A 55673-nucleotide genomic window follows, 5' to 3' on the forward strand; every position below is an offset into this window, starting at 1 on the left:
CGATGATCCCCGCTACGATGAAACGCACAACGCTGTCGGCGGTCCTGCTGCTGGCGGCAGCTGGGCCAGCCTATGCCCATGTCGGCGACGGCACGGTTTCGTCCTTCACCGCCGGCTTCACCCACCCGCTCTCCGGCCTCGATCACATGCCGGTGATGATTGCCGTCGGCCTGTGGGCAGCACTCAAGGGCGACAAAGCGATCTGGGCATGGCCGCTGGCTTTCGTCGGCATCATGCTGGCCGGCGGCGCGCTCGGCATCCTGCATGTGCCGATGGCTTTCGTCGAGCCGGCCATATTGGCGTCCGTCGTGGTGCTCGGGCTGCTGGTTGCGCTCGCCGTCGACCTTCCGGTCTCGGCCGGCGTCGCCGTCATCGGCCTGTTCGCGTTGTTCCACGGCTATGCCCACGGCACCGAGGTGCCCGAAAATGCGGGTGGGCTCGGCTACATGGCGGGCTTTGCCGCCGCCACCGCGCTGCTCCACGCCGTCGGCATCACTGCCGGTTTCAACCTCGGCTGGCGCTTCCGCGGACTTGCCCGCGTCGCCGGGGCCGCCTGTGCCACGATTGGCGCCGGCCTTGCTTTCGGCGTCCTGTGAGGGCCGCAATGATCCCAGGTGAAATCATCACGGCAAGCGGCGAGATAGAGCTGAACAAGGGTCTGGCGACCGTCACCTTGAAGGTAGCCAACAGCGGCGATCGGCCGATCCAGGTCGGCAGCCATTATCATTTCTTCGAGACCAATGAAGGGCTGAGATTCGATCGCGACCAGGCCCGCGGCATGCGCCTCGACATCGCTGCCGGCACCGCCATGCGCTTCGAGCCGGGGCAGGAGCGTGACGTTACCCTGGTGCCGTTCGGCGGCAAGCGCGAGGTCTACGGATTTCAGCAGAAGATCATGGGCAAGCTGTGAGATCGAAGGCGTCGAGCAGTTTCGGCTCAGCCGGGCGGCTTGGCCGCCGCATAGATGACGACCTTTCCCGGATCGTCGAATTCCACCGCCAGAACGTCCTCGGTTTGCACTCTCCGCGAGTCGATGGCGTTGAACAGCAATGCGTTCGCCTCGATCTCCTTGCGCAGCTCGGCAATGTCGTCCCGATGTTGCCTGACCTTGTTTTCGATCGCCGGCGGCGGGCCGCCTTCGGTGCGCGCGGCGTCGGTAAGAAACACGATATCGACCTTGTCGAGCTTGGACGTCTTGCGCACGACAGCGATGTTTTCACGCGTGCGGTCGATCGCCGAGCTGACCTTGCCGGCTTCCGCATTTGTCTTGGTCTCTTCCTGGCCGACCTCCGAGCCGACGATCCGGTTGACGGTCTCGGCGCTATCGAGGCTCTGCGCGTTCAGCGCGGCGTGCGGAATGCTGGCTGCCAGAAACGCGGTCGCAGCAATCCCATGCAGCCATCTGGTGTCGGAGAAGGTGGTGATCGCCATCGCTCGTTCTCAGGCTCCTTTTCGAGGCTTGTGTCAGGGCGACAGGACCGAAACGTAACTTCCCCTGTGAAGGTTCCCTTTGCGATGCGGCGGGCTGACCGGGCGCCGGCCCGCCGCCTCGCCTCGTCAGCTGGCTTTCTTGGTGATCAGCGTCAGCGCGCCATTGGTGCTCATGCTGGCGGCGATCACCTGCGCCGAGGTGAGTCCTTTCGCTTCGAGCGCGGACTTGACCTCCGGTGTCGCGTCGATCGAGCCGCGCAGCTTCTGCAAATCGGCATCGCTGCGCTTAGCGATCACCTCGTTGACCTTGGCTTGAGTATCCGCCGGCAGATCCTTGATATCGACGACATTGATCGCCTGAATGGTGGGCGCCTGCGGCTGCGCCCCGGGCGCGGCAGGAGCAGGAGCGGCCGGCGCCGGACTGGGCTGCTGCGCAGGCTGTTGCTGGGCGCTGGCGGCGGTTGCGAGCACCAGCGTGGCGGCGGCTGCCAGAAGGGTCGTTTTGCGCATGGATGTTCCTTTCCATCGATTGGCAAATGGTCGTTTTGGGGTGGCCCGCCCACCTCAACCGCCAAATGGGATCGGAAAGTGTCGCTCAGCGGGTCATTGCGTGACCATAGGATGGCGGCAATGTGGGTCCCGGCTTCGACAAGCGGTATTTTCGGGCTGTATTTCGGGAGCAATTGCTGATGGCTAAAATCACCCGCGCCGCCTATGCGCAGATGTACGGCCCGACAGTTGGCGACAAGGTCCGGCTCGCCGACACCGAACTGTTCATCGAGGTCGAAAAGGATCTCACCCTTTACGGTGAGGAGGTGAAATTCGGCGGCGGCAAGGTCATCCGCGATGGCATGGGCCAGAGCCAGGTTTCGCGCGCGCAAGGCGCGGTCGACACCGTCATCACCAATGCGCTGGTCGTCGATGCCACCGCCGGTATCGTCAAGGCAGATATCGGCCTCAGGGACGGCCGTATCGCCGCGATCGGCAAGGCCGGCAATCCGGATACTCAAGGCGGCGTCACCATCATCATCGGCCCCGGCACCGAGATCATCGCCGGCGAGGGCAAGATCCTGACCGCCGGCGGCTTCGACGCGCATATCCACTTCATCTGCCCGCAGCAGATCGAGGAAGCGCTGATGTCGGGCATCACCACCATGCTCGGCGGCGGCACCGGCCCGGCGCACGGTACGCTGGCCACCACCTGCACGCCTGGCCCGTGGCATCTGGCACACATGATCCAGTCTTTCGATGCCTTCCCGATGAATATCGGCCTGTCGGGCAAGGGCAACGCGTCGCTGCCTGCCGCGCTCGAAGAGATGGTGCTCGCCGGCGCCTGCTCGCTGAAGCTGCATGAGGACTGGGGCACGACACCGGCTGCAATCGACTGCTGCCTGTCGGTCGCCGACGATTACGACGTGCAGGTCATGATCCACACCGACACGCTGAACGAGTCCGGCTTCGTCGAAAACACGGTGGCGGCGATCAAGGGCCGCACCATCCATGCCTTCCACACCGAAGGCGCCGGCGGCGGCCACGCACCTGATATCATCAAGGTCTGCGGCCTGCCCAACGTCATTCCGTCCTCGACCAATCCGACCCGCCCCTACACGGTCAACACGCTGGCCGAACACCTCGACATGCTGATGGTCTGTCACCATCTGTCGCCGTCGATCCCCGAAGATATCGCCTTTGCCGAAAGCCGCATCCGCAAGGAAACCATCGCCGCCGAAGACATTCTGCACGACATCGGCGCCTTCTCGATCATCTCGTCGGACAGCCAGGCCATGGGCCGCGTCGGCGAAGTCGCGATCCGCACCTGGCAGACCGCCGACAAGATGAAGCGCCAGCGCGGTTCGCTGCCGCAGGAGACCGGCGACAACGACAATTTCCGCGTCCGCCGCTACATCGCCAAATACACCATCAATCCGGCCATCGCGCATGGCCTGTCGAAGGACATTGGCTCGGTGGCGGTGGGAAAACGCGCCGATCTCGTGCTGTGGAATCCGGCGTTCTTCGGCGTCAAGCCGGACATGGTGCTGATCGGCGGCATGATCGCCGCCGCCCCGATGGGCGATCCCAACGCCTCGATCCCGACGCCGCAGCCGATGCACTATCGGCCGATGTTCGGCGCCTATGGCAAGGCGATGACCAATTCGTCGGTGACATTCGTTTCGAAAGCCGCGCTCGACGCCGGCCTGCGCGGCAGGCTCGGCGTCGACAAGCAGATGGTGGCGGTCGAGAATACCCGCGGCGGCATCGGCAAGCATTCGATGGTGCTCAACGACGCCACGCCGCATGTCGAGGTCGACCCCGAAACCTACGAGGTCCGCGCCGACGGCGAGTTGCTCACCTGCGAGCCTGCCACCGTGCTGCCGATGGCGCAACGCTACTTCCTGTTCTGAACCATAGGCGTTAGAACGACCGATGTAGAACATGCCGCGCCAGGCCTATGGACCAGCAATTCCCTTACGCCCACGACATTTTCCCGCATATCCGCATTGTCCTGGGCATGGTGATCGGCCTTGGCGTCACACGGCTGCTGTCGGGGCTCGCCCGCATCGTCCAGCATCCCGGCCAGTACCGGCTCTATCCCGTGCACCTCGCCTGGGTTGCGTCGGTGCTTCTGATGCTGGTGCATTTCTGGTGGTGGGAGTTCGGCCTGTTCCAGATCGAGAATTGGACCTTCGGCAAATACCTGTTCATCATCTTCTACGCCGTCACGCTGTTCCTGCTCTGCGCGCTGCTGTTCCCGGATTCGATGCTGGACTACACCAGCTATGAGGATTTCTTTTATTCGCGCCGGGCCTGGTTCTTCGGCCTGCTGGCGGCGACCTATCTGCTCGACGTGATCGACACGCTGCTGAAAGGGCCGGAGCATTTCGCCCATTTCGGCATCGAATATCTGATCCGCACGCCGGTTTTCGTCGCGCTTTGCGTCATTGCGATCCTGCTGCGCGACCGCCGCTTTCACATCGCCTTTGTCGCCGGCGCGCTCGTCTATCAGATATCGTTCATCCTGCGGCTCTTCGACACGATCGTCTGAGCCCCATTGGGGCGGCGGACCGGATAGTCTAGGCTTTTTGCGAAAGGCAGTCTTACATGAAGCTCGATATTCGCACCGACTTCACCAAATTCCCGCGCGCCGTCTCCGTCCTGGCCGCAGGCGAAGCCGGAACCACTACGCCATATGACAGCGCAGTGCTTGCTCATGACGAGCGGCATCTGCGCCGTCGCGCCATCGAAACGGCCCGTAGCGACAAGGTGCTGGTCGACCTGCCCGAACCGGTGACGTTGAACCATGGTGACCGGCTGGTGCTGGAGGATGGCCGCCAAATCGAGATCATCGCGGCCGCGGAGCCGCTCTACGACATCAGGGCCAGCGATCCTGTCCATCTGGCCGAGCTTGCCTGGCACATCGGCAACCGCCATCTCGCCGCCGCAATCGAAGCTGGGCGCATCCTCATCCTGCGCGACCATGTCATCAAGGCGATGCTGGAGGGATTGGGCGCCATTGTGAGCGACGTCTCCGAGCCGTTCAAGCCGGTGCGCGGCGCTTATTCCGGCCATGGCGGGCACGGCCATGCTCATGCCGAGGCGCATACGCACAGCCACGCCGAAGCGCATTCTCATAGCCATAGCGAATCGCATTCCCACAGCCATTCGCACGACCATGACCATGACTGACCAGCCTTCCAACATTGCATTGTTGCGGCTGATGGCGTGGCTGTCGCCTTCCTTCCCGGTCGGCGGCTTTTCCTACAGCCATGGCTTGGAACAAGCCGTGCATGCCGGGCTGGTTGCCGACAGCAAAGACCTTGCAGCGTGGCTGGAAACGCTGGTCGAGATGGGTTCCGGCTGGAACGATGCGGTGCTGTTTGCCGAAAGCTGGCGCCGGGCGCGCGAAGCCGGCGATCTGGTCGAGGTCGCTGCGCTCGCCGAGGCCCTAGCCGGCTCGCGCGAGCGTCATGCCGAAACCATGCTGCAGGGCGCCGCCTTCCTGAAGGCGGCCTCGGCCTGGCCGTGCCAGGTGCTGGACCGCCTGCCGGCCGAATGTGCCTATTGCGTCGCCGTCGGTGCCGTCGCCGGCGGCCACGGATTTATGCTGCGGGATGCGCTGGCCGGCTTCCTGCAGGCCTTCTTTTCCAACCTCGTCCAGGCCGCGATCCGGCTTGGTGTCGTTGGCCAGACCGGAGCGACCGCGCTGCTCGCCGGCTTCGAGCCGCTGGCCTTGGCGACTGCAGCCCGCGCTGCCGACTCGACCCTCGACGATCTCGGCGGCTGCGCTTTTATCTCAGACATCACGGCGATGAAGCACGAGACCCAGTATTCGCGGCTGTTCCGCTCATGATCGTCCTCGCTTTCGCCCTCTCGCTGGTCCTGCTGCTGATCACCGCGCTGCATGTCTATTGGGCTATTGGCGGCATCTGGCCGGGCATGGATGCTGCCTCCTGCGCCCGCGCCGTCATCGGCTTTCATGGCGTCGATGAAATGCCGGCACCCTTCGCCAGCTTCGCCGTTGCCGCCTGCCTCGGCCTGGCGACACTGTGGCCGATGGCGCTCGAGGGCATCTTTGCCACGCCCTTTCCCAAGGCCGGGCTTGCCGCCACGTCGCTGCTCATCGCGCTGGTTTTCCTGGCGCGCGGCATTGCCGGCTTCACGCCGTGGTGGCGCCGGCTGACGCCCGAGCAACCTTTCGCGCGGCTCGATCTGCGTTATTATTCGCCGCTGTGCCTGCTGATCGGCCTCGGCTTCGCCATCCTTGCCTTCACGGAGTTCCCCGCATGATATCCCCGAACGGCCCTCTTCGCATCGGCATCGGCGGTCCGGTCGGCTCCGGCAAGACGACGCTCACCGAAAAGCTCTGCAAGGCGCTGCGCGACGAGTTCTCGATCGCCGTCGTCACCAACGACATCTACACCAAGGAGGACGCCATGATGCTGGCGCGCCTCCAGGCGCTGCCCGAAGATCGCATCATCGGCGTCGAGACCGGCGGCTGCCCGCACACCGCCATCCGCGAGGACGCCTCGATCAATCTGCAGGCGATTGCCGAAATGACCAAAAAATTCCCGGATCTCGACATCATCTTCATCGAATCGGGCGGCGACAACCTCGCCGCCACCTTCTCGCCGGACCTTGCCGACCTGACGCTCTATGTCATCTCGGTTTGCCAGGGCGAGGAGATTCCGCGCAAGGGCGGACCGGCGATCACCCGGTCCGATTTCCTGGTCATCAACAAGAGCGACCTTGCGCCCTATGTGAACGTCAATCTCGATGTCATGGAACGCGACGCTGCCCGCATGCGCGGCAAACGGCCGTTCGGCTTCACCGACCTGTCGCGCGGCAAGGGGCTGCAGGAGGTCATCGATTTTATCGTCGAGCATGGCGGCCTAAGGGTCGGCGCCGCCGCCAGTACGGCAGCATAGCAATCGCGTTCGCCTGCACCAAACGAAACCGGTTGCGCGTCTTCCCGCCGCGCGGCATCCTCGCCTCTTTCACGGAGGTCTACGATGAGCATCACGCGCCTGCAGAAGGAAGTGCTGACCAACCTGCCGTTCTATGAAGAACGTGTCGATCTCGCTTGCGCCTTCCGCTGGACGGCGCGGCTCAACATGCACGAGGCGGTGGCCAATCATTTCTCGCTGGCGGTCAACGACGATGGCTCGCAATTCCTGATGAATCCCAATCAGGTGCATTTCTCGCGCATCAAAGCGAGCGACCTGCTGCTGATCGACGCCAACGATCCCGACACGCTCTCCGGCCCGAATGCACCTGACCCGACGGCCTGGGGCCTGCATGGCGCCATCCATCGCAATGTGCGTCATGCACGCTGCGTCATGCATGTCCACTCGATCCACGCCACGGTGCTTGCCTCGCTCGCCGACTCGACGTTGCCGCCGGTCGACCAGAACTCAGCGATCTTCTTCAACCGCCATGTCGTCGACGGGCATTACGGCGGGCTGGCCTTCGAGGAAGAAGGCGAGCGCTGCTCGCAGCTTCTTGTCGACCCGAAGGTCAAGGTCATGGTGATGGGCAACCATGGCGTGCTGGTCATCGGCGACAGCGTTGCCGACACCTTCAACCGCATGTTCTATTTCGAGCGCGCCGCCGAAACCTACATCAAGGCGCTGTGGACCGGCCGGCCGCTGCGGGTATTGTCGGACGAGATCGCCGAGAAAGCGGCAAGGGAACAGGAAGATTATCCGGGCCAGGCCGAACGCCACCTCTCCGAACTGAAGGCGATCCTCGACGAGCAGGAGCCTGTCTACCGGTACTGAGCTGCGCCCTTCTCCCCGTCGCTATACGGGGAGAAGGTGCCGGCAGGCGGATGAGGGGCAGCGCAAGCGCCCGAAAGCCTGCGACGAACTCAAAACTCGGCCTGCCAGTGATCTCAATGCGCCCGGAAAGGGGCGTTAATTGTCAAGCTCGGCGCCGCCCCTCATCGCCCTGCCGGGCACTTCTCCCCGTACAATGACGGGGAGAAGGACGCTGTCATCGCTGGTTTCGCCAATCATCGGCGTTGCAGGAAGTCTAGCTTGAGGCGGCCTTTTCAGCCAAGCTTAAAGTCCCAGATGGGCTCGCAATTCGTCGGCGCTGTTGATGACAATCGCGCCCGGCGGCCCTTCCATCGGCGCCTCCGGCCAGAAGACCGTCTTCATTCCCGCCGCCAGCCCCGCCGTGGCGCCGGTCATGCTGTCGTCGACCGCTACGGCCTCGGCGGGATCGACGCCGGCCAGCCAGGCGGCGCGCAGGAATGGCTCGGGATGCGGCTTGCCTTCGCGCACGTCGTTGCGGCTGATGGTCTTCATTCCGGGGTAGAAAAGGCCGACCGCGCGCAGATTGGCGTCGACGATCAGCCGGTCGGAATTGGACACCACCGCCTGCTCCACGCCAAGCGCGCGCAGCTCGTTGAAAATCTCGATCGCGCCGCTGCGTGGCGTCAGCGTTTGCGCCATCGGCAGATAGTGATCGTATTTGCGTACGATCCAGTCGTCGAAAGGCAGGTCGAGGCCGAACTCGTCGCGCAGCATCTCGTAGACCGGCCATGCGGCGATGCCGAGCACGCGCTCATGCAGGTCGGTTGGCGGGGCGATGCCAACGCTGTGCAGCGCCGCAACCAGCGCCGCCTCGTGCAGCGGCTCGCTGTCGACCAGCGTGCCGTCCATATCCCAGAAAACCGCTTTCGGCGTCATGCGAGGCTCCATTCTCCAGAATCCCTTAAAGCGTTTAGCTCGGGAGATAAACCGCCGCGTCCCCGCTAATGCATGTCGCGCAAAAGTGTGCAGCGGTTTTGTGATAACGACATGCATAAAAAAGAATCTAAAGCGCGTCGCATGAGGCCGATCGAACACGTCGCGCTTTGGAACCGAGATTGGTGCGACCTCGACAGCCTTGCTGTTGCGACGAGACTAGGTCGACCCCGTCACTTCGTTCGAGCCACCAAGTCCGGACCTTAAGCAATTGCTCGTACAATAGGCAATTGCGCACGACCTCATTCCCTGCGAAACTATGGTGCTCCGCCTCTTATGCTCGGCGGGCTGGGAGGCAGGACCTTGAATTCGCGGCAGGATAGCGGCGGCAACAGGCTGGACGACGCGGCGCGCGCCGGCTGGCTCTATTACGTTGCCGGCAACACCCAGGACCAGATCGCCGCCACGCTTGGCATCTCCCGGCAGACGGCGCAGCGGCTGGTGTCGCTTGCAGTCTCCGAAGGGTTGATCAAGGTGCGCGTCGACCATCCGATCGCCAATTGCCTCGACCTTGCGGCACGGCTGAAATCGCGCTTTGCGCTTGATCTGGTCGAGGTGGTGCCGAGCGACCCTTCTTCGTCCTCCACCGTCATCGGGGTCGCGGAGGCGGCGGCGGCGGAGATCGAACGGCGGCTGCGGTCGCCCACACCGATCGTCATGGCGATCGGCACCGGCCGCACGCTGAAGGCCGCGATCGAGCAGCTGCCGCCGATGGAATGCCCGCAGCACAAGGTGGTGTCGCTGACCGGCAATATCTCGCCAGACGGTTCGGCGGCCTTCTACAACGTCATCTTCACCATGGCCGACAGGGTCAAGGCGCGCTCGTTTCCGATGCCTTTGCCGGTCATCGCTTCCTCGCCCGAAGAGCGCGAGATGCTGCTCAGCCAGCCGATGATCCAGCCGACGCTGGCGCTTGCGGCCGAGGCCGACGTCACCTTTGTCGGCATCGGCGATCTTGGCCCGAAGGCGCCGCTTTACGAGGACGGCTTCATTTCGGAGGGTGAATTGAAGGCGCTGCAGAAGGCCGGCGGCGTCGCCGAGATCGTCGGCTGGGTATTCGATCGTGACGGCCGCATGATCGAGGGCATCACCAACGACCGGGTCTCGTCGGCACCGCTGCCGTCGCGCGAAAAGTCGCTGGTGATCGCGCTTGCCATGGGCGACCGCAAGCTGCCGGGCATCTTCGCCGCCGTCAACCGGCGGCTGGTCAACGGCCTCATCACCGATGAGCGGACCGCCGCCGCCTTGCTGGCCGGCGCATGATCTCAGAGCCGCTGGCGGTCGGAAACGATCAGGTGAAATCGAAACGCAGCTGAACCCTCGATAAAACGAGCGACATTATTGGTGCCGGCCACAAGGATCGTTGCCGTCGAGGAGGCCCATGTCGCGCTGGAGATGCGGCGGCAGTTCCCGGACGTCGAGATAGGCCCGTTTCCGCGCCGCGTGCCTTGCCAATCCCCGCGCCAGCCGTGAAAACCAGCCATGGGCTGGAGCAAGAAGCAGCTTTTCCTGTAATGTGGTCATGATCGTCAGCCTTCGCTATCTCTAGGCGTAATTGATCTTCAACACGGAATATCGGTAGGACCGGCCGGTGCCGCCAATCAAACGTCGATCATTGCCCATAAGGAGGGCTTATGCCGGAGCTCAATTCACGACAGCTGGTTTCGCAGCTTCCTCCGCTTCAGGCGATCCGGGTGTTCGAGGCGGTGGCGCGGCATCTCTCGTTCACCAAGGCCGCCCAGGAGCTTGGCATGACGCAGGCGGCGGCAAGCTATCAGATCAAGCTTTTGGAGGAGCGCATCGGCGCACCCTTGTTCCTGCGCCAGCCAAAACAGATCGTGCTGACCGAACCTGGCCAACGCCTGGCGCCCGCGGTCAGCGAAGCGTTCGCGCTGTTGAGCGGCGCCTATGCCGCCGCGCGCACCGGCGCCGATGGCGTGCTTTGCGTTTCGACGCTGCTGACCTTTGCCTCCAATTGGCTGGCGCAGCATCTCGGCTCGTTCCAGGTCGCGCATCCGTCGCTGGCGGTGCGCGTCGATACTTCGAACAGGGTTGTCGACTTTGCCAGAGAGGATATCGACATCGCCATCCGCTCCGGCGGCGGCAACTGGCCGGGCGTCGAGACCCATATGCTTTTCAGGGCCGATTTCACGCCGGTTCTCAGCCCAAAACTCGCGGCCAGCATCGGCGGCGTCAACGAACCGGCCGACCTGCTGCGGCTGCCGATCCTCGACCCGGGCGACATCTGGTGGCGGGACTGGTTTGCCGCCGCCGGCCTGCCGGTCGCGGAATTGGCCAAACGCACCGGCACCAGCATGGGCGCGCAAGCCTACGAGGCCAATGCCGCGATTGCTGGCCATGGCGTGGCGATCGTCACCAAGGCGCTGTTCAAGACCGAACTTGCCGACGGCCGCCTGATCCAGCCCTTCGATCTGGTTGGTGACGACGGCCATGCCTATTGGCTGGTCTATCCGACGGCGCGGCGCAACGTGCCGAAGATCCGCGCCTTTCGTGATTGGATCCTGAGCGAGATCGCTTGCCAATAGGCCGAATCCAGGCCACCCGGACAGCAAAGCTCCGGCTTTTGGCGGCGCGATGGGCCCGATCCAACCCTTCTCCACATATACCGCGAGTGTCCCAGGCTTGCCGCTGCACGAGACCAGCGTGCTGCGCTGCAGCAACGAATCCGGCTTGACATAATTCACGGTAAGTGAGTAATTGCTCACAGCCAAGGCAAATGCTCATCTTGGTTCATGGGAGGAATTTTGATGAAACTTCGCACGTTCACCCTAGGCCTGTTGTCGGCCAGCGCGCTTGCTTTCGCCGCGCATGCCGAATCCATCACCATCGCCACGGTCAACAATGGCGACATGGTCCGCATGCAGAAGCTGACCGACGACTTCACCGCCAAGAATCCCGACGTCCAGCTGCAGTGGGTCACGCTCGAGGAAAACGTCCTGCGCGAGCGCGTCACCACCGACATCGCCACCAAGGGCGGCCAGTACGACGTGATGACCATCGGCACCTATGAGGTGCCGATCTGGGCCAAGCAGAGTTGGCTCCTGCCGCTCGACAAGCTCGGCGACGACTATGACGTCAAGGACATCATCCCGGCTATTGCCGGCGGCCTGTCGGTCGACGGCAAGCTCTACGCCGCGCCTTTCTACGGCGAAAGCTCCTTCGTCATGTACCGCAAGGACCTGATGGAGAAGGCCGGGCTCAAGATGCCCGACGCGCCGACCTGGGACTTCATCAAGCAGGCTGCCGACAAAATGACCGACCGCGCCAACGGCGTGAACGGCGTCTGCCTGCGCGGCAAGGCCGGCTGGGGCGAGAACATGGCCTTCCTGACCGCCATGTCGAACTCGTTCGGCGCGCGCTGGTTCGACGAGAACTGGAAGCCGCAATTCGACCAGCCCGAGTGGAAGAACACACTGCAATTCTATGTTGACCTAATGAAGGCCGACGGCCCCGAGGGCGCTTCGTCCAACGGCTTCAACGAAAACCTGGCGCTATTCCAGCAGGGCAAATGCGGCATGTGGATCGATGCCACCGTCGCCGCTTCCTTCGTTTCCGACCCGAAGAACTCCACCGTCGCCGACAAGGTCGGCTATGCGCTGGCACCGGACAATGGCCTCGGCAAGCGCGGCAATTGGCTCTGGGCCTGGTCGCTGGCCATCCCCGCCGGCACCCAGAAGGCCGACGCCGCTCAAAAGTTCGTATCCTGGGCAACCAGCAAGCACTATGCCGAGCTCGTCGCCTCGAAGGAAGGCTGGGCCAACGTTCCGCCGGGAACGCGCTCCTCACTCTATGCCAATCCCGAGTACCAGAAGGCGGCACCTTTCGCCAAGATGACGCTGGACTCGATCAACTCCGCCGATCCGACGCACCCAACCGTCAAGCCGGTGCCTTATGTCGGCGTACAGTTCGTCGCCATTCCTGAGTTCCAGGGCCTCGGCACCACTGTCGGCCAGCTCTTCTCGGCGGCACTTGCCGGCCAGTCGAGCGTCGACGATGCCCTGAAGCAGGCGCAGGACGCCGCCACCGCGACGATGACCGAGGGCGGTTACATCAAGTAGGCTCCTCCCGGTGCCGGTTGCCAATGGCGACCGGCAACGGCCGCCCGAATCCCAGTTCGGGCGGCCGGGGATCACCCCCCTGAAAACTTGGCTGACCTCGAAGGGTGACCGTCATGGCTACTCAGCAGACCCGTTCGCTTGCCCGCTTCATGATGGCGCCATCCGTGGTGCTGCTGCTGGTTTGGATGATTGTACCGCTGGCATTCACGCTGTGGTTCTCCTTCCAACAGTACAATCCGCTCAATCCGATGCGCGACGGCTTCGTCGGGTTTTCGAACTACGCGCTGTTCTATTCCAACCCGGCATTCCTGCAGTCGATCCTCAACACGCTCACCATCGTCGTCAGCGTGCTTTTGATCACGGTGATCGGCGGTATCCTGCTGGCCCTTCTGCTCGATCAGCCGATGTGGGGACAGGGCATCGTCCGCATCCTCGTCATCTCGCCGTTCTTCGTCATGCCGCCGGTGGCGGCACTGGTCTGGAAGAACATGATCATGCATCCGCAATACGGCGTCTTCGCCGATATTGCGCGCTTCTTCGGCGGGCAGCCGATCGACTGGTTCGGGCAGCACCCGCTTTTGGCGATCATCATCATCGTCGCCTGGCAGTGGCTGCCGTTTGCGACGCTGATCCTGTTGACCGCGCTTCAGTCGCTCGACGGCGAGCAGAAGGAAGCCGCCGAAATGGATGGCGCCGGCTTCATCAGCCGCTTCATCTATTTGACGCTGCCGCATATGTCGCGCGCCATAACCGTGGTCATCCTGATCCAGACGATCTTCCTTCTGTCGGTCTATGCCGAGATCCTCGTCACCACCAATGGCGGCCCGGGTTATGCCTCCACCAACCTGCCCTTCCTCGTCTACCAGAAGGCATTGCTGGAGTTCAAAATCGGCCAGGCGTCCGCCGGCGGTATCATCGCAGTCATTCTCGCCAACATCGTCGCCTTCTTCGCCATGCGCGCCGTCGGCAAGAATTTGGATAAATAAGGGAGGAAACGATGGCACGTGCGCTGAACCACCCCCACTCCGTCCCGCTGCGCGGGACACCTCTCCCCCTGCCCGGGGGAGAGGAAACGCCTGCATCGAAGCCGCACCCTTCCTCTACCCCGTCGATCGGGGGAGAGGTGGTTTGCGCAGCAAACCGGAGTGGGGGTCGACCCTGCCGCCAACATCGCCGATACGGGAGGACCTGACGATGGCACGTGCAGTCACCACCCAGCACAAGACGATTGCGACCGCGGCCGCCTGGATCGTCGCGCTACTGATCTTCTTCCCGATCCTCTATACGATCATCACTTCGTTCAAATCGGAGCAGGAGGCCATCCAGGGCTTCAACCTGTTCCCGTCGGGAACCACGGAGAGCTATTCCGAGGTCCAGGCGCAGAACGGTTATTTCAAATTCTTCCTGAACTCGGTGTTCCTGTCGGTCGGCTCGACCGTCCTGGCTCTGCTTGTCGCCGTTCCGGCGGCATGGTCGATGGCGTTTTCGCCAAGCAAACGCACCAAGGACATCCTGATGTGGATGCTTTCCACCAAAATGATGCCGGCCGTCGCCGTGCTGTTCCCGATCTATCTGATCTTCCGCGATACAGGACTGCTCGACAGCCGCATCGGCCTGATGGTCATGCTGATGTTGATCAACCTGCCGATCGTGGTCTGGATGCTCTACACCTATTTCCGCGAGATCCCGGGCGAGATCCTGGAAGCGGCGCGCATGGACGGCGCATCGCTCTGGAACGAGATCATCTACGTGCTGACGCCGATGGCGGTGCCGGGCATCGCCTCGACCATGCTGCTCAACATCATCCTCGCCTGGAACGAGGCGTTCTGGACGATCCGGCTGACCACCACCGAGGCAGCGCCGCTCACCGCTTTCATCAGCTCCTTCTCCAGTCCGCAGGGGCTGTTCTGGGCCAAGCTTTCGGCCGCCTCGACACTGGCGATCGCGCCGATCCTGATCATGGGCTGGTTCAGCCAGAAGCAGCTGGTCCGCGGCCTGACGTTTGGGGCGGTAAAGTAACGGGCATCGCCTGACGCAAAACGAAAAACAGCCCTTCGGGGGAGGAAATCATGGGAAACATCACGCTCAAGAACGTCTCCAAATCCTTCGGGGCGACGTCCATCATCCCCGGCCTCGACCTGATCATCGAGAACGGCGAGTTCGTCGTCTTCGTCGGCCCGTCGGGCTGCGGCAAGTCCACGCTGTTGCGTCTGATTGCCGGCCTGGAGGACACCAGCGGCGGCACCATCATCATCGATGGCCGCGACGTCACCGGCGAGGCGCCGGCCAAGCGCAAGCTGGCCATGGTGTTCCAGTCCTATGCGCTTTACCCGCATATGACGGTGGCCAAGAACATCGCTTTCCCCCTGAAGATGGCGGGCGAGGACCAGGCGACCATCGACAAGAAGGTGAAGGACGCCGCCCGCATCTTGAACCTCACCAACTACCTAGATCGCCGCCCCGGCCAGCTCTCCGGCGGCCAGCGGCAGCGCGTCGCCATCGGCCGCGCCATCGTGCGCCAGCCTTCCGCCTTCCTGTTCGACGAGCCTTTGTCCAATCTCGACGCGGCGCTGCGCGGCACCATGCGGCTGGAGATCAGCGAGCTGCATCACCAGCTCAAGACCACCATGGTCTACGTCACCCACGACCAGATCGAGGCCATGACCATGGCCGACAAAATCGTCGTGCTCAACGCCGGCAATATCGAGCAGGTCGGCTCGCCGATGGAGCTCTACAAGACCCCGAAGAACCTGTTCGTCGCCGGTTTCATCGGCTCGCCGAAGATGAACCTGATCGAAGGCGAGCCGGCCGCCAAATATGGCGCCAGGACAGTCGGCATCCGCCCGGAGCATATGAACATTTCGAAGACGTCAGGCGACTGGAAGGCGACCGTCGGCGTTGCCGAACATCTCGGCTCCGACACGTTTTTGCACGTCCAGGCGGATGGTGTCGGGCAGCTGACGGTGCGTGCCGACGGCGAACTTGCCGCCCATCACGGCGACACAATCTATCTGACACCGGACAAGACCAAGCTGCATCGTTTTGGCACCGATGGGAAGGCGATGCTGCAATGAGGCTCGGAGGTAAATCGGCGCTGATCACCGGATCGGCGCGCGGCATCGGCAGGGCGTTTGCCGAAGCCTACATGCGGGAGGGCGCGACCGTCGCCATCGGCGACATCAATCTCGAGGCTGCCGAGAAGACGGCTTCGGAAATCGGCGGCAACGCCTACGCGGTGAAGCTGGACGTCACCGATCTCGCGTCGATAGATGCGGCTGTCAAGGCGGTCGAAACCAGAGCCGGCGGCCTCGATATTTTGATCAACAACGCTGCGCTGTTCGACCTGGCGCCGATCGTCGAGATCAGCAAGGCAAGCTACGACAAATTGTTCTCGGTCAACGTCGCCGGCACACTGTTTACGCTTCAGGTTGCGGCCCGTTCGATGATTGCCCGCGGCAAGGGCGGCAAGATCATCAACATGGCAAGCCAGGCCGGGCGCCGCGGCGAGGCGCTGGTCGCCGTCTACTGCGCCACCAAGGCGGCGGTCATCTCGCTCACCCAGTCGGCAGGGCTCGACCTGATCAAGCACCGCATCAACGTCAATGCCATCGCCCCGGGTGTCGTCGACGGCGAGCACTGGGACCATGTCGATGCCTTGTTCGCCAAGTTCGAGAACCGGCCGAGGGGCGAGAAGAAGAGACTGGTCGGCGAAGCCGTGCCTTATGGCCGCATGGGCACGGCGCAAGACCTCACCGGCATGGCGGTGTTCCTGGCCAGCGATGAGGCCGAATACATCGTTGCCCAGACCTACAATGTCGATGGCGGCCAGTGGATGAGTTGAGGGGGCGAAGGCGCTCTTCTCCCCGTCTCCTCCAACGGGGGGAAGAGCCGTCCCGCTAAAGGGTAAAAGCAGATGTCCGTGAAACTCTCTTCTTCCATACTCGCCAAGCTTCCGCCCAAGATCGCCGGCCCGAAATACGATCGCGCCGCGCTCAAGGCCGGCATCGTGCATTTCGGCGTCGGCAATTTCCATCGCTCGCATCAGGCCGTCTATCTCGACGACCTCTTCAATTCGGGCGTCGGCCACGACTGGGCCATCGTTGGCGCCGGCGTCTTCGAGGGCGAGAAGGTCGGCCGCGGCAAGCTGCAGGAACAGGACTGGCTGACCACCGTGGTCGAGCAGGACAGCGGCCATATGAGCGCGCGCGTCACCGGCGTTATGATCGATTTCCTGATGCCGGGCGAAGCGACCGCAATCGTCGAGCGGCTTGCCGATCCGGCGATCAAGATCGTTTCCCTGACCATCACCGAGGGCGGCTATTTTATCGATCCGGCTTCTGGCGTGTTCAATCCGACGCATCCCGACATCGTTGCCGACGCTGAGCCGGGGGCGACGCCGAAGACCGTCTTCGGCCTCATCCTCGCTGGGCTGCTGCGCCGCCGCGCCGATGGCATCGTGCCCTTCACCATCATGTCCTGCGACAACATCCCCCACAACGGCCACGTCACTTCCGATGGCGTTATCGGCCTGGCGCGGCTGATCGACGAGGATCTGGCAAATTGGGTGAACGAAAACGTGGCCTTTCCCAATGGCATGGTCGACCGCATCACCCCGGCCACCACCGATCGCGAGCGCGGCATTCTCTCCAGCGAGTTCGGTCTCGACGACAATTGGCCGGTGTTTTGCGAGCCGTTCAAGCAATGGGTGCTGGAGGACCGTTTCACCGATGGAAGGCCGCCGCTGGAACAGGTCGGCGTGCAGTTCGTCAGCGATGTCGCGCCCTATGAGCTGATGAAGATCCGCATCCTCAATGGCGGCCATGCGACCATCGCCTATCCGGCCGGGCTGATGGACATCCATTTCGTCCATGAGGCGATGCAGGAGCCGCTGGTACGCGGCTTCCTCGACAAGCTCGAGCATGACGAAATCATCCCGACCGTGCCGCCGGTTCCGGACACCGACCTCGAAGATTACTACCAGCTCATCGAGCACCGCTTCTCCAATCCGAAGATCGGCGACACCATACGCCGGCTTTGCCTCGACGGCTCTAACCGCCAGCCGAAATTCATCATTCCGACCATCGCTGACCGGCTGAAGGCTGGCAAAAGTGTCACCGGCCTGGCGCTGGAATCTGCGCTCTGGTGTCGCTACTGCTTCGGCACCACGGATTCCGGTGCCGTCACCGAGCCCAACGACCCGAACTGGGGCCGGTTGCAGGGGACGGCCAAGGCGGCCAGGGACATGCCTGCCGCCTGGCTTGCCATGGAGGACATCTATGGCGATGTCGGCCGCTCGCCGCCGTTCGCCGAAGCCTTCGCCCATGCGCTCAAATCGCTGTGGGCGGACGGCGCGCGCGCGACACTGACGCGCTATCTCGCCGGCGACCTCTGAAGCCGATCCAGCGCGATGACGCCTGAACTGGTCATTTTCGACTGTGACGGCGTGCTGGTGGATAGCGAGATGCTGTCCGTCTCGGCATTGCTGGAGATGATCGCGCTTGCCGGCGGCAACGTCAGCGAGGACGTTGCCTACGAGCACTTCCTCGGCAAGAGCATGAAGAGCGTCCGCGAAATCCTCGCAAGCGACTTCGGGCTCGATCTCACCGACCAGCATCTGACCGAGATGCGCTCCGAACTGATGCGCAAGTTTCGCCAGGAGCTGAAACCGATGCCAGGCATGGCACAGGTCCTGCCGAAGCTCGGCGTGCCGTGCTGCGTCGCCTCCTCCGGCACGCTGGAGCGGATCCGCTATGCGCTCAAGGTTACGGGGTTGCTTGGGCTGCTGGAGCCGCATTTGTTCAGCGCTGCCATGGTGGCGCGGGGCAAACCGGCGCCCGATCTTTTTCTCCATGCGGCTGCTAAAATGGGAGCGGACCCGCGAAACTGCCTCGTCGTCGAGGACAGCCCGGCCGGCATCCAAGCGGCGCGGGTGGCAGGCATGCGCGTCCTTGCCTTCACCGGGGGCTCGCACACCGGCAACCCGGCACTGAAAGCGCGGCTTGCGTCGAGTGAGCCGGACTTTATATTCGCTGACATGCTGCAATTGCCCGATCTGATTGCAGGCCTGGGAGCGAGAGCAAGAACACCTTGACCAACAGTTTCGTTTGCGCGGTCGATGTCGGCACCGGAAGCGCCCGTGCCGGCATTCTCGACACCGGTGGCGCCTTGCTCGGCCGCGCCGAGCACCCGATCGCCATGCAACAGCCGAAAGCCGACCACGCCGAGCACGATTCGCAGGATATATGGTCGGCGGTGTGCATGGCCGTCCGCGCTGCCCGCGAAAAGGCGCGCGTGAAGGCTGAGGATATCGTCGGCATCTCCTTTGACGCCACCTGCTCGCTGGTGGTGCGAGACCGGCATGGCGGCCAGCTCAGCGTGTCGGTATCAGGCGAAAGACGCTGGGACACCATCGTATGGCTCGATCATCGCGCCATTGCCGAGGCCGACGAATGCACCGAAAGCGGCCATGCCGTGCTCGACTATATCGGCGGCGTCATGTCGCCGGAAATGGAGACGCCGAAGCTGATGTGGCTGAAGCGCAACCTGCCCGGAACATGGAACGAAGCCGGCTACCTATTCGACCTCACCGACTTCCTGACCTGGAAGGCAACCGGCTCGCTCGCCCGTTCACAATGCACGCTGACCGCCAAATGGACCTATCTTGCCCATGAAGCGACCGGCTGGCGGCGCGACTTCTTCGAAGCCGTCGGGCTCGGCGACCTTTTCGAGCACGGCAATCTGCCGGAAAAGGCAAGCCCGGTCGGTGCCGATATCGGTGCGCTTAACGCGCAAGCCGCGGCGGAGCTTGGCCTCACCGAAAAATGCCGGGTCGGTGCAGGCGTCATCGATGCGTATGCCGGCGCGCTTGGCGTGCTCGGAGGCTTCGCCGGCAACGCGAAGGATATCGGCCGCCATCTGGCCCTGATCGCCGGGACGTCGAGTTGCGTCATGGCGATGTCGCCCGATCCGCAGCCTTTCGCCGGTGTCTGGGGTCCTTACTACGGCGCCGCCCTTCCCGGCCTATGGCTGTCGGAAGGCGGCCAGTCGGCCACCGGCGCGCTGCTCGATCACATCATCCGCTGGCATGGCGCCGGCGGCGAGCCGGATGCCGCCATGCATGCCAGGATCGCCCACCGCGTCGCCGAGCTGCGCACCGCCGAGGGCGACAACCTCGCCGCAAAGCTGCACGTGCTGCCCGATTTCCACGGCAACCGCTCGCCGCTCGCCGACCCGCATGCCGTCGGCGTCATCAGCGGGCTGACGCTGGATTCCTCCTTCGACAGCCTGTGCAAGCTCTATTGGCGCACCGCCGTCAGCATCGCGCTTGGCGTCCGCCATGTGCTGGAAGCGCTGAACGAAAACGGCTATCTGATCGATACGCTGCACGTCACCGGCGGCCACACCAAGAACCCGCTGTTGATGGAGCTCTATGCCGACGCCACCGGATGCACGGTGGTCGAGCCGCTGGCGGACGAGGCGGTGCTGCTCGGCACCGGCATGATTGCCGCCACCGCTGCCAGGCTTTTTCCCGATTTGAACGCCGCTTGCGTCGCCATGCAGCAAGGCGGCAGGACGCGCGAGCCCAATCCGGCTGCCGCCGGCCGGTTCGATCGCGACTACCGCGTGTTTCTCGAGATGCATCGGCAAAGGCAGGCGCTGGACGCGATCCGATAGATCGGGATCGGCGGCTATCTCTGGTTCCAGCGCCGGACGACCGGTTCGTCAAGGCCGTGCTCATAACCGATCACGCTTACGCTGGCGGTATCCAGCACGAAAAGCGCGCCGTCTTGCGGTGGCAGGCCGAGCCAGCGTGCGGCTAGCACCCTCAGGAAATGCGAACTTGAGAAGACCAGGACATTGCCGCTGGCCTCGAGCAACTGGCTGACGATCCGGTCCGCCCTCGAGCCTACATCCGTGGCGGACTCGCCGCGCGGGCAGCCGTCGCGAAAGAGCCGCCAACCGGGACGCTCGGCGAGGATTTGCTTGGTGGTCAATCCCTCATAGGCACCATAATCCCACTCCGCCAGATCGTCCTTCTTCACGCCTGACGAGCCGAAGCCGGCCAGCGCACAGGTGTTGAAGGCGCGCTGCGACGGGCTCGACCACACCGCCGAGAAGGATAGACCCTTTAGCCGCTCAGTGACCCGCCTTGCCCCATCCTCGCCGGCCGGCGTCAGCGGTATGTCGGTCCGGCCGGTATGTTTTCCGGACGCACTCCATTCCGTCTCGCCATGCCGAACCAGATAGATTTCGGGAAACGCGCTCATCAGGCTGCCTTCCAAAGGAATCCACCGTGACCATAGCGGCTTCCATGGCCTCTCCAATAGCCTGCATTGAGCCGACTGGCTTAACCCTTCCGCAAGTCAGCCTCTTGCCACCGGTGCCCATTTCATAGACAAACCCGTCGTAATGCGGAATCCGGCCGATCTTGGCCATTTTCCGCGCTGAGACGCGGCTTCCGGCTCTTGCCGACGTGCCGCAATCGGATAGGCGGAAAAAATGTCTGCGATCGAAGCCGACGCTCGCGCGCCGGAAAACCTTTGGCGTCGGGAAATCAGGGCGATGCTGGCGCTCGCCTGGCCGATGGTGCTGACCAATCTCGGTCAGACCGCGATGACCGCTACCGACGTCATGATGATGGGGCGGCTGGGGCCGGACACGCTGGCCAGCGGTGCGCTTGGTGCCAACCTTTACTTCATGCCGCTGATCTTTGGACTTGGCCTGATGCTGGCGACCTCGCCGATGATGGCGACCGAGCTCGGCCGTCGCCGCCACTCGGTGCGCGACCTGCGCCGCACCGTGCGCCAGGGTCTGTGGCTGGCGATCCTCATTTGCATTCCGATCTGGGTCTTTCTCTGGCACGGCGAGGCCGTGTTGCTGGCCATGGGTCAGGAACCGGCACTGGCGCATCAGGCCGGCATCTATCTGCGCTGGCTCGAATGGGCGGTGCTGCCCTTTTTCGGCTACATCGTCCTGCGCTCGTTTATTTCGGCGCTGGAGCGGCCGGGCTGGGCACTGATCATCGTTTTCGTTGCCGTCGCCTGCAACGCCTTTTTCAACTGGCTGTTCATGTTCGGCAATCTCGGCATCCAATCGATGGGCATCGCCGGCTCCGGCCTCGCCACCACGCTGTCCAGCACGTTAATGTTCGCCGGCATGGCGGCGGTGGTGATGCTTGAGAAGAAATTCCGGCGCTATCGTCTGTTCGGACGCTTCTGGCGGGCCGATTGGCCGCGCTTCAAGGGCCTGCTGCGGCTCGGCCTGCCGATCGCCGGCCTGCTGGCGTTTGAGGTGACGATTTTCAACGCGGCGGCCTTTCTCATGGGCCTGATCGATGCGGCTTCGCTTGCCGCCCATGCGATCGCCATCCAGATCGCCTCGATCACCTTCATGGTGCCGCTCGGCCTCAACCAGGCGGTGACGGTGCGCGTCGGACTTGCCCACGGCGCCGGCAATCCGGAAGGTGTCAGCCGGGCTGGCTGGACCGCCTATGTCGTCGGTGTCTCCTTCATGGCGCTGATGGGGCTGGTGATGATCCTGTGGCCGCACCTCTTGATCGGGGCCTTCATCGATCTGGGCAATCCGGCTAATGCCGAGGTGGTCGCGCTGGCCGTGTCGTTCCTCGCTTTTGCCGCGCTGTTCCAGGTTTTTGACGGTGCGCAGGCGGTAGCCAGCGGCATGCTGCGCGGCCTGCACGACACCAAGGTGCCGATGATCTATGCCGCGATCGGCTATTGGGGCATCGGCCTGCCGCTCGGCGTGCTGCTCGCCTTCCATTTCGGTTTCAACGGCGTCGGCATCTGGATCGGCCTATCGTCGGGACTGGCGGTGGTTGCTGCACTCCTGCTGGGACGCTGGCTGCGGCGGGACAGGATCGCGCCGCCGCTGGTGTTCGGGCGTTGAATTGCTGGTCGCCCGCTCAGCGGGCCGCCGCCCGCTGTTCCAGCGAGCGCGCATATTGCGTCAGCGGAAAGCACATGACGAAGAAGATCAGCGCTACCAGCCCGTAGACTTTGAACGGTTCGAAGGTCGCATTGTTGATTGCGTTGGATGTCCTCACCAGCTCCTCGAAACCGATGATCGAGGTCAGCGCGGTCGACTTGATCAGCTGCACCAGGAAGCCGACGGTCGGCGCGCGGGTGATCGAAAACGCCTGCGGCAGGATGATCAGCCGGAGTTCCTGCAGATAGTGCAGGCCGAGGCTGGCGCCGGCGTCCCACTGGCCGCGTGGCAATGCATCGACGCCGCCGCGCCAGATCTCGGCGAGATAGGCGCTGGCAAAGAAGGTCAGGCCAAGCACCGCCGCGGTCCACGGCTCGATGCGCAGGCCCAGCATCGGCAAGCCGAAGAACATCAGGAAGAGCTGCATCAGCAGCGGCGTGCCCTGGAAAAGCGCGATGTAGCCGGAGGCAAACCGGCGCGCCCATTTATTCTTGGCGATCCGGAGGAACAGCACGATCATGCCGACCACGGCGCCGCCGACAAAGGCAGCCAACGACAACAGCACCGTCCAGCGCGCCGCCAGCAGCAGGTTGCGCAGAATATCCCAGAAGGTGAATTCGATCATGATACGCCGGCTCCGAGAAGCCGGCGTCCGCCGCCAATCAGCAGACGGCGCAGCCCAATCGACAGGATGAGATAGACCACCGTCACCACGAAATAGGTCTCGAAAGCCCGGAACGTGCGCGCCTGCAGCATGTCGGCCTCGTAGGTCAGCTCGCGCACCGCGATCTGCGACACGACGGCGGATTCCAGCATCATGATGACGATCTGGCTGGTCAGCGCCGGATAGATCACCTTGAGCGCCTGCGGCAGCACGATCTTGATGAAGACCTGGCGCGGCCTGAGCCCAAGCGCCATTGCCGCTTCCGTCTGCCCGGGCGGCACCGCGTCGAGTCCGGCGCCAACGATCTCGATCGTGTACGCCGCCATGTTGAGCGTCATCGCCAGCATGGCTGCCAGCACGGGATCGAGCCTCACGCCGATGCTTGGCAGCCCGAAGAAGATGAAGAACAGCTGCACCAGGAACGGCGTGTTGCGGATCACCTCGACATAGACGCCGATCGCCCGCTTGAGCAGCAGCGGGCCGTTCCGCCGCCCTGCGGCGCCGAGGATGCTGAGCAACGTTCCCGCCAGCGTGGTCACGGCGATCAACAGGATCGTCGTGGCCGCGCCGCGCGCGATCGCCCCTGTCGCCCCGGCAAGCCAGCCGAAGTCGAGGCTATAGGTCACCAGCCGTCAATCCTTGAGATTGGCGGGATCGAGCGGTGTCTTCAGCCAGGCCTTCGAGCTTTCGTCCAGTTTGCCGTCGGCCAGCATCTTGGCAACCGCATCGTTGACCGCTTGCTTGAGGCGGTCTTCCTTCTTGTTGAGGCCGATATGCGATGGCGAGGTGAGAAGCTGGAATTTCTGTTCCGGCTTCAGCGCCTCCTGGCGGGCGAGCACCTGGGCGCCGACATCGTTGCCGACCACCATCAGCTGGGTCTGGCCCGAAATGAAGGCCTGGATGACGGAATTGTAGTTGTCGAAGCGGCGGATGTCGGCCGAGGCGGGTGCTGCCTCGGTCAGCGAGGTGTCTTCCAGCGTGCCGCGATTGACGGCGATCGACTTGTCGGCAAGGTCTTCCTTGCCTTTGACCGCAAGTGCTGCAGGGCCGATGACGGCGATGTAATAGGGCGCGTAGGCGGCGGCGAAATCGATCACCTGCTCACGCTCCTTGGAATAGCCGACGCTCATCAGGAGGTCGACGCGCTTGTCGGTCAGGTACGGAATGCGGTTCTGCCCGGTCACGCTGACCAGATTGAGCTTGACCTTGAGCTGGTCGGCGATGGATTGCGCCACGTCGATGTCGTAGCCCTTGATGCTCATATCGGCGCTGGCCGAGGAGAAGGGCGGGAAATCGGAAAAGATGCCGACATTGATGGCGCCGGCCTTGACGATGTCGTCGATCGCGTCGGCATTGACGGCCTGGGTGGTGAAACCAAGACCGGCCGCACCGAGCATCAGCACGGCGGCGATGGATGATTTGAGTTTCATGTGAAGTGTCATTTTTATTCCCCTGCTGGAAGCTTGTTTGTTTGAGTGCAACCGCCGGCTCCAGCGCGGCGGTAGCCTTTGGATTCCCTAGTGGACCATGATCGTCTCCGAAAAACGGTTCCTACTTTTTCGGGGTCATGGTCGAACGCGTCAGCCCGCCTTGCCGGTGATTGCCGGGCTGAAGACCATCAGGCTGAGGATCTCGAACAGCACCTGCGCGCCGGCATGCGCCGTGTTGGTGGTCGCGTCATATTGCGGCGCCACCTCGACGACGTCGCCGCCGACGATATTGAGGCCCTTCAGGCCGCGCAGCAGCTCGAGCACTTCGCGCGTCGTCAGCCCGCCGACCTCCGGCGTGCCGGTGCCCGGCGCGAAGGCAGGATCGACGCTGTCGATATCGAAGGAGACATAGGTCGGGCCGTCGCCGACTATCCTGCGCGCCTTCTCGATAATGGCGGGAATGCCGAGGCCGGTCACCTCTTCGGCATGCACCACGGTCATGCCGGACTCATAGGTGAACTCCCAAAGGTACTCGGCCGAGCCACGAATGCCGATCTGGATGGTGCGGCTCGGGTCGAGCACGCCGTCCAGCACCGCGTTGCGGAACGGCCCGCCATGGTGGAACTTGGTCATGTCGAACAGGCCGCTGGTGTCGCAATGGGCATCGATATGGATCATGCCCACCGGCGCCTTCTTGCCGACAGCCTTCAGGATCGGGTGGCTGATCGAATGGTCGCCGCCGACAGACAAGGGCAGGACGCCGGCGTCGACGATCTGGTTGGTGCGGCGTTCGATGTCGTCATGGCTGGTCTCCAGCCGGTAGCGGCTCTGGAATGGCACGTCGCCGATGTCGGCGACCTTCAGCTCATGCGTCGGCGCGCATTCCAGCACATGGTTGTAGGGGCCAATGCGCTCGATGGCGCGCAGCGCCCTTGGCCCGAAACGGGCGCCGGGCCGGTTGGTGACGCCAAGATCCATCGGCACGCCGATCATCGCCACCTGCAGATCGCCGAAATCCGGATTGTCGGCGGCGATTTCACGATAGGGCGCTGCGAGGAAGGTCGGGATGCCGGAATAGGGCGCCAGCCGCGTGCCGGTCTTGGAGAAGATCTTGTCGGCGACACGCTGAAATTTCGGGTCGAACATTTCGCCGCCATGGCTCTCGCCATATTTGCGGCGCAACGCTTCGAGCTTGCCGCGATCATAACCCATGTCGGTTCTCCATGGCTGGTGCAGCGCGCCAAGGACCTTGGTAGCCGCGGCCGTTGGCTGCCTGTAGATTTCAAGTCTTGATGCAATGCTTGGGCAAAGTGTCCTGTAGCTGCATTGAAAAATCAATTGATATTGTTAGGGTGTTTGTTGTGAGAAAATCTCACAGAGTTCAGGTTCCAAATGGCCAAGCGTTTGCCACCACTCAACCCGCTGCGCGCCTTCGAGGCGACGGCGCGCCACGCCTCGCTGACCAAGGCGGCGGCTGAGCTCAACGTCACCCACGGCGCCATCAGCCATCAGATCAAGGCGCTCGAGCAATCATTGGGCGTCAAGCTGTTCGAGCGCGCCGGTCAGCGGGTGAAGCTCACGCCGCACGGCGCCGAGTTGCTGCCGGCGGTGTCGACCGCCTTCGACAGCATCGCCGCCGCCACGCAGCGCATGACGAGGCCGGCCAGCACCGGCGCGCTGTCGGTATCCTGCGTGCCGGCGCTGCTGTTGCTGTGGATGATCCCGCGGCTGGGCAGCTTTACCTCGCAATATCCGGATATCCGGCTGACGCTGATCCCATCGAATGATGCCAAGGACGTCCGCGCCCCGCATATCGATGTCTGCGTGCACTATGGCGACGGCAGCTGGACCGACTGCTGGATGCGCAAATGGTCGGGTCTCGAACTGTTCCCGGTGGTCAGCCCGACGCTGATCAACAACCGCCCGATCCGCACCGTCCGCGACCTCGCCGATCATGTGTTCCTGCATGGCGACGACGGCCGCGAATGGCACACCTGGCTGGCCGCTGCCGACGCGCTGGACCTCGAGCGCGGCCGCCGCCACCATCTTGGCGACGCGCGCATGGCGACCGAGGCCGCGGTTCACGGCCATGGCGTGGCGCTCGGCGACACGGTAACTGCAAGCGGACTGCTCGCCAGGGGCCTGCTTGTCGCGCCGTTCAGCCTTTCCGTGCCGGCGGTCGATGATTTCTACGTCGTCTGCCGCAACGAGATGAGGTCGGCGCCGATCGTGCAATTGTTCATCGACTGGCTGTTTGCCGAGAAAGAGCAGGCCGACCGCCGCGCCGACGCGCCGGTGGCGGGCCGCATCGGCACTCGCCGCAAGCGTCCGGCGCTCAAGGTGGTCGGCGCCAAGACCGCATCCTGAGGCCGAAACTGCCGTGGGCGCCGCTTGCCGCAGGGGCTTCTTTTTGTCGGGCCAGCCCGCAAAGCGGGAGGCGCGTTCAAAAATTCGATGCTAAGAGGCATTTGGAGCAATTCCAGGAAAAGTGCGCAGCGGTTTTCCGTCCGGAATTGCGCTAGACAAAAGCTAGAACGAGCAGCGAAGGCGCATTGAGCGATGGCAAAGACCGATATAGCGCGGCGCGTCTACAACCACACCTGGAAGCTCGACCCGATCGTGCGTAGCTTGCTCGACACCGATTTCTACAAGCTTCTGATGCTGCAGATGATCTGGGGCATGTATCCCAAGGTCGACGCCACCTTCTCGCTGATCAACCGTACCACCTCGGTCCGCCTTGCCGAGGAGATCGACGAGACGGAGCTGCGCGAGCAGCTCGACCATGCCCGCACCTTGCGCTTCTCGAAGAAAGAGATGATCTGGCTCGGCGGCAACACCTTCTATGGCCGCAAGCAGATCTTCGAACCGGAATTCCTCGCCTGGCTGGAAAATTTCCGGCTGCCCGAATACGAGCTCTCCAGGCGCGACGGCCAATACGAACTCGCCTTCAGCGGCCCGTGGATGTACACGACGCTGTGGGAGATCCCGGCGCTGGCAATTATCAATGAACTTCGATCTCGCGCGGCCATGCGGGCGTTCGGGCCGTTCGCGCTCGACGTGCTCTATGCCCGCGCCAAGGCCAAGATGTGGGCCAAGACCGAGCGGCTGAAGGCGCTGCCCGGCATCCGCATCTCGGATTTCGGCACCCGCCGCCGTCATTCGTTCCTGTGGCAGCGCTGGTGCGTCGAAGCGTTGAAGGAGGGCATCGGCGAGGCCTTTACCGGCACCTCCAACGTCCTGCTCGCCATGGACAACGACCTCGAAGCGCTCGGCACCAACGCGCATGAGCTGCCGATGGTGTTCGCCGCGCTCACCAATTCGGAAAAGGAATTGAAGCAGTCGCCCTATAAGGTGTTGCAGGACTGGCAGCGCTACTACGGCGGCAATTTGCTGATCGTGCTGCCGGACACCTTCGGCACCGCGGCGTTCCTGCGCGATGCGCCGGACTGGGTCGCCGACTGGACCGGCTTCCGCCCCGACAGCGCGCCGCCGATCGAGGGCGGCGAGAAGATCATTTCCTGGTGGCGCGAAAAGGGCAAGGACCCCAAGCAGAAGCTGCTCATCTTCTCCGACGGGCTTGAGGTCGAGACCATCGAGGAGACCTACCGCCACTTCCGCGGCAAGGTGCGCATGTCCTTCGGCTGGGGCACCAACCTGACCAATGATTTCGAAGGCTGCGCACCGACCGAGACCAACCGGCTCGACGCCATCTCGCTGGTCTGCAAGGTCACCGAGGCCAATGGCAGGCCGGCGGTCAAGCTTTCCGACAATCCGGCCAAGTCGACAGGCGACGAGAAAGAGATCGAGCGCTATCTGCGCATTTTCGGCCAGAAGGACCGCGTGGAGCAGCTGGTGAAGGTGTGAGGGCCGACAAGAAGTATTTCTTGGAAAGCATGAGTTCCCGCCCACCCCCCTCTGTCCTGCCGGACATCTCCCCCTCAGAGGGGGAGATTGGCTCTCATCTCCGCTCTGGCCAACCCTCAACGAGGCAAGAAAAGCGCCGGCCGATTCAACTGCCAATCTCCCCCCTCGAGGGGGAGATGTCCGGCAGGACAGAGGGGGGTGCCGTAGAGCGCTGCCATAACCTAGTAGCCCTGCCGCGGTTCTCCTTCTTCCTGGCCCTTGCACCTGTATTCCTGCCCACCCCCGCCTTCGCCCACGCCTCCGACCGCGGCCACGTCCTGCTCCTCCCCACCGGCTACTACGTCGCCGGCGGCGCGCTCGCCGTCGCCGCCAGTTTCCTTGTCCTGGCGCTACTGAGGCCGGACTCCCTCGACCGCTTCTGGCGCAAACGCCTGCCGCTTTTCACCTTCGGCGACGGCGCGCGGACTGCCGTCAGCCTGATATCCTTTGCCGGCTTTGCAATTCTCACTGCCGCCGGCCTGTTCGGCAGCCGCGATCCGCTCTCCAATCCGCTGCCGCTGACCGTATGGACATTGCTCTGGGTTGGGCTGGCTTTGCTGCAAGGGCTCAGCGGCGATCTCTGGTCGTGGCTCAATCCGTGGTACGGGCCTTGCCGCGTCGTCTCGCGCCTGTCCGACAGAACGGAGCCACGGCGGCTGCCCCAGTGGCTCGGCTATTGGCCGGCTTTCGTGCTGTTCTTCGCCTTCGCCTGGTTCGAGCTGATCGACCCGGCGCCCGATGACCCGGGGCGGCTGACCTGGGCCGCCGGCGTCTACTGGCTGCTAAGCTTCGCGGCCATGCAGGTCTTCGGCTACCGCGGCTGGACCCGCAGCGGCGAGTTCCTGACAGTGTTCTTTTCGATGGTGGCGCGCTTCGCCATCGTCGAACGCAACGAGGACGGCCGGCTCAAACTCTGCTGGCCGGGCGCTAAGCTGCTCGAGGATGCGCCGCTGCCGCTCAGCGGCGTCGCCTTCCTGCTGCTTGCGCTGTCGTCGGTATCCTTCGACGGCCTGTCGAAAACCTTCTTCTGGCTAGGCCGGTTCGGCATCAATCCGCTGGAGTTTCCGGGACGCACCGCCTTGATCGGCATCGGCAGTTTCGGCCTTGTGCTGACCTTTGTCGTGCTTGCGGCCGTGTTCGCGCTTGCCGTCTTTCTTGGCCAGCACCTTGCCGGCAGCAAGCATTCCCTCGCTCACGCCGCAGGGCTACTAGTCTGGTCGATCGTGCCGATCGCGCTCGCCTATCACTTCGCGCATTATCTGACGGCGCTGCTGGTCGACGGCCAATATGCGATTGCCGCTCTCTCCGACCCGTTTGCGCTGGGCTGGAACCTGTTCGGCACCGCTGAACTGCCAATTGAAGCCGGCGTCGTCGCCGGCGCCGGCTCGGCGTGGTGGCTGTGGAATCTCCAGGCCGGCGTCATCATAGCCGGCCACATGCTTGCAGTGCTTGTCGCCCATGGCTTGGCCTGGCGATTGCACCCCATTCCCGCTCGCGCCGCGCTCAGCCAGTTTCCGCTCACGTTGCTGATGATCGCCTACACCGTCTTCGGCTTGTGGCTGCTTGCGACGCCAACCGCCGGGTGAACGAGATGCGCGATGCCCGTCAATCGAACCTTGGGGAAAGCTCGCTTGCCACGTCAGAGCTTTGGTGATTTAGTTTGTACACATGCAGTTTTCGGCCCTCTTAGCAAGAGTGGCCCGCCTCGCTACAGCCATTGGTCAAAGCTCAAAAACAAGGGGAACTGCCGTGACTGACAAGAATGGGTTTTTCGATCTCTCCAGATCCGCTCTCACCCGCCGCACGGCGCTGAAGGTCCTTGCCGCCGGCGCCGGTCTTGCCGTCGCGCCGGGCTTCGTGCGCTACAGCCAGGCGCAGAGCTCGGCGCCGATCAAGATCGGCTTCCAGTCGCACCGCACCGGCATCGGCGCCGCCTATGGCCGCTGGTACGAGAAGACCACGGCCGCGGCGGTCAAGGCGATCAACGATGCCGGCGGCATCAACGGCCGGCCGGTCGAGGTGATCATCGAGGATGACGGCACCGATCCCGGCCGGGGCGCCGAAGTGGTCGGCAAATTCGCCTCCCAGCACAAGACCGACATCGTCTACGGCACGCTGTTTTCGCATGTCGTCATCGGCTCGGCGCCGGCCGCCGGCGAGGCCAAGATGCCCTATTTCGTCGTCAGTGAAGGTCACCACGTCGCGTCGACCAAATTGAACCGCTACGTCTTCCAGCCCGGCATCACCGACGTGAAGAGCCAGATCCAGTCGATGGCGCCGTGGATTGCCGCCAATGCCGGCAAGAAGGTGACGCAGATATTCCCCGATTTCGCTTTCGGCTACGATCATCGCGACTACCTGCCGCCGGCGCTGAAGGCGCAAGGCGCCGAGGTCATCGCGCAGATCGCCATCCCGCCGACGGAATCCTCCTTCACCAAATATTTTCCGCAGATCCCGGCCGAGACCGAGGTGATTTACCACGTCATGGTCGGCCCGGCGGTGCTCACCTTCGTCAAGGAACTCGGCGAGTTCTACGGCTCCAACCGGCCGCAATTGTTCGGCTTCATCGATTCGCTCGAAGCCACCGACATCAACAGCCCCGGCCTCGAATTCCTCGATGGCAGCCATTTCTGGGAAGGCTCGCCACGCTATGCGCAGCCCGATGACTCCCCTGCACAGAAGGCCTATCGTGCCGCCGTCGGCATCGACGACAATGGTGCATCTGTCGGCGATCCCAAGGACGTCTCCACCGCCGCGCACATGTTCGGCTGCTGGGAAACGCTCTACGTCGTCAAGAAGGCGATGGAGGATGCCGGCTATAAGGGCCCGGAAGACCGCGCCAAGCTGGTCGAGGCGACCGAGGCGTTGACCGAGTTCGCCGAGGGGCCCGAGCATCCGCAGGGACCGAAAACCTTCAACGGCAAGATCCACCAGTGTTTTGGCATCCAGAACATCTCCAAGGTCGAAGGCGGCCGGCTGAATGTCGTCCACAAGACCAAGATCGAGGACGGCCTCTACGAGCCGGAAGGGGATTACACGACGCAGGCGCTGTGAGCTTGGCTGCTGCAGCAAGCGTGAGCGCCAAGACACCTCCCTCTGGCCAGAGGGGGGTGCTTCGCGCATCCGCCGGTGCTTAGCCGATGCACTTCGGACCCCACCTGCTCCTCGCCGCCCTCGAAGGCCTCGTCACCTCCGCCGTCCTGGCGCTGACGGCGCTTGGCCTGTCGCTGGTGTTCGGCGTCATGCGCGTCGTCAATGTCGCGCATGGCGAGTTCTTCATGCTGGGCGCGGTGCTTGCCTGGGCGATTTCTACGGCGATATCCGGCCATCCGGCGCTCGGCTTCCTGGCCGCCCTGGTGCTGGCGCCGCTGATCGTCGGCTTGATCGCACTGCTCGCCGAACGGCTGGTCCTGCGCCGACTCAACTACAATCCGGAAGCCACCATCGTCGCCACCATCGGCATGCTCTACATCATCCAGCAATTGGCGCTGACCTTCTACGGCCCGGAGGCGCGGCCTGTGGAGCCGCCGTTCAGCTACCGCATCCTCCTGCCGTGGTTCGGCTATTCCGGCTACAAGCTGTCGATCATCGCCGCATCCGCGCTGCTTCTGGTCGCGACCTGGCTGGTGCTGACGCGCACGAAAATCGGCCTCATCATGCGCGCCACGCAATATGACAGCGAGACGGCGCAGGCCTTTGGCATTCCGGTGACCAGAGTCTATGCCGGCGTCTTCGCGCTCGGCGCCATGCTGGCGGCTGTGGCCGCGGTGCTGATCGTGCCGATCAGCCAGGCCCACTATCTGATGGGACAAGACCCGCTGTTGCTGTCGTTCATCGTCGTCATCATCGGCGGCCTCGGCTCGCTGCGCGGCACGGTCGTCGCCGCGGTGCTGATCGGCCTTTCCGACGGCATCATCTCGGTGTTCTTCTCACCGACGCTGGCCAAGATCATCGCCACCTTGCTCGTCGCCATGGTGCTGGTGTTCCGGCCGCAGGGCCTGTTCGGGACGGCATCGCGATGAAGGATGCTTCGCCGGCAAAGCCATATGCGCTGCACCTCGGCGTCATCGCCCTGCTTTTCGCCCTGAGCTTCGTCTTGCCGGAATACCATCACGGCCTGCTCGCTCGCATCATGGTGCTGGCGGTCTTCGCCATGGGCTACAATCTGCTGTTCGGCTATGTCGGGCTGCTCAGCCTCGGCCATGCCATGTTTTTTTCAGCCGGGCTCTATGGCGCCGGCCTCGCCGTCATTCATCTCGGCTGGAGCGTATCGGCCGCCTTCGCAGCCGGGCTTGCCTGCGGCGCACTTCTCGCGCTGGTGATCGCGCTGCTGGCGCTGCGCACCTCCGGCGTCGCCTTCATGATCGTAACAATGATGTTCGCTCAGGTATTCTATCTCGTCATCCTCTATCTCGCCGCCTGGACCGGCGGCGACCAGGGCATGGTCGTACCGCAGTCGATGCGTGTCCTTGTCCTGGGCAGCACGTCGCTCGACCTCACCAACCCGACCGTGCGCTATATGAGCGCGCTGGCGCTGTTCTCGATCGTGCTGCTTATAAGCCTGGCCATAGTCCGCTCCGGCTATGGCCGCGTGCTGGTCGCCATCCGCGAGAACGAGGAGCGGACAAAAATGCTCGGCTACGATACGTTTTCCAACAAGCTCGCCGCCGTCATCGTCTCCGGCACCATCTGCGCGGGTTCCGGCGCCGCCTATGCGCTGCTGTTCGGCTATGTCGGCTCGAGCTTCGCTTCGGTGCAGTATTCCATCCTGCCGCTGCTCTGGGTGCTGCTGGGCGGTGCTGCCACCACGCTCGGGCCGCTGATCGGCACGCTGTTCATGTACTATGTCATCGACGTCGCTAGCGGCTACACCTCCGCCTATCTGCTGATCGTCGGCATCGCGCTGATCCTGCTGGTTTTGTTTTTCCCAAAAGGCATTCTCGGCAGCATTCGCCAGCGCTGGCTCGGATGGCTGCCATGATGCCGCTTTTGACCACCAAAGACCTGTCGCGCAGTTTCGGCGGCTTGCGCGCCGTCGACGGCGTCGACTTCGCGCTGATGCCGGGCGAGATCCGCGCTGTCATCGGCCCCAACGGTGCCGGCAAGACCACCTTCGTCAGCCTGGTCAGCGGCCGCATCCAGCCCTCGTCGGGCACGATCATCTTCGACGGCGCCGATATCACCAGCCTGCCTGCCTACGCCAGGGTTCGCCTTGGCATCGCCTATACATTCCAGATCACCAGCGTCTTTGCCAATCTCAGCGCCTACGACAATGTTGCCCTGCCGGTGCAGCGCACGCTGACCGACAGCCGCTCGAAGGGCGCGGTTCACACCGGCGTCATGGCGGCGCTCGAGCGCACCGGACTTGCCGACTGGGCGCAAATGCCGGCCGGGCAGTTGTCCTACGGTCACCAGCGCCTGTTGGAAGTGGCGATGGGGCTGGCACTGAAGCCGCGGCTGCTGATCCTCGACGAACCGACGCAAGGGCTGGCCGACAGCGAGATCGACAATTTCATCGAGCTGGTGCGCGAGATCGCCGATAGCGCCACCGTGCTTTTGATCGAGCACAACATGCCGGTGGTCATGCAGCTCGCCGACCGCATCACCGTCTTCAACGCCGGCAGGATTTTAGCTGAAGGCACGCCCGAGCAGATCCGCGCCAATGCCGCGGTGCAGGACGCCTATCTGGGGACGACCCATGGCTGAGGCCCAGTCCAGGGCACTGACGATCTCCGGGCTTGATTGCTTCTATGGCGAGGTCCAGGTGCTCTATGGCCTCGATCTCGTCTTGAGCGAGGGCGAGGTGCTCTGCCTGTTCGGCCGCAACGGCGCCGGCAAGACGACGACGCTGAAGGCGATCATGGGCCTGGTGCCGGCAAGCGCCGGCTCGATCCGGCTCGAAGGGCGGGAATTGACCGGCCTGCCGGCGCACGAGGTGCCCAAGGCCGGCGTAGCCTATGTGCCGCAGGGCCGGCGGCTGTTCGCCGAGATGACGGTGGCTGAAAACATCGAGATCGGCCTGATGGCCCGCAACAAGGGCAGGGCGACGCGCGAAAACGTGCTCGATCTCTTCCCGCTGCTGCGCCAGCGCCTCAGGCAGCGTTCCGGCACGCTATCGGGCGGCGAGCAGCAGATGCTGGCCATGGCCCGCGCCCTGTGTCTGGAACCGCAGGTGCTCCTGCTCGACGAGCCGACCGAAGGGCTGATGCCGTCGATGATCGCCAAGATCCGCGAAACCGTTTCGAAGCTGCGTGCGCTTGGCGTGTCGACAATCCTTGTCGAGCAGCGCGTCGATGCCGTGCTCTCGGTCGCAGACCGCGTTTGCTTCATCGAAAACGGCCGCAATCGCGAGACGGTCGACGTTGAGGAACTGCGTGCTGATCCCTCGGCGGTCCGCCGCTATGTCGGCGTCGGCTGATCAGGCAAAAAACAGCAAGCCGGCGAGCAGGAAAGTCGGGATCAGCACGGCGCCCGACCACGCCATGTAGCCAAAGAAGCTCGGCATTTTGATGCCGCGATGCCTGGCAATGGCATAGACCATGAAATTCGGCGCATTGCCGACATAGGTGTTGGCACCCATGAACACCGCGCCGGCCGAGATCGCCGCCAGCGTCGAGGCGAGCTCGGTCATCAGATGCTGCGCATCGCCGCCGGCCAGCTCGAAGAACACCAGATAGGTCGGCGCATTGTCGAGGAAGGACGACAGCGCCCCGGTCAGCCAGAAATAAGCGAGATTGTCGGGCGCGCCGGTCGGCGAGCTGACCAGCAGCACCAACGGCGCCAGCGCGCCGTCGAGGCCGGCCCGCAATATGGCGACGACCGGCACGATGCAGATGAAGATGCTGGCGAACAGCTTCGCCACCTCGGCAATCGGCCCCCAGCTGAAGGCGTTTGCGCCGCGAAACTCCTTTGGCGAGACGACAAGCGACGTGAAGGCCAGTATCAGGATGGCGGCGTCGCGCACCAGATTCTGCAGCTCGAGGCTGACGCCCTGAAAAGAGAAACTCACTCCCGGCTTCCAGGCAGCGGAAATCAGGATCGCGGCGATCACCCCTGCCAGCAGCGGGATGTTGGCCAGGCCGCGAATGCGCACCTTGCTGTCGGGCGTCGGATCCTTGATCTTCGGCGCGCCTTCCTCCCGGTGATGCATGATGATGTCGATCGCCAGGAAAACCGCCAGCACCACGCCGGCGACGAACAGTGTCTCGGGCAACAGGTGAACTGTCGTCCAGAAGAAATCGACGCCGCGCAGGAAGCCGACGAACAGCGGCGGATCGCCGAGCGGCGTCAGCGACCCGCCGATGTTGGACACCAGGAAGATGAAGAAGATGACGACATGGGCGTTGAAGCGCCGGTTGTCGTTGGCGCGGATGAGCGGCCGGATCAGGATCATCGAGGCGCCGGTTGTGCCGATGATCGAAGCAAGCACAGCGCCGCCCAGCAACAGCCCGGCATTGACCAGCGGCGTGCCGTGGATGTTGCCGGCAACGAAGATGCCGCCCGAAATGGTGAACAGTGCGAACAACAGGATGATGAACGACATATATTCGGTGAGCAGCGCGTGCAGCACCGCCTGCGTTGCCGACGGGATGCCGAAGGCGAGCGCCAGCGGCCCGATCACCAACGCTGCCCAGAAAGCGGCAATCTTGCCGTAATGGTGCTCCCAGGCATGACGGAAGAGCAACGGCCCGGTCGCGATGCAAAGCAATAGCCCGGCAAACGGCAGCACCCACCACAGCGACATGGCGGCGCCCGGCAATTCGTGCGCTTCGGCCGCGAGAACCGCTCCCGGAGAAAAGATTGCGGCAATCAGTGCAGCACTTGCCGTCAACGCCGCAAACCGCATGAAGCCCCTCAAAAGTCTGTCAGGTTCGCTGGATGACGTTCAAATCAGTGCCACGCCGGCATCGCGCATCCGGCCCAGCATCCTCTCCACGGAGCCGTTGAGATCGATGCCGCGGCAGGCGTCGAGCCGCACGGACGTCTCAAAACCGAGCTTGACCGCGTCGAGCGCCGAAAAGGCGACGCAGAAATCCGTCGCTAGGCCGACCAGGGTCAGCGTCTCGATGTTCCGATCCCGAAGATAGCCGGCAAGGCCGGTCGGCGTCGTCCGGTCGTTCTCGAAGAATGCCGAATAGCTGTCGATCGCAGGACGGAACCCTTTGCGGATCACCAGCTCGGCCTTGCTCCAGGCGAGGCCCGAATGGAAATCCGATCCCAGGCTGCCCTGGATGCAGTGATCCGGCCACAGCGTCTGGTGGCCATAAGGCACATCGATCGTTTCGAACGGTTGCTTGCCGGGGTGGCTGGAGGCAAAGCTGGAATGGCCGGCAGGGTGCCAGTCCTGCGTCAGCAGGACGTGCTCGGTCCGCCGGATCAGGTCGTTGACCAACGGCACGATTTCGTCGCCGCCGGCCACTTCCAGGGCGCCACCCGGGCAGAAATCGTTCTGCAGGTCGATGACGACAAGCGCTTCGTCGGCCATGGAGCCTCCTTATTTTCTTGGTCTTGAGCTTAGGCTCCAATGAAAACGCGACCGGACGCAGAAACTTGACCAGATGGCCGGCTGCGTCAACCTCTCACGGCATAACAAATGCGTTCCGGGCGCACCGGTGCCCATAGCCGTGCAAACTCTGGCTTTGACAATTCCTGCCGGCTTGATATCATTTGCATACGAATGAATTTCCTGCCTTGCATGCTCGGGAAAATCTTTCGGCAGGATCCCCTCTCGGGAAGTCCATTCTGGGAAGGCAAAGCGTGATCCGTTACGCAAAACCCACCACGGTCGACGACGCCCTCGCTTTGCTGGGCGAAGGACAATGGCGCATCCTCGCCGGCGGCACCGACTTCTATCCGGCACAGGGCAGCAAGCCTTTCCGCGACAATGTCCTCGACATCAATGGCTTGGCGGCATTGCGCGGCATTGCCGAAGCCGAGAACCATTGGCTCGTTGGCGCGCGCACCACCTGGACCGATCTCGTCCGCCATCCGCTGCCGGCGGCTTTCGACGCGCTGAAGCAGGCGGCGCGGGAAGTCGGCTCGGTGCAGATCCAGAACGTTGCCTCGATTGCCGGCAATCTTTGCAATGCCTCGCCGGCCGCCGACGGCGTGCCGGCGCTGCTGGTGCTCGACGCCGAGGTCGAACTGCGTTCCTCGGTGGCGACCCGGCATCTGCCCCTTGCAGAATTCATCCTCGGCAACCGTCGCACCGCTCTGCAGCCCGGCGAAATGGTCACGGCAATCCGCATTCCCAAACCCGCGACCGCCGGCAGCTCCGCCTTCGTGAAGCTTGGCGCACGGCGTTATCTCGTCATCTCCATCGCCATGGCCGCCGCACGCCTGGCCATCGAAGATGGCATCGTCAGGAACGCGGTCGTCGCCGTCGGGTCCTGCTCGGTCGTCGCCAGGCGCTTGGCGGGCGTCGAGGCGGCGCTGCGCGGCCGTCCGGTCGGCCCCGCGCTGGCCACTGCCATCCAATCCGCGCCAATGGACGAGCTGTCGCCGATCGGCGACGTGCGCGGCAGCGCCGAATATCGGCTGGATGCGGCGCGCGAGATCGTTGCCCGTGCCGTGCTTGGTGCTGTGGGCGCTATTCCCGGCGAAAGGGTGGCAGCATGATGGGCATGGAGCGCGCCGACATCGCCTTCGAGGTCAACGGCGCCGCCGTCAGCGTTTGCGTACCGCCGGTGCGACGGCTGTCCGCGGTGCTGCGCGACGAGCTGCGGCTGACCGGCACCAAGATCGGCTGCGATGCCGGCGATTGCGGCGCCTGCACGGTGCTGGTCGACGGCGAGCCGGTCTGCGCCTGCCTGACGCCGGCGGCTTCCGCCTCCGGCACCGTGGTAACGACCGTCGAAGGTCTCGCCAACGGCAGGCTGTCGGCGCTGCAGGCCTCGTTCCTCAGCCATGGCGCAGCACAGTGCGGCGCCTGCACGCCCGGCCTGCTGGTCGCCGCAACGGCACTCCTGGACAGGACGCCTTACCCGACCGAGGCCGAAACGCAGGATGCACTGGGCGGTGTTCTCTGCCGCTGCACTGGTTACCGCAAGATCGTCGCCGCGGTGATGGATGCTTCGCGCCATGCCGACGGTCTCGATCCGCGCCTGCCACGATCCGGCCATGCCGTGGGCTCCTCTCCGATCCGCCTCGATGGCGTGCCGAAAGTCACCGGCGTCGAGAAATTCGGCGGCGATTCCTTCCCCACGGATGCACTGTCAGTGCTGGTCGTCCGCTCGCCGCATTATCATGCCGCTTTCACTTTTGGCGATCTCGGCAGCTGGGTGAAATCCTGTCCCGGCATTGCCGGCGTCTTTACCGCCGCCGATATCCCGGGAAAGAATTGTTTCGGCGTCATTGCCCCCTTCGCCGACCAGCCGGCGCTTGCCGAAGGATTTTCGCGCTTTCGCGGCGAGGCGGTGGCCCTGGTTGCCGGCGAACGCGAGGCTATCCTCGATCTCGACCTTGCCGATTTTCCTGTCAGTTGGACCGAATTGCCGCATCGTCTGGACCCTTGCGAAGCACAGGCCAGCGGCGCGCCACTGGTCCATGAAAACCGGCCCTCGAACTTGCTCACCTCCGGCTTCGTCGAGCGTGGCGACCCCGAGGCCGCCCTTGCCGGTGCGGCTTTCGTCGTTTCCGGCGCCATCGACACCTCCTATGTCGAGCATGCCTATATCGAACCGGAAGCCGGCTATGCCTTCATGAACGGCGATACGCTGGTCGTCGTCGCCTGCACGCAGGCCCCCTATATGGACCGCGACGACACGGCAAAAGTGCTCGGCCTTGCCCCGGAAAAGGTGCGCATCGTGCCGACCGCCACCGGCGGCGGCTTCGGCTCCAAGCTCGATGTCTCGCTGCAACCGCTCATCGGCCTCGTCGCCATGAAAACCGGCCGGTCGGCGGCACTCGCCTATACCCGCACCGAATCGATGATCTCGACCACCAAGCGCCATCCCGCTCGGATGAGAGCGAGCATCGGCGCCGATGCCGACGGCCGCGTCACCGGCATGGTCTTCGCCGGCGATTTCAACACCGGCGCCTATGCCAGCTGGGGGCCGACGGTCGCCAACCGCGTGCCGGTGCACGCCTCCGGCCCCTATGCGACGCCGAACTATCGCGCCGAAGGCCGCGCCATCCACACCAATGGCCCGATTGCCGGCGCCTTTCGCGGTTTCGGCGTGCCGCAGGCGACGATCATGCAGGAGACCCTCTATGACGAGTTGGCCGACAAGCTAGGCATGGACCGGCTCGACTTTCGCCTGAAGAACTGCCTTCGGAACGGATCCGAAACAGTTACCGGGCAGCGGCTCGAGTCAGGCGTCGGCATCGCCGACTGCCTGGAGGCCCTCCGCTCACATTGGCGGCGTGCCCTTCGTGATGCCGAAGCGTTCAATGCCGGTAGCAGCATCAAAAAACGCGGCGTCGGCGTGGCCTCTTGCTGGTACGGCTGCGGCAACACCTCGCTGCCCAATCCGTCGACCGTCAAGGTCGGCATCTCGGTATCGGGTGAAGTCGTCCTGCATCAGGGGGCGGTCGATATCGGGCAAGGTTCGAACACTGTCATCGCGCAGATCTGCGCCGACGCGTTGGGGCTTCCGCTTGAAAAGCTCCGGCTGAAAGGCGCCGACACGGCGATCACCCCCGACGCCGGCAAGACATCGGCCTCGCGCCAGACCTTCGTCACCGGCAAGGCCGCCGAAAAGGCCGGCCGCGCCTTGCGCGATGAGATCTTGCGTTTCGCCAATGTCTCGGAAAAGGCGGCGATTGCGCTGGACGGCACAAGTCTGAGCATCGGGGAAGGCGAAGCGACGCGCCGCATCGATCTTTCCTCGCTGAAGGCAGACGCCGAAGGATTCGTCTTCCGGGCCGAGGAAAGCTACGACCCGCCGACGCAGCCGCTCGATGCAAAAGGTCAGGGCAAGCCTTACGCCGTCTATGGCTATGGCGCCCAGATCGCCGAACTGGAGGTCGACCTCAGGCTCGGCACCGTGAAGCTGATAAAAATCACCGCCGCGCACGATGTCGGCAAGGCCATCAATCCCTTGCTTGCCGAAGGCCAAATCGAGGGTGGCATCGCCCAGGGCATCGGCATGGCGCTGATGGAAGAATACATCCCCGGCCGCACCGAAAACCTGCACGACTATCTGATCCCGACGATCGGCGACGTGCCGCCGATCGAGACCATCTTGATAGAAGTTCCGGATCCGGAAGGACCCTTCGGCGCCAAGGGTTTGGGCGAGCATGTGCTGATCCCGACGGCGCCGGCGATCCTCAACGCCATACGCCATGCCGCCGGTGTGGTGGTCACCAAGATTCCGGCGACTCCGACCCGCATCCGCGCCGCCATCCTCGACAAGGAGGCGCGCCGATGAGCGAGCTTGCCGAACGCTTCGAGACACACGATCCCGGCGAGAAGCTGGTGGCGGAGAAGATCCGGTGCGATGCCTGTCCGGTCATGTGCTACATCGCCGATGGCCGCACCGGCGCCTGCGATCGCTACGGCAATGTTGGCGGCAGGATCGTGCGGATGGATCCGCTGACCATCCTCGACCACGCGGCCGAGACAGGCGGCGCGGTCGTGCCCTTTGCCGAGGAAGGCAAGGGCTGGGACGGCGAACTGGTCAACACCGGCCGCCGCTTCGTCACCGCGATCGGCGCCGGCACCACCTATCCCGACTACAAGCCGGCGCCCTTCATCGTCAGCCAGGAGGTCGAGGGCGTCGATCTGGTCACCGTCGTCACCGAGGGCATCTTCTCCTATTGCGGCGTCAAGGTGAAGATCGACACCGACCGTCATATCGGCCCCGAAACGGCAACGGTCCGTGCCGAAGGCGAGGCGATCGGCCATGTCACCACCGGCGAATACGGCTCGCAGATGCTGTCGCTGGGCGGCGTGCATCATTTGACCGGCGGCTCAAAGGCTGAAGGGCGCGCCACCTGTGATGCCATGCTCAGGCTGTGCAACCGCAAGCCGGTCGAGCTCGTCATCGACGGCGGCGCCACCGTCATCGTCGAAGCCGGCAAACCGCCTGTCATCGACGGCAAACTTGAGCAGCGCATGCGCGTCGGCTGCGGTTCGGCCACCATAGGCATGTTCGCCACCCAGTGGCGCGGCCTTGTCGACGAGGTGGTGGTGGTCGACGACCACATCACCGGCGTCGTCTCCGAGCATCAGGCGGGCAAGGTGCTTGGCTGGCAGGATACCGGCATCAAGATCATCGGCCGCCGTTCGACGCCGGGCCGCTATTTCAAGGTGTCGGAGCCCGGCCTCGGCTGGGGCGGCACCAATATCTCCGACCCGCTGTCGATCCTTGGTGAATGGAGCGCCAAAAAGGGTGCGCGCCCCGGCATGTCGCTGCTGATGGTCTCGACCACCGGTGAGCAATTCGCCTATTACGAGCTCGACGACGAATTGAAGCCGGTGCAGAAACCGTTCCCGGAGCGGCTGCGGAAGTCGGTTGAACTGATCGAGGACAATTGCGAGCCGGCGCTCTGCACCGTGCTTTTCGTCGGCGGCGCCGGCGGCTCGCTGCGCGCCGGCGTCACCGAGAACCCGGTCAATCTGACCCGCTCGGTGCAGGGCCTCAAGACCTATGTGACGGTCGGCGGCGCGCCGGTCTATGTCTGGCCGGGCGGCGGCATCACGCTGATGGTCGACGTCATCCGCGTGCCGGAAGGCGCCTTCGGCTATGTCCCGACGCCGGCGCTGGTGGCGCCCATCGAATTCACCATGCGCCGCGACGATTATGTCAGGCTCGGCGGCTATGAAGCCGAAATCCGCAGCGTCGACGATATCCTGGCCAAGGGCGGCGAGTATCTCAACCCGCGCCGCGGCAAGGCCGCACCTCGCGACAATCCCTGGCCGCCGCTGGTGCAGCTGCGGCGCGCGACGACAAATGGGGCAGGGTGATGAACGGCCCGCAGGCGCATTGGCTCGAGGACGGCCGAAGGCTTCACCTCAATCATGGGCCGATCGATCTGATCGTCGAGGCCTTCGGCGAGGCGAGCGAATGCCGCGCCGCCTATCATCAGGCGGCAACGCGCTTCCAGACAATCCTGCCCGAACTGGTCGAAGAGTTGCCCGAACTGCGTCGCCAGGCGCCGCTGCGTCCTCGCATGTTTGTCGGCCCGACGGCACGTCGCATGGAAGCGGCGGTCGTTCCGCTAGCGAAACAATTCATCACGCCGATGGCGGCCGTCGCCGGCTCGGTAGCCGACGAAGTGCTTGGCGTTCTGCTCGCCGGCCGCCGGCTCGAGCGCGCCTATGTCAACAATGGCGGCGACAGCGCGATCCATCTCGGCCACGGCCAGTCGATGACGCTTGCCATTGCCGGAACAGGTCACGGACTGGCAGACCGTCTCACGATCCGCGCCGAAGACGGGATCCGCGGCGTCGCAACAAGCGGCTGGCGCGGCCGGTCCTTTTCGCTGGGCATCGCCGACGCCGTCACCGTGCTGGCGCGGACGGGTGCTGAAGCCGACGCCGCCGCGACCTTGATCGCCAACGCCGTCGATCTGCCCGGTCATCCCGCCGTTACGCGCATACGGGCGCACGATCTCGCACCGGACAGCGATCTCGGCGACCGTTTGGTGACGCAGGGCGTGGGGCCGCTTTCCGCCGCTGAAATCGCTATTGCGCTGGAAAGCGGATTTGCCGTTGCCGAGGAGTTTCGGCGGCGCGGCCTGATTGCCGCCGCGGCGCTTTTCCTCGGCGGTCAGGTGCGCATCGCAGGTCCGATGGCGCTCGCCAACAAAGTTTTAGAGAGGGAAATTGCTCATGCCTGAGTTTCCGATCCGCAAGATCGCCGTGCTGACCGAAGAGATTTTTCACGAAGGCGGGCCGGTGGCGAAGGTGCCGCGGCGCCGCGCCGCGGCCATGGCTGTGGTGAAGAACCCGTTCGCCGGCCGTTACGTCGAGGAACTGCAGAGCGCGATGGAGGATTTGAAGCCGCTCGGGCTGCTGCTCTCCGACAGGCTCATTGCCGCATTGGGCGGCGACGTGAAACAGATCGACGGTTACGGCAAGGGTGCCATCGTCGGCGCGGCGGGCGAGCTGGAGCATGGCGCGCTGTGGCATGTGCCGGGCGGCTATGCCATGCGCGAACGGCTTGGCGACGCCAAGTCGATCGTGCCGTCGTCGAAGAAGGTCGGCGGCTTCGGCGCGCGGCTCGATGTGCCGCTCGGCCACATCAACGCGGCCTATGTGCGCAGCCATTTCGATGCCATGGAAATCGGCATCAGCGATGGCCCGCGTCCCGACGAGATCCTGTTTTGCCTCGCAATGACCTGCGGCCCGCGCGTGCATGACCGCATGGGCGGGCTGGCTGCCAAGGACATCAAGGCATGGGATGGGCTGAGGTGAGCGCCGAAGACAATCTGCTCAAGCTGGTCGAGGCCGAGGAGCCTGACGAAAACGACTATCGCTTGCAGGAGCAGGTCGGCTTTATCCTGCGCAAGGCGCACCAGCGCCATGTCTCGATCTTCGCCGCACACATCGCCGATCTGACGCCGCCGCAATTTGCCGCCCTGGCCAAATTGCGCGACGTCGGCGAGACCTCGCAGAACCAGCTTGGCAGCCTGATCGCCATGGATGCCGCGACGGTGAAGGGCGTCATCGACCGGCTGAAAGCGCGAGGCTTTGTCGAACTTAGCAAACACGAAGTCGACAAACGGCGCCTGCTGGTCAATCTGACGGCCGAGGGGCGCGACGCGATCGAGCGGCTGATTCCGCTTGCCCGCGAGATTACGCAGGAAACGCTGGCACCGCTTTCCGCCAAGGAGGCGGCCATTTTCATGAAGCTGCTGGCCAAGCTGGCTTGAGCTGCCACCTGCCGAGCGTTTAGTTGTTACTCCTGCCGGGCGCTGAACGCCCGGCAGGAAAGCCTCGTCTCAGAGGCCGTTGTCCTTCAGGATCTGGGCAGCATTTTCCTTGGTGATCTTCTGCGTCGGCAGGATGATGGTCTTTTCCACCTTCTCGCCGTTCAGGAACTTGATCGCCTGCCGCAGCCCTTCGGCGCCCGGCGTCACATAAGTGAACGTCGCCGTCAGCTCGCCATTGGCGACGAGTTGCACGCCTTCATTGGGCAGGCCGTCGATGCCGATGAACTTGATGTCCTTCTCACGTCCGGCGTCCTTGGCGGCAAGATAGGCGCCATAGGCCATTGGATCATTGTGGCCGTAGACGAGATCGATCTTTTCGTTGTTGCGCAGCGCCGTGGCCATGATGTTGTAGGCCTGGTCCTGCTTCCAGTCGCCCGACTGCTGGTCGAGCAGGTTCTTGATACCCGGCTCCTTGTCGGTGAATTCATGGAAGCCGTCATGGCGGTCATGCGCCGGCTGGGTGCCCATGCCGCCCCAGATTTCGACGACGTTGCCGGCGGCCTTGCCCTTGCCGCCAAGCAGCTCGACGGCATATTCACCGGCAGCCCGGCCGATCAGCTTGTTGTCGCCGCCGACGAACTGCGTGTAGTCGTTGGTTTCGACGTTGCGGTCGAGCACGAAGACCGGGATCTTGGCATCGATCGCCTGCTGCACGACGCCGGTCAGGCCGGCGGACTCTTTCGGCGACACCAAGAGCGCATCGACCTCCTGACGGATCAGGTTTTCGACATCGGCGACCTGCTTCTCGGTCTTGTCCTCGCCGTCGGTTACGATCAGCTCGACTTCCGGATGCTTGGCCGCTTCGGCCAGGATGTCCTTGTTGAACTGGGCACGCCAGGGTTCGATGGTCGTAACCTGCGAGAAGCCGATTTTCCATTTCTTGTCCTGCGCGTGGGCACCGCTGGCAAGCATCGCGGTCGTGGTCAGGAGTGCCGCTGTCAGCGCGGCAAGCTTCAACAATTCACGTCGTTTCATTTCTTGTTTCCTCCAATATTCAGAGACGCGGTCTCTTGCGACGGCCGCTTTGCCGCGGCCGTTTCCTTGTGCGCTTGCCCACCGGGCAATCGCAGATAGAAGAGAAGATCGCCGGCATTGCGCTCCTGTACGAGCACGGTACCGATGATGATCATCCCCTTCAGCACCAGCTGAAGGTTCGAATTGATGTTGTGCAGCTGCAGGATGTTAGAGAGCAGCCCGAAGATCAGCACGCCGCAGAACGTCCCGGTGAGGCTGCCGCGTCCGCCCATCAGGCTGGTGCCGCCGATGACCACGGCGGCGATCGCGTCGAGTTCCAGCCCGGCGCCGGCGTCCGGCTTGCCTTGCCGGTATTGCGCGACATAGAGCACCGCCGCGATGCCGGCCAGCAGCCCCGAAACCGCGTAGGTGGCGATCTTGACGCGGCCGGCGGCGATGCCGGACAGCCGGGCCGCTTCCTCATTGCCGCCGATGGCATAGACATAGCGGCCAAACGGCGTGAAGCGCAGCACGGCGCCGTAGATCAGGATCGCGCCGAGGAAGAACAGGCCCGGCATCGGAATCACGCCGAACACCAGCGAGCGCAGCATTTCGAAATCGGCGGTGGCATTCGAGCCGGTGTAGACCGGCAGCACCGCATTGTTTTGGCCGGCTGTCAGCCGGGCGATGCCGAGCGCAGTGACCATCATCGCCAGCGTCACGATGAAGGGCTGCAGCCGTCCGGCGACGATGATGAAGCCGTTGAGCGCGCCGAACAGCAGGCCGACGCAAGGCGCCACCAGCAGCACGCCGAGCACGCCGAATTTTGAGCCTACCTGCGGCAGCAGGAACCACAGCACCAGACTGCACAGGATCACCCCGACAATGCCGGGGGTAACCAGCCCACGAACGCTATCCAACCTGATGTCGTGCGTGGCCTGCGCGCCGGCGCGGGATTTTTCGATGTTCAGCAGGATGAAACGGGTGACGAGAATGCCGAGGCAAAGGGCTGCCACAGCAACTGTCGGCACCCCCAGCACCACCGCCGGCGTCACGCCGGGGACCGTCAGCAGCATGGCACAGACTACCGTGCAGATCGCCATCAGCGAGCCGACGGAAAGGTCGATACCGCCAGTGATGATTACCGCCGTCATGCCAGTGGCAATCAGCCCCGTGGTCGACACCTGGCGCAGCACATCGAGCAGGTTGCCGTAGGACAGGAAGATGTTGTTGCCCTTGGAGCTGATCGGCGAGCCAAGCACGCCGATCAGGAAGATTGCGATCAGGCCCCAATAGAGCTTCGTCCGGGACAGGATATGCAAAATGCTCATGCAGCAGGCCTCGTCATGGTCCGTCGCGGCGCTGCAAGCCGCATGATGGCCTCCTCGCTGGCTTGCGCGCGGGACAGGATTCCCGTCTGGCGGCCATCGGCCATGACCAGGATACGGTCGGAAAGATGCAGCAGCTCCGGCAATTCCGAGCTGATGACGGCGATCGCCAGCCCGTCTCGCGCCAGCTTGAAGATGAGATCGTAGATTTCCCGCTTGGCGCCGACATCGATGCCGCGCGTCGGCTCGTCGAGCAGCAGCACCCGTGGCCTCGTCGCCAGCCATTTGCCGATGACGACCTTCTGCTGGTTGCCGCCGGACAGCGTGCCGGCCGGCTGCTCGACGGTTTCGCAGCGAATACCGAGCGCCTTGACGGCGTCCCGTGCCAGCCCTTGCTCGCCGGCCAGCGAGCGCAGGCCGAACCGCGCCAGCGCGCCGACCAGCGGCAGCGCGACATTGTCGGTGATCGAGGCCTCGAGATGCAGGCCTTGCGTCTTGCGGTCTTCTGTGACCAGGGCGATGCCGAGCCGGCGTGCATCGCGCGGCGAACGGATTTCTACTGCCTCGCCATCGAGTCTGATCTCACCGCCAGCACGTCCTCCGCTGGACCCGAAGATCGTTTCCAGGATTTCGGTACGGCCCGAGCCCAGCAGCCCGCCGATACCGAGGATTTCTCCTGCGGCAAGATCGAAGCTGACGCCGTCGAGCACGGTGCGCCAGCCATGGCGATTGGGCTTCGATAGCGACAGCTCGCTTACGGAAAGGATGGTGTTGCCACCGGGGATGCGGTGCTCCTGGGAGGAAGCAAGCAGGTTTCGCCCGACCATCGCCGAAATTATGGCGTCTTCGTCGAGCTTGTCCATCGTCTGCGTCAGGACGTGGCGTCCATCGCGAAACACGGTGACCCGGCTGGCCAGATGCATGACCTCGTCGATGCGGTGCGAAATGTAGACGATCGCCACGCCGCTATCGGCGAGCTGGCGGATGATGCGGAACAGCCGCTGGCATTCGGCTGGCGACAGCGCCGAGGTCGGCTCGTCCATGATCAGAATGCGCGCCGACATAGACAGCGCCTTGGCGATCTCGACCAGCTGCTGTTCGCCGACGCGCAAGGCACCGACGCGCGCATCCGGGTCGAGCTCGATGCCGAGCCTTTGCAAGAGCGCGCCGGCAGCGCGGCTGCTCGCCTTGCGGTCGACAATCAGCCCGGCGATCAGCTTCTCGCGGCCGAGAAAGATATTGTCCGCGACGCTGAGTTCGGGAACGAGGTTCAGCTCCTGGTGGATGATGGCGATGCCGGCGCGCTCGGCTTCGCGGACGCCGGCAAAGCGCACCGGATGGCCATCGATACTGACCGTTCCGTTATAGTCCGTATAGACGCCGGATAGTATCTTCATCAGCGTCGACTTGCCGGCGCCGTTCTCGCCCATCAGCGCATGGACCTCGCCGCGCCGCAGTTCGAAGCCGACATCGACAAGCGCGGCGATGCCGCCGAAGGACTTGGAGATGTGCTCGGCGCTCAGCACGATAGCCGAGCCGTCCGCCATAACGCCTTCCGCAGGGATGGAATTGCCGTGCTGCATGACAAGGACGGCCTCCCTCCGTCGTCACCGAACGCCTCAAACGCTAATCTAAACGTTTCGATCATGTCAAGCCAATATCTGGTGTCTAAGATTGTTCCATTTCAATTCTTGCGCAAAACCATAAGATTCCGTACGTATTGCTGCCGCGGAGTGGTGAAACGTTTCGAAAATGACAGCGTCAGGACGAAAAAAGCAGCGCAAATCCACTGCACCGACCATGCTTCACGTGGCCGAAGCGGCGCGTGTTTCCGTGGCCACCGTATCGGCGTTGATCAACGGCACCGCGACCGTCAGCCCCGAGCTCAGCCAGCGCATCGAACAGGCGATCCGCGACATCGGTTACAAGCGCAACGCCATCGCCCGCAGCCTCAAGATGGGCACCACACGCACCATCGGGCTCACCGTCCCACACATCACCAACCCGTTCTTTACCGACGTGGTTTCGGTGATCCAGCAGGCTTTCGACAGGGCCGGCTACGCCGTCATGCTGTGCTGCACCGACGAGCACCTGAACACGCAGGACGATCAGATCAGGCTGCTGCTCGACCGGAAGGTGGACGGGCTGATCGTCGCGCGTGTCGGCGACGGCGCGATCCTCAAAGGGATTGTCGACGACGCCAATGTGCCGGTCGTGCTACTCGACCGTGTTTGCCAGGGTGTCGACACCGATGCCGTCGTTCTCGACAATCAGCGCGCGGTGTTCGACGCCATCACTTATCTGATCGATCTCGGCCATCGGCGCATCGGCTACATCTCCGGCTCGTTCGATATCTCGCCGATGAATGACCGCATGGCGGGATACCGGGAAGCCCTCCAGACCGCGGGCCTGCCGGCCGAGCCCGAGCTCGTCCGCTTCGGCAATTTCCACGAAGTCGATGGCTACAACGCCACCATGCAGCTGCTTTCGCTGCACGACCGGCCGAGCGCCATCTTTTCGGCCAACAACCCGATGGTGATCGGCACGATGAAGGCCATCCGCGATATCGGCCTGTCCTGTCCGGAGGATATTTCGGTCGCCTGCTTCGACGATTTTCCGTGGTCGGATGTGTTCCGGCCGCAATTGACCACGGTCGCACAGCCGGTGCAGGCGATTGGCGAACAGGCGGCCAATCTGCTGCTCGACCGGCTCGCCGGCAACAGGGATGCGCCGCCGCGCAAGCTGACGCTCAAGGGACGCCTGATGATCCGCAATTCATGCCGGCCACTTGGCGCGATCGCACAAAGCGTCAGCGCGTAGCGCTTGGGCTCTGTTCAGAAACGTTGTAATGCCGGACGGACAGCGCTCCCTCTGTCCTGCCGACCCCGGCCCTTCGCAGCCGCTACGGGCGTTCGTCGTTCGAAAACCGAGCAATTGAAGGACGCGGCGCCGATCGAGCCAAGTGGGCAACAATCAGCCCGCCGACAAGCAGGAAAATCTTGGCAATCGAAGCATGTCGGATTAGGAATATGACGAGATGCGGCTGATCGCCTACACGGGCGCCGGCTTGAGTCATGTGCGTGAAATCGATCCTAATCGGGCTGGTACTTGCTGGGATGGTCGCATTCTTCGGCTGCACCACCGGCGGCGCATTAAAGACTTTCCCCTCGGCCTATGGCGGCCTCACCGACGCCGGTTTTCGCGTTCCGCCGGTTCCGATCTACAAGGTTGACCAAAAGTTCCATCGGCAGACAGTGCCTTATGCGACTGAAGAGGCGCCTGGCACCATCATTGTCGATACAGGAGCGAAGTTCCTCTACTACGTGTTGGGAGACGGTCAGGCGCTGCGCTACGGAATCGGCGTTGGCAAGGCGGGCTTCGAGTGGCATGGCACTGCTCACGTTGCGAGGAAGCGCGAATGGCCGGATTGGAGCGCGCCGTCTGCGATGATCGTGCGCGAGCAGAAGCGGGGCCGCATCATACCGGCTCATATGGAGGGCGGACTCATGAACCCGCTCGGGGCGCGGGCGCTCTATCTTTTCAACGAGAAAGGTGACACTGGATATCGCCTGCACGGTAGCCCTGAATGGTGGTCCATCGGCAAAGCTGTGTCGGCGGGCTGCATTCGCCTCATGAACCAGGACATCATCGATCTCTACAACCGCTCCACAATCGGCACCAAGGTGATCGTCATTTAGTAGACGCCGCGTTTCCGTCTAACAGACGAGCATGATGGATCGAAAACTCTCCGCGTAAAGCGCGCGAACTGTTCGCGATGTCTTCGCACACCTGTTCGCGATGTTCCCTGCCTAAGGCCGGCCTTGCCCGCAACAGTGCCAAGTGGCGAACCAGCTCTCAGGCAGCTTCCGACAGCGATTTGTGGGCGTCGGTCAGGATCTCGAACGAGCGCACCCGCGCCGCATGGTCGAAAATCTGCGCTGTGACCATCAGTTCGTCGGCGCCGGTGCGGCGCACGAATGCCTCGATGCCTTGCCTGACCGTTTCGGGGGAGCCGACGACGGCGCAGGAAAGCGCCTGGCCGAGCATGGTCTTGGCCATTGGATCGAGGTCGCGCTCATATCCTTCGACCGGCGGCGGCAATCGGCCGGGCCGGCCGGTGCGCAGATTGACGAAGGCCTGCTGCAGCGAGGTGAACAACAGCCGCGCCTCGGCATCGGAAGGAGCAGCGAAGACATTGAGGCCGAGCATCACATAGGGCTTGTCGAGCTGCTCCGAAGGCTGGAAGCGCGAGCGGTAGATCTCCAGCGCATGGTCGAGCTCGGCCGGCGCAAAATGCGAAGCGAAGGCGTAGGGCAGGCCGAGCGTGGCGGCAAGCTGCGCGCCGTAGAGGCTGGAGCCGAGAATCCAGATCGGCACCTTTTCGCCTTCGCCGGGCACCGCGCGGATGCGTTGGCCGTCTTCGGCTGGCTGGAAGTAACCGATCAGCTCGACGACGTCCTGCGGGAAATTGTCGGCGCCAGCGTTGAGGTTGCGACGCAGCGCCCGTGCCGTGGGCATGTCGGTGCCGGGCGCCCGGCCGAGGCCGAGATCGATGCGGCCGGGATGCAGAGCGTTGAGCGTGCCGAATTGCTCGGCGATGACAAGTGGCGAATGATTGGGCAGCATGACGCCGCCGGCGCCGACGCGTATCGTACGGGTACCTCCGGCCACATGGGCAATGACCACCGAGGTGGCGGCGCTGGCGATGCCTGGCATGTTGTGATGCTCAGCCAGCCAGTAGCGCTTATATCCCAGCCGCTCGGCATGACGGGCGAGATCGAGCGAATTGGCGAGCGACTGCGAAGCATTGCTGCCTTCGACGATCGGCGACAGGTCGAGAACGGAAAGAGCGGTCATCGGCGGGGATTCCTGTGGACCGGACGGATGTAGGAAGCCGTTGCCGGGGCGGCAAATTCAAAATGTTGATAGAGCGCTGTGCGCCCGACGGATGTGCAACCGATGCAAGGTCGTTGATATGCACACCAATCAGTGACGCTTTTGGGCTCTTAAGCCGCTACCTTTTTGGCTCGGAAATCTCTTCATCCTCGATTACCGCCGTGTGCTGCGCCGCGAGGAAATTGCCGACATGGCTGAGACCGTCGAAATGATCGCAGAATACCTTGATGACGACCAGCAGCGGCACCGCCATCAGCGCGCCGACGAAACCCCATAGCCACGACCAGAAGGCGATGGCGATCAGGATCGCCACGGCGTTGATCTCGAGACGGCGGCCGACCACCGTCGGCGTCACGAACTGGCCTTCAACGACGTCGCATAAGAGGACGAAGGCCGGCGCCAGCAGCGCATAGGAAATCGTGTCGAAGCTGATCAGCGCGATGATCGTGACCAGCGTGATGGTGGTCAGCGCCCCGATATAGGGCAGGAAATTGAGCAAGGCCGCTGCCGCGCCCCAGACCTGCGCGTTGGGCACGCCGAGTGCCCACAGGCCGAGCCCGATGACCACGCCGAGACATGTATTGATGACCGTGACAGTAAGCAGATAGTGCGAGATTTCACGCTCGACGTCATAGACTACGCGCAGCGCCCGCTTCTTTTCGCTTAGACTGGGGAAGGACTGGACGATCTTTTCATAGAACATCGTGCCCGAGGCGAGCAGGAACAGCGACAGGACGAAGACGATGGTGACGCTGGCGCCGGCCGACAGCACATTGCCGGCGGCCTGCGAGAGAATACCCGATGGCGCCATCGCCACCCTCTGAACGCCCGGCTCCTGGGACGTCTGTGTCAGGCCCTCGATCTGGCGCGAAATCTCCACGATCCGTTCGAACGGACGGCGCAGTTGTGCCAGACGTTCGGTAAGCTGCTGGCCGATCGTCGAGGTGTTGTTGATGAGGTCGATGACCGGGCCGCTGAGCAGATATCCCGCGACGGCGACGAGGCAAAACGAAAGCAGCACCAGCAGTGTCGCCGAAATGACATCGGGCATGCCATGCTTGCGCAGGAAGCGAACGATCGGCGTCAGCGTCAGCGCCAGCAGAAAAGCCAGAATGACCGGCATGAAGAAGGCGCGGGCGAAGTAAAGCGCGTAGATCGCCATGAGGATGAAGATGCCGACGAGCAGCGAACGCATCAGATGCGCATCCGCCCGCGCCTCGACGCGCGAATCCGGGCTTTCGGCAGCGCTTGCGCCCGAAGCGGCGGGTTCGGCCTTCATTCTGACCCTCGGCGGCACACCGCGATTGGTGTAGACCGTTGGCGAAAACGCCTCTGCGGCTTCAAGGTTCCCTTAGCCGGCGTCACCGGCAAGGCCGCCTCGCGGCTTTGCTGGTGAATCAGGCAACCGGCGCTGCCGCGGCGACGGCCTTCGCAGTTTCCCGGCGCACGATCGGCGCCACCTTGGTGCCGTAGAGTTCGATAGCCTTCATGACCTTGGCGTGCGGCATGGTGCCGATCGCCATTTGCAGCAGGAAGCGGTCGTTGCCGAATATCCTGTGCTGGGCAATGATCTTGTGCGCCACCTGTTCTGGATTGCCGACGAACAGGGCGCCGTTCGGGCCGCGCGATTGGTCGAAATGAGCCCGCGACGTCGGCCCCCAGCCGCGCTCGCGGCCGATGCGGTTCATCACTTCGGCCTGCGGCCTGTAGAAATCGTCGGCTGCCTGGTCGGCGGTGTCGGCGATGAAGCCGTGCACGTTGAGGCTGGTGGCAAGGCTCGCCGGATCGCTGCCGGCCCGCCTGGCTGCATCCCTGTAGATGTCGAACAGTGGTGCAAACCGCGCCGGTTCGCCGCCGATGATCGCCAGAGCCAGCGGCAACCCGAGTACGCCAGCCCGCGCCGCCGATTGCGGCGTACCACCGATCGCGATCCAGATCGGCAATTTGTCCTGAAAGGGCCGGGGATAGACGCCGCGATCGTTGATCGGCGCGCGCAGACTGCCCGGCCAGGTCACCTTGACATGATCACGGATGGCGAGCAGCAGGTCGAGCTTCTCGGCAAAGAGCTCGTCATAGTCTTCGAGATTATAGCCGAACAGCGGAAAGGATTCGATGAACGAGCCGCGCCCGGCCATGATCTCGGCCCGGCCGCCGGACAGAAGATCGAGGGTGGCAAACTGCTGAAAGACGCGCACCGGATCGTCGGAGGACAAAACGGTGACCGCGCTGGTCAGCCTTATGCGCTTGGTTCGTTCGGCAGCCGCCGCCAGCGCCACCACCGGAGCGGAGGCAGCATAGTCGGGACGGTGGTGCTCGCCGAGACCAAAGACGTCCAGCCCGACCTGATCGGCGAGCTCGATCTCCTCGATCAGGTTGCGCAGCCGCTCATGCGCACCGATCGCACCGGGACCCGGTTCCGGGCTGACGTCAGCGAAGGTGTAGAGACCGAGTTCCATAGTGGTGTCATCCTAGCGTTTTGTCTTGGCGCTACAGGTAGCGATCAGTCCGCTGCGCCGCCAGAGGCCTGGATGGTGAACAGTGCGGGTGGCTTTCAGCCGAATTCGATCGAAATGGCGTCTCCCGGTTGCAACAGATCAGAATTTCATGGCTGGCATACCGTTTTGGCGCTTGAACTCTCGGTTTTCACGCGTATGTAAGCCTCGCAAATTGACTCCAGGGAAGTGGACTTGGCTATCTACAGGGAAAAAGACGTTTTCGAGCGGCGCAATGCCGCAAACGAGGCAAAGAAGGCGCTTCTGGAGCGCTTCAAGGCAAAGCCGGCGGCAGATGATCCAGCGGTGCTGGCACGACAGGCCGAGCGCAAGGCAATCCTCGAGGCCCGCGCGATACGCGAGGCCGAAAAGGCCAGGCTGAAGCAGGAAAAGCTGGCGCGCGAAGCGGCCGAAAAGGCCGAGCGCGAGGCAGCTGCCGAAGCGGCACGCATTGCCGCCGAAGAGGCAGCACAGGCCGAAGCGAAGATCCGGGAAGCTGAAGAGAACGAGCGCATCGCCCGTTTTCTTGCCGACGAGGCCGAACGCAAGGCCAAGCGTGACGCACGCTATGCCGCGCGCAAGCAGCGCACCGGCAGGACGCCGCCCGGCTTCTCCGCCCGATAGCGCCTTCCGGCGCTGATCAGCCGAATTCAAGAATCAGGGCCGCCTTGCAGCGGCCCTGAAGGCGTTTGGTCTGTCGGGCCGACTTAAGCCGCGAGCTTCAGTCCCATAATGCCGCAAACGATGAGCGCGATGCAGGCCAGCCTGATCGCGGTCGCCGGCTCCCCGAGCAGCCATATCCCCAACAGCGCCGTGCCGACGGTGCCGATGCCGGTCCATACCGCATAGGCTGTGCCGACCGGCAGTGCCTTCAGCGCCAGGCCGAGCAAGGTCAGGCTGACAATCATCGAGGCTACCGTCAGGACGGTTGGCAGCGGCTTCGAGAATCCGTCGGTGTATTTTAGGCCGATCGCCCAGCCGATCTCGAACAGGCCGGCGAAGAACAGGAAAATCCACGACATCGGAACGCTCCGTTTCGATGGCTCCCGGCCGATCTCTTGAAAGCGCAAAAACTATCTTCGCCGCATCCATATGGGATGCTCGTGCGCTTAATGAACAACAATACCGGCCGCATTTGCGGCCGGTCGAAATAAGCCAAAACGGTAGCTGCGGCCCTACTTGTCCTTCAGCTTCATCGCCTTCACCGGCGGTGCCTTCAGGGCCGGCGCCGGAGCGGGTTTCTTCGCGTCCTTCTTCGGCTTGCGGGCTTCCTTGCCTGCCTTCATCGCACCTTTAGCCATGATTCGTTCCTCCGGTTGATGTCTGGCGAAGTGAAACAAGAGAAAACGCTAGACTGCAAGAGGCCGCTGCCGTGCAGTCGCCTTGGCCGATGGCTGTCAACCGGTTTCTAATTCCCTCGTAAACCGC

The 55673-nt window shown here is 63.6% G+C and carries 56 protein-coding genes; 37 read left to right on the top strand and 19 right to left on the bottom strand.

Annotated features, from left to right (window positions below):
• Positions 1-2 precede the first annotated feature (2 nt).
• Both NKH63_RS16870 and NKH63_RS16875 read left to right on the top strand, forming a co-directional pair.
• Positions 3-596 carry a HupE/UreJ family protein gene (locus tag NKH63_RS16870; RefSeq protein ID WP_352918240.1) on the top strand — a complete coding sequence of 198 codons (594 nt, stop codon included), beginning with the start codon at positions 3-5 and terminating at the stop codon, positions 594-596.
• Positions 597-604: 8 nt separating this feature from the next.
• A complete protein-coding gene (locus tag NKH63_RS16875; RefSeq protein WP_023722545.1) occupies positions 605-910 on the top strand; it encodes an urease subunit beta in 306 nt (101 codons plus the stop codon).
• Between the two features lie 26 nt (positions 911-936).
• Here the strand turns inward: NKH63_RS16875 and NKH63_RS16880 are convergent, their stop codons facing one another.
• Both NKH63_RS16880 and NKH63_RS16885 read right to left on the bottom strand, forming a co-directional pair.
• Positions 937-1431 (bottom strand): hypothetical protein, encoded by a 495-nt coding sequence (locus NKH63_RS16880; RefSeq protein WP_023722544.1) that lies wholly within the window; start codon positions 1429-1431, stop codon positions 937-939.
• A 126-nt stretch (positions 1432-1557) separates the two neighbouring features.
• The gene (locus tag NKH63_RS16885) at positions 1558-1941 is read right to left on the bottom strand and encodes a hypothetical protein (RefSeq protein WP_023722543.1); all 384 of its coding nucleotides are present in this window, start codon (positions 1939-1941) and stop codon (positions 1558-1560) included.
• 179 nt (positions 1942-2120) lie between these two features.
• Between NKH63_RS16885 and ureC the strand changes: the two genes are divergently transcribed.
• The 7 genes from ureC (at position 2121) to NKH63_RS16920 (ending at position 7706) form a co-directional block, all read left to right on the top strand.
• On the top strand, positions 2121-3833 hold the full coding sequence (gene ureC / locus NKH63_RS16890) for an urease subunit alpha (protein ID WP_502896339.1): 1713 nt from the start codon (positions 2121-2123) through the stop codon (positions 3831-3833).
• Between the two features lie 47 nt (positions 3834-3880).
• Positions 3881-4474, top strand: a complete 594-nt coding sequence (locus NKH63_RS16895) for a hypothetical protein (protein ID WP_352918184.1) — start codon at positions 3881-3883, stop codon at positions 4472-4474.
• A gap of 56 nt (positions 4475-4530) precedes the next feature.
• Positions 4531-5115, top strand: coding sequence for an urease accessory protein UreE (ureE, locus tag NKH63_RS16900; RefSeq protein ID WP_352481503.1), 585 nt, complete (start codon positions 4531-4533; stop codon positions 5113-5115).
• A complete protein-coding gene (locus NKH63_RS16905; protein ID WP_352481504.1) occupies positions 5108-5779 on the top strand; it encodes an urease accessory protein UreF in 672 nt (223 codons plus the stop codon). Before ureE ends, NKH63_RS16905 begins: the two co-directional genes overlap by 8 nt.
• Positions 5776-6216: a DUF3995 domain-containing protein gene (locus NKH63_RS16910; protein ID WP_352481505.1), complete on the top strand. Its 441-nt coding sequence runs from the start codon at positions 5776-5778 to the stop codon at positions 6214-6216. Before NKH63_RS16905 ends, NKH63_RS16910 begins: the two co-directional genes overlap by 4 nt.
• Entirely contained in the window at positions 6213-6854 is a 642-nt protein-coding gene (ureG, locus tag NKH63_RS16915) for an urease accessory protein UreG (RefSeq protein ID WP_352481506.1), read from the top strand. The genes NKH63_RS16910 and ureG overlap by 4 nt, the downstream gene beginning before the upstream one ends.
• 84 nt (positions 6855-6938) lie before the next feature.
• Positions 6939-7706, top strand: a complete 768-nt coding sequence (locus NKH63_RS16920) for a class II aldolase and adducin N-terminal domain-containing protein (protein WP_352918186.1) — start codon at positions 6939-6941, stop codon at positions 7704-7706.
• Between the two features lie 282 nt (positions 7707-7988).
• Here NKH63_RS16920 and NKH63_RS16925 read toward each other — a convergent pair whose 3' ends face one another.
• Positions 7989-8621 (bottom strand): HAD family hydrolase, encoded by a 633-nt coding sequence (locus tag NKH63_RS16925; protein WP_352481508.1) that lies wholly within the window; start codon positions 8619-8621, stop codon positions 7989-7991.
• A gap of 360 nt (positions 8622-8981) precedes the next feature.
• Here NKH63_RS16925 and NKH63_RS16930 point away from each other — a divergent pair, with 360 nt between their 5' ends.
• Positions 8982-9941, top strand: a complete 960-nt coding sequence (locus NKH63_RS16930; protein WP_023722533.1) for a sugar-binding transcriptional regulator — start codon at positions 8982-8984, stop codon at positions 9939-9941.
• Positions 9942-10016: 75 nt separating this feature from the next.
• Here the strand turns inward: NKH63_RS16930 and NKH63_RS16935 are convergent, their stop codons facing one another.
• The gene (locus NKH63_RS16935) at positions 10017-10202 is read right to left on the bottom strand and encodes a hypothetical protein (RefSeq protein WP_352918188.1); all 186 of its coding nucleotides are present in this window, start codon (positions 10200-10202) and stop codon (positions 10017-10019) included.
• A gap of 110 nt (positions 10203-10312) precedes the next feature.
• Here NKH63_RS16935 and gcvA (NKH63_RS16940) point away from each other — a divergent pair, with 110 nt between their 5' ends.
• From gcvA (NKH63_RS16940) to NKH63_RS16980, 9 genes are all read left to right on the top strand, one after another.
• Positions 10313-11224, top strand: a complete 912-nt coding sequence (gene gcvA, locus NKH63_RS16940) for a transcriptional regulator GcvA (RefSeq protein ID WP_352859128.1) — start codon at positions 10313-10315, stop codon at positions 11222-11224.
• Between the two features lie 222 nt (positions 11225-11446).
• Positions 11447-12757, top strand: a complete 1311-nt coding sequence (locus NKH63_RS16945; RefSeq protein ID WP_023722530.1) for an ABC transporter substrate-binding protein — start codon at positions 11447-11449, stop codon at positions 12755-12757.
• A gap of 113 nt (positions 12758-12870) precedes the next feature.
• Positions 12871-13743 carry a carbohydrate ABC transporter permease gene (locus tag NKH63_RS16950; protein ID WP_031195183.1) on the top strand — a complete coding sequence of 291 codons (873 nt, stop codon included), beginning with the start codon at positions 12871-12873 and terminating at the stop codon, positions 13741-13743.
• Between the two features lie 208 nt (positions 13744-13951).
• On the top strand, positions 13952-14776 hold the full coding sequence (locus tag NKH63_RS16955; protein ID WP_352484354.1) for a carbohydrate ABC transporter permease: 825 nt from the start codon (positions 13952-13954) through the stop codon (positions 14774-14776).
• 50 nt (positions 14777-14826) lie between these two features.
• Positions 14827-15831 (top strand): ABC transporter ATP-binding protein, encoded by a 1005-nt coding sequence (locus NKH63_RS16960; protein WP_352484353.1) that lies wholly within the window; start codon positions 14827-14829, stop codon positions 15829-15831.
• Positions 15828-16598, top strand: a complete 771-nt coding sequence (locus NKH63_RS16965; RefSeq protein WP_352484352.1) for an L-iditol 2-dehydrogenase — start codon at positions 15828-15830, stop codon at positions 16596-16598. Before NKH63_RS16960 ends, NKH63_RS16965 begins: the two co-directional genes overlap by 4 nt.
• Positions 16599-16670: 72 nt before the next feature.
• Complete coding sequence (locus tag NKH63_RS16970) at positions 16671-18149, top strand: mannitol dehydrogenase family protein (RefSeq protein ID WP_352484351.1); 1479 nt, start codon at positions 16671-16673, stop codon at positions 18147-18149.
• A 15-nt stretch (positions 18150-18164) separates the two neighbouring features.
• Entirely contained in the window at positions 18165-18848 is a 684-nt protein-coding gene (locus NKH63_RS16975) for an HAD family hydrolase (protein WP_352484350.1), read from the top strand.
• Positions 18845-20431 (top strand): FGGY-family carbohydrate kinase, encoded by a 1587-nt coding sequence (locus tag NKH63_RS16980; RefSeq protein ID WP_352548063.1) that lies wholly within the window; start codon positions 18845-18847, stop codon positions 20429-20431. The genes NKH63_RS16975 and NKH63_RS16980 overlap by 4 nt, the downstream gene beginning before the upstream one ends.
• A 14-nt stretch (positions 20432-20445) precedes the next feature.
• Here the strand turns inward: NKH63_RS16980 and NKH63_RS16985 are convergent, their stop codons facing one another.
• Entirely contained in the window at positions 20446-21027 is a 582-nt protein-coding gene (locus NKH63_RS16985; protein WP_352548107.1) for a histidine phosphatase family protein, read from the bottom strand.
• A gap of 229 nt (positions 21028-21256) precedes the next feature.
• Here NKH63_RS16985 and NKH63_RS16990 point away from each other — a divergent pair, with 229 nt between their 5' ends.
• Positions 21257-22660, top strand: a complete 1404-nt coding sequence (locus NKH63_RS16990) for an MATE family efflux transporter (protein ID WP_352484348.1) — start codon at positions 21257-21259, stop codon at positions 22658-22660.
• 16 nt (positions 22661-22676) lie between these two features.
• Here the strand turns inward: NKH63_RS16990 and NKH63_RS16995 are convergent, their stop codons facing one another.
• From NKH63_RS16995 to speB, 4 genes are all read right to left on the bottom strand, one after another.
• Positions 22677-23324, bottom strand: coding sequence for an amino acid ABC transporter permease (locus tag NKH63_RS16995; protein WP_352484347.1), 648 nt, complete (start codon positions 23322-23324; stop codon positions 22677-22679).
• On the bottom strand, positions 23321-23989 hold the full coding sequence (locus NKH63_RS17000) for an amino acid ABC transporter permease (protein WP_023722519.1): 669 nt from the start codon (positions 23987-23989) through the stop codon (positions 23321-23323). Before NKH63_RS17000 ends, NKH63_RS16995 begins: the two co-directional genes overlap by 4 nt.
• Positions 23990-23995: 6 nt before the next feature.
• Positions 23996-24805 (bottom strand): transporter substrate-binding domain-containing protein, encoded by an 810-nt coding sequence (locus NKH63_RS17005; RefSeq protein ID WP_031195178.1) that lies wholly within the window; start codon positions 24803-24805, stop codon positions 23996-23998.
• Positions 24806-24943: 138 nt separating this feature from the next.
• Positions 24944-26005, bottom strand: a complete 1062-nt coding sequence (speB, locus tag NKH63_RS17010; RefSeq protein WP_023722517.1) for an agmatinase — start codon at positions 26003-26005, stop codon at positions 24944-24946.
• A gap of 180 nt (positions 26006-26185) precedes the next feature.
• Here speB and gcvA (NKH63_RS17015) point away from each other — a divergent pair, with 180 nt between their 5' ends.
• From gcvA (NKH63_RS17015) to NKH63_RS17050, 8 genes are all read left to right on the top strand, one after another.
• A complete protein-coding gene (gene gcvA / locus NKH63_RS17015; RefSeq protein ID WP_352918191.1) occupies positions 26186-27160 on the top strand; it encodes a transcriptional regulator GcvA in 975 nt (324 codons plus the stop codon).
• Between the two features lie 192 nt (positions 27161-27352).
• Positions 27353-28657: a nicotinate phosphoribosyltransferase gene (pncB, locus tag NKH63_RS17020; protein ID WP_352484344.1), complete on the top strand. Its 1305-nt coding sequence runs from the start codon at positions 27353-27355 to the stop codon at positions 28655-28657.
• A gap of 176 nt (positions 28658-28833) precedes the next feature.
• Positions 28834-30282: a hypothetical protein gene (locus NKH63_RS17025; protein ID WP_352640298.1), complete on the top strand. Its 1449-nt coding sequence runs from the start codon at positions 28834-28836 to the stop codon at positions 30280-30282.
• Between the two features lie 163 nt (positions 30283-30445).
• Entirely contained in the window at positions 30446-31750 is a 1305-nt protein-coding gene (locus NKH63_RS17030; protein WP_023718162.1) for an ABC transporter substrate-binding protein, read from the top strand.
• Positions 31751-31836: 86 nt separating this feature from the next.
• A complete protein-coding gene (locus NKH63_RS17035; protein ID WP_023718163.1) occupies positions 31837-32718 on the top strand; it encodes a branched-chain amino acid ABC transporter permease in 882 nt (293 codons plus the stop codon).
• Positions 32715-33677: a branched-chain amino acid ABC transporter permease gene (locus NKH63_RS17040; RefSeq protein ID WP_023718164.1), complete on the top strand. Its 963-nt coding sequence runs from the start codon at positions 32715-32717 to the stop codon at positions 33675-33677. The genes NKH63_RS17035 and NKH63_RS17040 overlap by 4 nt, the downstream gene beginning before the upstream one ends.
• Complete coding sequence (locus tag NKH63_RS17045; protein ID WP_023718165.1) at positions 33674-34402, top strand: ABC transporter ATP-binding protein; 729 nt, start codon at positions 33674-33676, stop codon at positions 34400-34402. Before NKH63_RS17040 ends, NKH63_RS17045 begins: the two co-directional genes overlap by 4 nt.
• Positions 34395-35114, top strand: coding sequence for an ABC transporter ATP-binding protein (locus tag NKH63_RS17050; RefSeq protein ID WP_352918192.1), 720 nt, complete (start codon positions 34395-34397; stop codon positions 35112-35114). Before NKH63_RS17045 ends, NKH63_RS17050 begins: the two co-directional genes overlap by 8 nt.
• Here NKH63_RS17050 and NKH63_RS17055 read toward each other — a convergent pair whose 3' ends face one another.
• Together NKH63_RS17055 and pncA are read right to left on the bottom strand one after the other, a co-directional pair.
• Positions 35115-36542, bottom strand: a complete 1428-nt coding sequence (locus tag NKH63_RS17055; protein ID WP_023718167.1) for a sodium:proton antiporter — start codon at positions 36540-36542, stop codon at positions 35115-35117.
• 39 nt (positions 36543-36581) lie between these two features.
• Positions 36582-37181 carry a bifunctional nicotinamidase/pyrazinamidase gene (pncA, locus tag NKH63_RS17060; RefSeq protein ID WP_023718168.1) on the bottom strand — a complete coding sequence of 200 codons (600 nt, stop codon included), beginning with the start codon at positions 37179-37181 and terminating at the stop codon, positions 36582-36584.
• A gap of 272 nt (positions 37182-37453) precedes the next feature.
• Between pncA and NKH63_RS17065 the strand changes: the two genes are divergently transcribed.
• From NKH63_RS17065 to NKH63_RS17090, 6 genes are read left to right on the top strand one after another with little or no spacing between them, the layout of a single operon-like run.
• A complete protein-coding gene (locus tag NKH63_RS17065) occupies positions 37454-38314 on the top strand; it encodes an FAD binding domain-containing protein (protein WP_352918194.1) in 861 nt (286 codons plus the stop codon).
• Positions 38314-41067, top strand: coding sequence for a molybdopterin-dependent oxidoreductase (locus tag NKH63_RS17070; protein ID WP_352918244.1), 2754 nt, complete (start codon positions 38314-38316; stop codon positions 41065-41067). The genes NKH63_RS17065 and NKH63_RS17070 overlap by 1 nt, the downstream gene beginning before the upstream one ends.
• Positions 41064-42605 carry a 6-hydroxynicotinate reductase gene (locus NKH63_RS17075; RefSeq protein WP_352484339.1) on the top strand — a complete coding sequence of 514 codons (1542 nt, stop codon included), beginning with the start codon at positions 41064-41066 and terminating at the stop codon, positions 42603-42605. Before NKH63_RS17070 ends, NKH63_RS17075 begins: the two co-directional genes overlap by 4 nt.
• Complete coding sequence (locus tag NKH63_RS17080; protein ID WP_352918196.1) at positions 42605-43480, top strand: UPF0280 family protein; 876 nt, start codon at positions 42605-42607, stop codon at positions 43478-43480. Before NKH63_RS17075 ends, NKH63_RS17080 begins: the two co-directional genes overlap by 1 nt.
• Positions 43473-44057: an amino acid synthesis family protein gene (locus NKH63_RS17085; RefSeq protein WP_023718173.1), complete on the top strand. Its 585-nt coding sequence runs from the start codon at positions 43473-43475 to the stop codon at positions 44055-44057. The genes NKH63_RS17080 and NKH63_RS17085 overlap by 8 nt, the downstream gene beginning before the upstream one ends.
• A complete protein-coding gene (locus NKH63_RS17090) occupies positions 44054-44515 on the top strand; it encodes a MarR family winged helix-turn-helix transcriptional regulator (RefSeq protein WP_023718174.1) in 462 nt (153 codons plus the stop codon). Before NKH63_RS17085 ends, NKH63_RS17090 begins: the two co-directional genes overlap by 4 nt.
• Positions 44516-44584: 69 nt before the next feature.
• Here the strand turns inward: NKH63_RS17090 and NKH63_RS17095 are convergent, their stop codons facing one another.
• The 3 genes from NKH63_RS17095 to NKH63_RS17105 are packed head-to-tail and all read right to left on the bottom strand — an operon-like array spanning position 44585 to position 48440.
• Positions 44585-45550 carry a substrate-binding domain-containing protein gene (locus NKH63_RS17095; RefSeq protein ID WP_023718175.1) on the bottom strand — a complete coding sequence of 322 codons (966 nt, stop codon included), beginning with the start codon at positions 45548-45550 and terminating at the stop codon, positions 44585-44587.
• On the bottom strand, positions 45547-46860 hold the full coding sequence (locus NKH63_RS17100; RefSeq protein WP_023718176.1) for an ABC transporter permease: 1314 nt from the start codon (positions 46858-46860) through the stop codon (positions 45547-45549). Before NKH63_RS17100 ends, NKH63_RS17095 begins: the two co-directional genes overlap by 4 nt.
• The gene (locus tag NKH63_RS17105; protein ID WP_352790260.1) at positions 46857-48440 is read right to left on the bottom strand and encodes a sugar ABC transporter ATP-binding protein; all 1584 of its coding nucleotides are present in this window, start codon (positions 48438-48440) and stop codon (positions 46857-46859) included. The genes NKH63_RS17100 and NKH63_RS17105 overlap by 4 nt, the downstream gene beginning before the upstream one ends.
• 217 nt (positions 48441-48657) lie before the next feature.
• On the opposite strand from NKH63_RS17105, the gene NKH63_RS17110 reads away from it, so the two are divergent.
• Both NKH63_RS17110 and NKH63_RS17115 read left to right on the top strand, forming a co-directional pair.
• Positions 48658-49677: a LacI family DNA-binding transcriptional regulator gene (locus NKH63_RS17110; protein ID WP_352484335.1), complete on the top strand. Its 1020-nt coding sequence runs from the start codon at positions 48658-48660 to the stop codon at positions 49675-49677.
• A 254-nt stretch (positions 49678-49931) separates the two neighbouring features.
• Positions 49932-50555, top strand: a complete 624-nt coding sequence (locus NKH63_RS17115) for a L,D-transpeptidase (protein ID WP_352640289.1) — start codon at positions 49932-49934, stop codon at positions 50553-50555.
• Between the two features lie 157 nt (positions 50556-50712).
• On the opposite strand, the gene NKH63_RS17120 is transcribed toward NKH63_RS17115, so the two are convergent.
• The 3 genes from NKH63_RS17120 to NKH63_RS17130 form a co-directional block, all read right to left on the bottom strand.
• Positions 50713-51714, bottom strand: coding sequence for an LLM class flavin-dependent oxidoreductase (locus tag NKH63_RS17120; RefSeq protein WP_352918197.1), 1002 nt, complete (start codon positions 51712-51714; stop codon positions 50713-50715).
• Between the two features lie 157 nt (positions 51715-51871).
• Positions 51872-53032: an AI-2E family transporter gene (locus NKH63_RS17125; RefSeq protein ID WP_023718182.1), complete on the bottom strand. Its 1161-nt coding sequence runs from the start codon at positions 53030-53032 to the stop codon at positions 51872-51874.
• Positions 53033-53150: 118 nt separating this feature from the next.
• On the bottom strand, positions 53151-54209 hold the full coding sequence (locus tag NKH63_RS17130; protein WP_352918199.1) for an LLM class flavin-dependent oxidoreductase: 1059 nt from the start codon (positions 54207-54209) through the stop codon (positions 53151-53153).
• A 231-nt stretch (positions 54210-54440) separates the two neighbouring features.
• On the opposite strand from NKH63_RS17130, the gene NKH63_RS17135 reads away from it, so the two are divergent.
• Positions 54441-54869 (top strand): DUF6481 family protein, encoded by a 429-nt coding sequence (locus NKH63_RS17135; protein ID WP_023718183.1) that lies wholly within the window; start codon positions 54441-54443, stop codon positions 54867-54869.
• Between the two features lie 83 nt (positions 54870-54952).
• Here the strand turns inward: NKH63_RS17135 and sugE are convergent, their stop codons facing one another.
• Positions 54953-55267, bottom strand: a complete 315-nt coding sequence (gene sugE / locus NKH63_RS17140; RefSeq protein ID WP_352484330.1) for a quaternary ammonium compound efflux SMR transporter SugE — start codon at positions 55265-55267, stop codon at positions 54953-54955.
• Between the two features lie 153 nt (positions 55268-55420).
• The gene (locus NKH63_RS17145; protein WP_013528464.1) at positions 55421-55546 is read right to left on the bottom strand and encodes a hypothetical protein; all 126 of its coding nucleotides are present in this window, start codon (positions 55544-55546) and stop codon (positions 55421-55423) included.
• Between the last annotated feature and the right edge of the window lie 127 nt (positions 55547-55673).

Source organism: Mesorhizobium sp. M0960 (assembly GCF_040319055.1).
In the GTDB taxonomy this organism is placed as follows: Bacteria; Pseudomonadota; Alphaproteobacteria; order Rhizobiales; family Rhizobiaceae; genus Mesorhizobium.

Coding starts and splice junctions, on each gene's coding strand:
- NKH63_RS16870 (WP_352918240.1), top strand. CDS start 3: ATGATCCCCGCTACGATGAAACGCACAACGCTGTCGGCGGTCCTGCTG.
- NKH63_RS16875 (WP_023722545.1), top strand. CDS start 605: ATGATCCCAGGTGAAATCATCACGGCAAGCGGCGAGATAGAGCTGAAC.
- NKH63_RS16880 (WP_023722544.1), bottom strand. CDS start 1,431: ATGGCGATCACCACCTTCTCCGACACCAGATGGCTGCATGGGATTGCT.
- NKH63_RS16885 (WP_023722543.1), bottom strand. CDS start 1,941: ATGCGCAAAACGACCCTTCTGGCAGCCGCCGCCACGCTGGTGCTCGCA.
- ureC (WP_502896339.1), top strand. CDS start 2,121: ATGGCTAAAATCACCCGCGCCGCCTATGCGCAGATGTACGGCCCGACA.
- NKH63_RS16895 (WP_352918184.1), top strand. CDS start 3,881: ATGGACCAGCAATTCCCTTACGCCCACGACATTTTCCCGCATATCCGC.
- ureE (WP_352481503.1), top strand. CDS start 4,531: ATGAAGCTCGATATTCGCACCGACTTCACCAAATTCCCGCGCGCCGTC.
- NKH63_RS16905 (WP_352481504.1), top strand. CDS start 5,108: ATGACTGACCAGCCTTCCAACATTGCATTGTTGCGGCTGATGGCGTGG.
- NKH63_RS16910 (WP_352481505.1), top strand. CDS start 5,776: ATGATCGTCCTCGCTTTCGCCCTCTCGCTGGTCCTGCTGCTGATCACC.
- ureG (WP_352481506.1), top strand. CDS start 6,213: ATGATATCCCCGAACGGCCCTCTTCGCATCGGCATCGGCGGTCCGGTC.
- NKH63_RS16920 (WP_352918186.1), top strand. CDS start 6,939: ATGAGCATCACGCGCCTGCAGAAGGAAGTGCTGACCAACCTGCCGTTC.
- NKH63_RS16925 (WP_352481508.1), bottom strand. CDS start 8,621: ATGACGCCGAAAGCGGTTTTCTGGGATATGGACGGCACGCTGGTCGAC.
- NKH63_RS16935 (WP_352918188.1), bottom strand. CDS start 10,202: ATGACCACATTACAGGAAAAGCTGCTTCTTGCTCCAGCCCATGGCTGG.
- gcvA (WP_352859128.1), top strand. CDS start 10,313: ATGCCGGAGCTCAATTCACGACAGCTGGTTTCGCAGCTTCCTCCGCTT.
- NKH63_RS16945 (WP_023722530.1), top strand. CDS start 11,447: ATGAAACTTCGCACGTTCACCCTAGGCCTGTTGTCGGCCAGCGCGCTT.
- NKH63_RS16950 (WP_031195183.1), top strand. CDS start 12,871: ATGGCTACTCAGCAGACCCGTTCGCTTGCCCGCTTCATGATGGCGCCA.
- NKH63_RS16955 (WP_352484354.1), top strand. CDS start 13,952: ATGGCACGTGCAGTCACCACCCAGCACAAGACGATTGCGACCGCGGCC.
- NKH63_RS16960 (WP_352484353.1), top strand. CDS start 14,827: ATGGGAAACATCACGCTCAAGAACGTCTCCAAATCCTTCGGGGCGACG.
- NKH63_RS16965 (WP_352484352.1), top strand. CDS start 15,828: ATGAGGCTCGGAGGTAAATCGGCGCTGATCACCGGATCGGCGCGCGGC.
- NKH63_RS16970 (WP_352484351.1), top strand. CDS start 16,671: ATGTCCGTGAAACTCTCTTCTTCCATACTCGCCAAGCTTCCGCCCAAG.
- NKH63_RS16975 (WP_352484350.1), top strand. CDS start 18,165: ATGACGCCTGAACTGGTCATTTTCGACTGTGACGGCGTGCTGGTGGAT.
- NKH63_RS16990 (WP_352484348.1), top strand. CDS start 21,257: ATGTCTGCGATCGAAGCCGACGCTCGCGCGCCGGAAAACCTTTGGCGT.
- NKH63_RS16995 (WP_352484347.1), bottom strand. CDS start 23,324: ATGATCGAATTCACCTTCTGGGATATTCTGCGCAACCTGCTGCTGGCG.
- NKH63_RS17005 (WP_031195178.1), bottom strand. CDS start 24,805: ATGACACTTCACATGAAACTCAAATCATCCATCGCCGCCGTGCTGATG.
- speB (WP_023722517.1), bottom strand. CDS start 26,005: ATGGGTTATGATCGCGGCAAGCTCGAAGCGTTGCGCCGCAAATATGGC.
- gcvA (WP_352918191.1), top strand. CDS start 26,186: ATGGCCAAGCGTTTGCCACCACTCAACCCGCTGCGCGCCTTCGAGGCG.
- pncB (WP_352484344.1), top strand. CDS start 27,353: ATGGCAAAGACCGATATAGCGCGGCGCGTCTACAACCACACCTGGAAG.
- NKH63_RS17025 (WP_352640298.1), top strand. CDS start 28,834: ATGTCCGGCAGGACAGAGGGGGGTGCCGTAGAGCGCTGCCATAACCTA.
- NKH63_RS17035 (WP_023718163.1), top strand. CDS start 31,837: ATGCACTTCGGACCCCACCTGCTCCTCGCCGCCCTCGAAGGCCTCGTC.
- NKH63_RS17040 (WP_023718164.1), top strand. CDS start 32,715: ATGAAGGATGCTTCGCCGGCAAAGCCATATGCGCTGCACCTCGGCGTC.
- NKH63_RS17045 (WP_023718165.1), top strand. CDS start 33,674: ATGATGCCGCTTTTGACCACCAAAGACCTGTCGCGCAGTTTCGGCGGC.
- NKH63_RS17050 (WP_352918192.1), top strand. CDS start 34,395: ATGGCTGAGGCCCAGTCCAGGGCACTGACGATCTCCGGGCTTGATTGC.
- NKH63_RS17055 (WP_023718167.1), bottom strand. CDS start 36,542: ATGCGGTTTGCGGCGTTGACGGCAAGTGCTGCACTGATTGCCGCAATC.
- pncA (WP_023718168.1), bottom strand. CDS start 37,181: ATGGCCGACGAAGCGCTTGTCGTCATCGACCTGCAGAACGATTTCTGC.
- NKH63_RS17070 (WP_352918244.1), top strand. CDS start 38,314: ATGGGCATGGAGCGCGCCGACATCGCCTTCGAGGTCAACGGCGCCGCC.
- NKH63_RS17075 (WP_352484339.1), top strand. CDS start 41,064: ATGAGCGAGCTTGCCGAACGCTTCGAGACACACGATCCCGGCGAGAAG.
- NKH63_RS17080 (WP_352918196.1), top strand. CDS start 42,605: ATGAACGGCCCGCAGGCGCATTGGCTCGAGGACGGCCGAAGGCTTCAC.
- NKH63_RS17085 (WP_023718173.1), top strand. CDS start 43,473: ATGCCTGAGTTTCCGATCCGCAAGATCGCCGTGCTGACCGAAGAGATT.
- NKH63_RS17095 (WP_023718175.1), bottom strand. CDS start 45,550: ATGAAACGACGTGAATTGTTGAAGCTTGCCGCGCTGACAGCGGCACTC.
- NKH63_RS17100 (WP_023718176.1), bottom strand. CDS start 46,860: ATGAGCATTTTGCATATCCTGTCCCGGACGAAGCTCTATTGGGGCCTG.
- NKH63_RS17105 (WP_352790260.1), bottom strand. CDS start 48,440: ATGCAGCACGGCAATTCCATCCCTGCGGAAGGCGTTATGGCGGACGGC.
- NKH63_RS17110 (WP_352484335.1), top strand. CDS start 48,658: ATGCTTCACGTGGCCGAAGCGGCGCGTGTTTCCGTGGCCACCGTATCG.
- NKH63_RS17115 (WP_352640289.1), top strand. CDS start 49,932: ATGTGCGTGAAATCGATCCTAATCGGGCTGGTACTTGCTGGGATGGTC.
- NKH63_RS17120 (WP_352918197.1), bottom strand. CDS start 51,714: ATGACCGCTCTTTCCGTTCTCGACCTGTCGCCGATCGTCGAAGGCAGC.
- NKH63_RS17125 (WP_023718182.1), bottom strand. CDS start 53,032: ATGAAGGCCGAACCCGCCGCTTCGGGCGCAAGCGCTGCCGAAAGCCCG.
- NKH63_RS17130 (WP_352918199.1), bottom strand. CDS start 54,209: ATGGAACTCGGTCTCTACACCTTCGCTGACGTCAGCCCGGAACCGGGT.
- sugE (WP_352484330.1), bottom strand. CDS start 55,267: ATGTCGTGGATTTTCCTGTTCTTCGCCGGCCTGTTCGAGATCGGCTGG.
- NKH63_RS17145 (WP_013528464.1), bottom strand. CDS start 55,546: ATGGCTAAAGGTGCGATGAAGGCAGGCAAGGAAGCCCGCAAGCCGAAG.